The organism is Stenotrophomonas sp. SAM-B (assembly GCF_013387485.1).
Taxonomy (GTDB): domain Bacteria; phylum Pseudomonadota; class Gammaproteobacteria; order Xanthomonadales; family Xanthomonadaceae; genus Stenotrophomonas; species Stenotrophomonas maltophilia_AA.
Map to the genome: position 1 here is coordinate 1 of NZ_JABBXB010000016.1, position 52,654 is coordinate 52,654.

Consider the following 52,654-nt stretch of genomic DNA (forward strand, 5'->3'; position numbering starts at 1 on the left):
TGGGCCGGGCCGCGGAGCGGGACTTGCAGCGGGTCCCGACAACCCACCCGTGCCCGCCCAAGCCAGGGCGAGTCCAGCACTAAAGGCAGTTGCTCTGAGCGCTGTTGCTCCAAGAGCTGTTGCTCCAAGAGCTGTTGCTCCAAGAGCTGTTGCTGCAAGAGCTGTTGCTCCAAGAGCTGTTGCTCTAAGGGCCGCTGCTCTAAGAGCCGTTGCTCCAATAACGGAGATCAAAAAAAGACGGCGCCCGAAGGCGCCGTCTTACTTCCACTCGACGGCTTGGAGAGAGTAAGCCGTAGATCAGAAAGGGTTGATCAGGCGAACCCGATCAGAAACGCTGCTGGTACTTCATGTACATGTAACGGCCGATATCGAACCCACCGTAGTAGGTGAAGCTGCTGTTCGGCTGGCTGTACATGATCGGACCCTGATGGTCGAACACATTGTTCACGCCCATCGACACCGTGCCATTCCACGGCAGCACATAACGCACCTGGATATCGTGGAACGTGTTCGAACCCACCTTGTTGATGCCCTGCTGGCCCGTGTAGGCCGAGCTGAAGCCCGGATTGCTGCACTCCGTCGTGTAAGCGCAGTTCTCCTTCATGCTGGAGTAGTAACGCGCCGTCCAGCCCAGGCCGAAGTTGCCGTACTGATAATCCAGATTGAGATTCGAACGCACGCGGAAGTTGCCTTCCCAGCCCGTGTACTGGCGCACCGGGGTGGTGTCGACGTTGTCGTTCTTGCGCTCCAGGTAATCCACGTACGTGGTGTTCCAGGAGACCGCGAACTTGCCGATCGCCAGCTCCGGCAGACGGTAACGGACCGAGAGGTCATAGCCGGCCGTTTCCTGGTAGCCCGCGTTGAGCAGCGTGCGGTCCAGGCCGTTCACCTGGCCGAGGGTGCGGCCCGACTTGGCACGCGTGAAGCGGTCGCACGCGGCGTCCACGCCCAGCACGTAGCACTGGTTGAGCATGTCCGTGGCCGACTCACCGACGATCACGTCGTTGATGCGGATCTTCCACCAGTCCAGGCTCAGGTCCAGGCCCGAGACGAACTCCGGGCTGTACACCACGCCCACGGTCCAGGTCTTGGCGGTTTCCGGCTTCAGCGCGGCATTGGAGCCCGAGCTGAAGTCCGTGCCCCCCTGCTGGCCCGGCACCGTCGCGGCGCTGCCGTCAGCGGCGAGCTGGCGGAAGTTGGCCGGGACACCGTTGGCCAGGCAGCGCGCCAGCACCTGCGGGTTGTTGGCGGCCGCGCCGAAGGTGGTGTCGCACGGATCGGTGTACGAGTCACGCGTGCTGGTGGTGCCGCCGTACAGATCTTCCACGGTCGGTGCACGGAAGCCGGTGCCGTAGGTGGCGCGCACCAGCAGGCTGTCGATCGGCTTCCACTTCAGGCCGAACTTGGTGTTCGTGGTCGAGCCGAAGTTGTTGTAGTCCGAGTAGCGACCGGCCATGTCCAGCGACAGTTCGCGGGCGAACGCCATGTCGGCCAGCAGCGGGACCTGCAGTTCCAGGTAGACCTCGTTGAGCGAATAGTCGCCCTGGGTCGGCTGGCCGGTGGTGCCGGCGATCTGGCCCTTCTGGACCATCAGGTCCGGCGAGTAGCTGGCTTCTTCGCTGCGGTGCTCGACACCCAGTGCACCCAGGATGTCACCGGCCGGCAGGCTGAACAGCGAGCCGGAGATGTTCGCGCTGGCCACCTTGGTGGTGCTCTGCATCATGTCGGTGAATCGGGTGAACAGGAAGTCCTGCACGTCCTGGTTGCTCATCGAGCCCGGGCCGGCGTAACCCATCGGGGCCAGCGGGTTCCACGGAGTGCAGCCGGCGATCACGTTGCCGACGCTGCCGCAATGGGCAATGCCCTGGCGATCGATGAACGACGGGCCCACGGCCTGGTTCACGTTCGGCTGGTACATGCTGCCCGTGCCGATGCGCTCGCCTTCATTGCGGTTGTACATGTAGCTGACGTTCCAGTCCCAGTAACGCGAACCGGTTTCGAAGCTGCCTTCCAGGCCCAGGCTGGCGCGCTTGGTGGTCAGGTTGTTCTCGGTGCCGCGCGGCAGCTCTTCGGTGCGGTGCGCGAACGCCACGTCACGGCCGAACGGGTTGAACGCGCTGTCCTTGGACAGCAGCGCACGCGAACCGGTGCTCTGGTACGGGTAGCCGGCCAGCTGCTTGCTCGACTCGCGCTCGCTGTACAGCGCATCGGCGACCAGGCGCAGGTCATCGGTGATCGAGAAGCCACCGTTGGCGAACACCGACTTGCGCTGCAGACCGGTGAGCAGGCTCATGTTGGTCTTGGTGTTGGCATCGTTGGCCTTGTCGGCCGGCGTGAAGTTGCCCAGCTGAGTCGGATCGCCGCCCGGGCCCACGCTGAGGTTCCTGCCATCCACGGTCGCGTAGCCCCACGGGGTGACGCCACTCAGGCCATCGGCGGTGTGGCGCGGGCCGTTCGGGTACGCGGTGAACTCACGCTCGCCACCCAGGACCGGATCTTCGTCGGTGTACTCGCCACCCACGGTGACCCAGCCGCGGTCGAAGGTCTTGCCGAAGGTCGCGCTGTAGGCGGTCTTCTGGCCGTCGCCTTCGCTGTACTGGCCGACGTAGGCGCTGACTTCCGCGCCGTCGAAGTTCTTGCGGGTGATGATGTTGACCACGCCGGCGATGGCGTCCGAGCCGTACAGGGCCGAGGCACCGTCGGTCAGCACTTCCACGCGCTCCACGATCGAAGACGGGATCGAGGCCAGGTCGGAGTAACCGCCGGCGCTGACGCCCATGCGGCGGCCGTCGATCAGCACCAGGCTGCGTTCCGGGCCCAGGTTGCGCAGGCTCACGTACATGCCGCCGAAGTCGCGACCCGATTCCAGCGAGGAGGCACGGCTCATGCTCGGCGAACCGGCGGCGGTGACGTCCTGCAGGATGTCGGCGACGTTGACGTAGCCCTTCTTCTCGATCTCGGCGCGGTTCAGCGCGACGACCGGCTGGGCGGACTCGACGCTGGCCTGACGGATGCGCGAGCCGGTGATCTCGATGCGATCGAGGTTGGTGGTGCCGTCATCGGCACTCTGTGCGAAGGCGGGGGCACTGCAGCTGGCGACAAGCGCGATGGCGATCGCGTTGCGCAGCGGATTGGTCTTCAAATACATCCGTGCGTTTCTCTTTCTCTGTAAAAACATTCGCCCGTTCGGGCGGCGTGGGGAACAACACACCACGACGTGGGGGGCGGGAGTCTAATGACTTTTCAAAATTTTTACTTTCATTTGAAAGCGTAAAAAGCGCTGTAAATGAACGATGGCTGACAAATCCACGTATTCAGACAAAACCTTTTTCACATCGTCGTGTGGCGCGAAGAAAACAGCACCATCACGGTGAGCCGAGGCAGCAATAGCGGCAACGTGCGAAGCAACTTGAGTGCACGCGGCGTGCTGTCGCAGCGTACGTACAGCTGCGCGATCGACAGCTAAACGTGCAGTGAACACGCACGCACAAAAAAAAAGAACCGCACGCTTGCAAGTGCGGTTCCAGACTTGCTATTCCGCGTGCGCGATCACGCGCACGCGCGTTGTTCAAACGTATCGCTCAGGTCTCGCGCAACGCCGTGGTGATCGGCAACTGCGCCGCGCGCAGCGCCGGGAACAGGCCACCGACCAGACCGATGCCCAAGGCCCACTTCAGGCCCGTCCACAGCAGCTGCGGGGAAACCTGGAACTGGAACACCACCTGGCTGAAGTTGTTGCCCAGCGTGGACACGGTGTAGTTGTTGAACACCAGCCACGCCACCAGCCCACCGAGCAGACCACCCAGCAGGGCCAGCAGCATCGTCTCCAGCATCACCGCCGTCACCACCGGCACGCCACGGAACCCGATCGCGCGCATGGTGGCGATCTCACGCGCACGCGTGGCGACGGCCGCATACATCGTGTTGAGCGCACCGAACACCGCGCCGATCGCCATGATCGCGCCGATCACCGTGCCCAGGATGCTGATCAGCTTGCTCAGGCCGCCGGATTGCTTGCGGTAGTAGTCGCGGGTGGTCTCGACATCCAGTTTCAGGCGCGGGTCGGCCTCCATGGCCGACTTGAACTGCTGGAAGCCCGCCGCCCCTTCGGTGCGCACGTTGACCGACTGGTAGGCACTGCGGTTGTACGTGGTCGACAGTGTCTGCGTGTCCGACCACAGCTCCGACTCATGCACATCGTTGGAGGCGAACACGCCCACCACGGTCCATTCCTGCTTGCCCAGCTGCAGGGTCCTGCCGATCTCCAGGCCCTCGAACTGTGCCTGCGCGCCCTTGCCGACCACGATCTCGCGCAGGCCCGGCTTGAACCTGCGGCCGGCAATGATGCGCACGTTGTCGCGCACCGCCCACGCCTGCTCGCCGACACCGCGGAACTGCACGTTGGTGTCGCTGTGGTCGCTGCGCGAGAGCAGGCTGATCACCTGCGACAGCTCGGCGGAGATCAGCGGCTTGCCGTCGCTGCCGCGTGCCACGCCGGGCAGGTTCTCGATCAGCGGAACCTGGTCGCGCATGATCACCGAGTTGGTTTCCGCTTGCGAGCCGCCGCGCAGCACGATCGCCACGTCATCGCTGCCGCTGCGCTCCAGGGTGGCCTTGAAGCCATCGCCCATCGCCAGCATCGCCACCAGCACCCCGACCACGCCGGCGATGCCCACCACGATTACCGACGAGGCACCCCAACGCTGCGGCAGGCTGGCGATGCCGATCCGCGCGGCCGCCAGCGACAGCCGGCCAGTGCGGGTGAGCACCAGCCAGGCAGCCAACAGCACGGCGATCGCCAGCACCATCCACCACGGCAGCACGATCCACACCACCAGGGCGACCAGCAGCGCCACCACGGTCAGTACGTTCCACATCCAGTGCGTTTTCATGGTGGTCTCCTCAGCGCCCGGCCAGTGCATCGACGATCTTCAACCGCTGCGCGCGCAATGCCGGCAGCAGGCCCACCACGATTCCGATCACCGCCATCAGGCACAGCGCCATCACCCACGTCTGCGCCGGCACGCCGGGCAGGCTGATCATGCCCTGGCTGCTGGCGCTGATCACCGGCATCACGATCGAGGCCAGGCCCATGCCGATCAGCCCACCGAGCACGATCAGCAGCACCGACTCGACCATCACCAGCACCAGCACCGTGCCGTCCTTGAAGCCCAGCGTTTTGAGGATCGCCAGCTCAGGGATGCGCTCGCGCACCGCCTGGGCCATGGTGTTGCCGGTCAGCAGCACCAGGGTGAAGAACACCGCCGCCATGATGCCGGTGACGATCAGGCCGATATCGGCGAACTGCTTGGCGAAGGCCTGCGAGAACGAGGCTTCGGTCTGCGACTTGGTTTCGTGGTCGGAGTTCAGCGACAGCGCATCGATCGCCTGGGCAACGCGCGAGGCATGCGCCGGGTTCTCCAGCTGCACGGTGTAGAAGCTGACCTGGTTCTTGATGTAATCGTTGGACTCGTCGAAGTAGCTCCAGTGCAGCAGCAGCTGGTTCTCCGCGCTGGCGTTGTTGCGGTCCTTGGCCCGGTAGATGCCGCTCAGCTCCAGCGGCCAGTCGTTGCTGCCCTTGCGCGGGAAGATCGTGGCCTGCATGGGAATGGTGTCGCCGACCTTCCAGCCGAAGCGCTTGGCCAGCGCTTCACCGACCAGCGCGCCGGTGCGGGTGTTCTTGAATGCCTCGGCCTGCTCGGGCGGCAGTTCGAACTCTGGGTACAGGTCCATGTAGTTGTCCGAGACCGAGAAGCTCGGGAAGAAGTTCTTCTGGTCCTGGTAGATGCCGCCGAACCACATCGCGTAATTGACCTTGCGCACCCCCGGCGTGGCCTCGATGTCACGCAGCAGCCGCAACGGCAGGCTCTGGGTGATCGACAGCTTGGAGGACACCACCAGCCGCTTGGCGCCTTCGATGGTGTCACCGCCGGAGTTGAAGGCCACCCGGACCGAATCGAGCATGCCGAACAGCAGGAAGGCCGCCACCACCGACAGCAACGTCAGCAGGGTGCGGGTCTTGCTGCGGAACAGCTGTGCCCAGACCAGCGAGAAGTATTTCATCGCCGCATCCTCCGTCAGTGGGCCGCTGGCGCGTCGGCCAGTTCGCCCTTGTCCAGGTGCACCGTGTGCGTGGCGTACTCGGCGGCCTTGGGATCATGGGTGACCATGATGATGGTCTTGCCGTGTTCGCGGTTGAGCTGCTGCAGCAGCCCCAGGATCTCTTCGGCGGACTGACGGTCGAGGTCGCCGGTGGGCTCATCGCAGATCAGGAAGGTGGGGTCGGAGACGATCGCACGGGCGATCGCCACGCGCTGCTGCTGGCCGCCGGATAGTTCGTTCGGGCGATGGCTGCGGCGGTCGGCCAGGCCGACCAGGGTCAGTGCGATCTCGGCGTTGCGCTTGCGCTGCGCCGCGCCCAGGTGGGTGAGCAGCAGCGGCAGCTCCACGTTCTTCTGGGCGGTCAGCATCGGCATCAGGTTGTAGAACTGGAACACGAAGCCGACGTGGTGGCTGCGCCAGGTCGAGAGCTGGCCACCGCTCATGCGGTCGATGCGCTCGCCTTCGATTTCGATCTCGCCCCCGGTGGGCGTGTCCAGCCCGCCGATCAGGTTGAGCAGGGTGGTCTTGCCCGAACCGGACGGGCCCATCAACGCGACGAAGTCGCCCGACTGGATGTCCAGATCAATGCCGTGCAGCACCTGCACTTTCTCGGGGCCGCGCTGGTAGGTCTTGGTGATGTTGCGGAGCGAAACCAGGGTAGACATGGGTGGTTCTCCGTGGATCGGTGAGAAAGGGCATACGGCGCGTCCGGGCGAAGGGCTCCGGGTTCCGCGGTGACAGCCAGCCGCCACCGTGCGCGCCGTGACGGCACGAGCGAATCGCACTTGCTGCGAGCGTGGGGGCGGCTCGCGTACTGCAGCCTTCGGCCCGTCAGGGGGTTTCGGTGACCTTGCTGCCATCGTGCAGTTCGGCCGGTGGTGAGGTCACCACGACGTCGCCGGCACTCAGGCCCTGCGTGACCTGGCGGTCGTTGTTGAGCGTGGTGCCCACGGTGATCGCGCGCTGTTCCACACGCGCATCGTCCTTGACCACGAAGGCGACCGTCTTCTGGTCGCGCTCCACGATCGCCGCCGCCGGTACGCGCACGCCCTGAGGCTTGGCGGCTTCGGCAGGTTGGGCGCTTTCCAGGAAGCTGACCCGCACGCCCATCTCCGGGACGATGCGCGGGTCCTTGGTCTTCAGCGCCACGCGCACCTTCACGGTGGCCTTGCCGCGGTCGGCGGTCGGGATGATCGCGATCACCTCGGCCGGAATCTTCCAGTCGGGGTAGGCATTAAGGGTGGCTTCGACCGGCATCTTCGGCTGCACACGGCCGATGAAGGATTCACCGACCTCGACTTCGATCTCCAGCGAGTCCATGTCCACGATGGTGCCGATGCCGGTGCGGGTGAAACCGCCGCCGGCCGACAGCGGCGAGACGATCTCGCCCGGCTGCGCGGCCTTGGCGGTGACCACGCCGGAGAACGGCGCGCGCACTATGTTGTTGTCCACGCCGAGGTCGGCGATCGCCAGCGAATCGCTGGCCACGGTGGTGTTGCGTTGAGCGGTTTTGAGCTGGGCGCGGAGGTTGTCGCGCTGGGCGATGGCCAGATCGTACTGCGAGCGCGAGACCAGCTGCTGGCCAACCAGTGCCTGCAGGCGGCCGGCTTCGGCATCGGCCTGGGCGACCTGCGCCTGCAATCCGGCCAGCTGGCTGCGCGCGGCTTCCAGCTGCGAGGCGGAAAGGCTGCGCTGCGCGTTGGCATCGATCGGGTCGAGCGTGGCCATGATCTGACCCTCTTCCACGCGCATGCCCTCCTCGATCATCACCTCGCGGACCTTGCCGGTGATCTTGGCCGAGACGGTGGCCATGCGCCGGGCGACCACATACCCGCTGGCGTCGAGCACCGAGCTGCTGGCGCCGCCCTGCTGGATCGCCACCACCGGGGCAGTGGTCACGGTGATCGGGCGCTCGCGGCCGAACACGAACCAGGCCAGCCCGGCCAGCACGATGAGAAGGACGATCGCCAGCACGATCCAGCGGCCACGTCGCGGGGGCGACGGCGGCGGCGAACCGGCCTTGCGGTCGATGCGGAGTTCCTTGAGCAGTTCAGCGGATGCGTTCATCGTGAGTCTGGACGGGGAATCGGGCCGAGTGTGACCGCAACGGCGGCCGGGGGGCAAACCGGCACGGTGGCCGGGTGGTGCACAGCATGCCCGGCGGCCAGCGGCGTCGGCAGTGACAGCTGTCACCTGTATGGGCTGACGGCGGCCACTGGGGCCGGGAGCGCGGATGACGGACGCTGTGGGTGTCCTCTCCGGGAGTGCGTCATGACCGAGCCTTCTGTGTTGTCCTTGGCCAGTCTCCAGGACGCCAAGGTCCACTACGGCAGCGTCGCCTGCGACGTGTTGGCTGAAGTGGCATGATCGCGCCTGATCGCTCTGCTTTGGAATCGCCCGTGTCCTCCAGTCGGCTCGCCTCCCTGTTGCGCCCCGCGCCGGATTCGGCCGTGGCCGAGAACCTGCGGCGCGGCAGATCGCCATGGGTCGATGCGATCCACCTGCTGTGGACGCTGTGGGTGTTCCTGACGCCGCTGTTCGGCGGTGGCTACACCTGGCGCTGGGCGGCGCTGACCCTGCTGACCTACCCGGTGTTCCTGGTCCTGTACGCCGGTGTGCTGCTCGCACCGCGTTGCCACGCACCGCGCTACGCCCTGTCGATGGTGGTACTGGGGCTGGTGCCGCTGGCGTGGTACCCCTCGGCGGTGAGCTACTTCATTTTCGGCTGCGTCACCCTGCGCGTCTCGCGCCGCAGTGGCTATGGGCGCTATCTGCTGCAGCTGGTGGGATTGAACGCGCTGTTCGTGGTGGTGGGTCTGTTGGCCCACTATCCGTGGCAGGCGCTGATCTGGATCCCGAGCATGGCGATGATCATCAGCCTGGTGGTCAACTTCGAGACCGCCAGCCATGAACAGGATGCGGCGCTGCAGTTGTCGCAGGACGAAGTGCGTCGGCTCGCGGCGACCGCCGAGCGCGAGCGCATCGGCCGCGATCTGCACGATCTGCTGGGGCACACGCTGTCCTTGATCACCTTGAAGCTGGAGCTCTCGCGCAAGCTGGCCGACCGCGATCCGGTGGGCTCGCGCCGCGAGGTGGACGAGGCCGAGACCATCGCGCGCCAGGCGCTGGCCGAAGTGCGCAGTGCAGTCACCGGTATCCGCGCCAGCGATCTGGCGGCCGAACTCGCCTCGGCCCGGTTGCTGCTGGAGTACCAGTATGTGCATCTGCACTACGCGCCGCCGCCGCCGATGCCGGTCGATATCGAACGGGCATTGTCACTGGTCCTGCGCGAGGCGGTGACCAATATCGCCCGCCACGCACAGGCGCGGCAGGCGTGGATCACCTTCGAGCAGGACGGGCGCAGTCTGTTGATGCAGATCCGCGACGATGGGCGCGGTGGTGTCCACGTCGACGGCAACGGGCTGACCGGCATGCGCGAACGCGTTGCGGCACTGCGAGGCACCCTGGTGATGCAGTCGGCGAAGGGCGAGGGCACCTGCGTGACGGTGCGGGTCACGCTGCCGGCGGCAACCACGCCGGTCGTGGTACCGGTCACACCCGATGCCCTCCCGGACGGAGCCACGCCATGATCCGCATCGTGCTCGCCGAAGACCAGGCGATGGTGCGCGGCGCATTGTCAGCGCTGCTCGGGCTGGAGCCGGACATCGAGGTGCTGGGCAGCGCCGCCGATGGCGAAGCCGCGTGGCGGATGCTGCAGCAGCTGCAGCCGGACATCCTGGTCACCGATATCGAAATGCCCGGTCTTTCCGGGCTGGAACTGGCGCAGCGGATCGCCCGTCAGGGACTCCCGATCAAGGTGGTGATCGTCACCACCTTCGCGCGCTCCGGCTTCCTGCGCCGCGCGCTGGATGCCGGCGTCTGCGGCTATCTGCTCAAGGACGCCCCGGCCGAGCGCCTGGCCGATGCACTGCGCCAGGTGCAGCACGGCGGCCGCGCGATCGACCCGCAGCTGGCGCTGGATGCCTGGTCGCAGGCCGATCCCCTCAACGACCGCGAGCGCCAGGTGCTGCGCCTGTCCGGCGACGGACGATCGGCCAGCGAGATCGCCACCCAGCTCGGGCTCTCGCACGGGACGGTGCGCAACTACCTGTCCGAATGCATCGGCAAGCTGGGTGTCGCCAACCGCATCGAAGCGTATCGGCTGGCGCGGCAGAAAGGCTGGCTGTAGTGCCGGCCGCTGGCCGGCACTGCACCCTCTCTGTCGAGAATAACGGGAGCCGGCCAGCGGCCGGCACTACCGGGGTGCCAGCGATGCATGCGATCCGATCCCACCGACCAACGGTCGGTGGCTACCAGGATGACAGGCAGCCTGATTTATCCGGCATCGTCGTTGCGCTCTTTCTCCGGTCCCTTCGCCATCGCCTGGAACACGCCATCGCGGCGCACCCACAGGTGGAACAGCGCGGCCGACAGATGCATCACCACCGTGGCGAACAACACATAGGCCAGCAGGCTGTGCGCATTGCGCAGCGCCGCGTACAGTGCCGGGTTGTGCGGCAGGATCGCCGGCAGGTGCACGCCGCCGCCCATGACGATCGGATAGCCGCCGGCGGAGAGCATGCCCCAGCCGACCAGCGGCATCGCCAGCATCAATCCGTACAGCACCCAGTGCGAGGCATGCGCGGCCGCGGCCTGCCAGGCGGGCAGGTCGGCCGGCAGCGGCGGTGGACGGTGGCGCAGGCGGTTGTACAGGCGCACCAGCACCAGCAGCAGGATCGCGATGCCGAGTGGCCGGTGCAGGTCGATCAGCATCGGCCGCCAGTGCAGCGAAGCGACCATGGTCACGCCGACGAACAGCATGGTCAGGATCATCGCCGCCATCAGCCAGTGCAGGACGCGGGCGAGAAGATTGAAATGGCCGGCATCACGGTTCATCGCGCACCTTCCTTGCCCGTGGCAGCGGGCGCTTTGCCGCGGGCGATTTCGCGCTCGCGACGATTGAACGATTGCGAATACACCGCCGAACGCGCGGCCAGGATCGGATCATCGGTGCCGGCCACGCCGCTGGGCAGGATCAACGGATCGTAGTTGAGGTCGCGGCAGGCGCCGGTGGCCTGTGGGTGCATGCTGCTCAGGGTCAGCGTGCCGGCCTTCACCTGGCGGCGGTCCTCCGGCCACACCTGCGAAGGATCATTGACCGGGTCGCCATCGTTGGCGAGGGTCACCCACATGTCCCAGCGCACCGGGCCCTGCGCCAGCCGCTGCGCGAACTCCTCGCTGAGGAAATCATCGTCGGACTGCGCGCGCTGCTCCGGCGTCATGTCCTCGAAGGGTGCGTGCGGGCGCATGCTCCAGCGCACGAAGCGTTGGCTGCCATCGGCGGCGGTGAAACGGAAACTGTTGACGCCGTTGTAGGCGGTGTTGGCCCAGCTGTTCGACCACGGGGCGGTCTTGGCCCACTGCTGGAAGGCCCGCGCGGAAGGGTATTTCTCCAGCACGGCCGCCATCTTCGCCGGGTCGGGTTTACCGGTGGCCGAATCCGGGATGCCCGCACGGGTCTGCTCGAGGAAGGCCTCGGCGGTGGGCACCGCGAAGAACGGGAAGCTGTTCATCGCCATGCGCCATTCCTGGCCGTCATCGCTGACCAGCTGCAGCGCCATGCTGCGCACGCGGGCCTTGTTGTCGGCGCCGTGCGGATCGCCGCCGCCGATCGAGAGCCGGCCCAGCACGGGCACCTGGGGCTGGCGGAACACGCGCGCTGAGCTCAGCGCCGCGCCCTCCGGCGTGCCCTGGAACACGCCGCTGACGCAGACGCCCTTGGTGTGCGCGCGACGGAAGCCCGGCTGTGGTGGGCCGGTCGCTTCGATGGCATCGGTGAAGGTCTGTGCGGTGACGCGGTCGCGACCGATCCAGCCGGCCAGCCAGGCGAAGGCCAGCACGAGACCACCCGCGATCAGGGCGATCAGCGCGATCCACAGCAGCGGTGATTGAGGGCGTGGAGCCCCCGGTTCGCGACCAGCGCGGGTATAGCCGAAGAGCGACATGTCCGGATTCCTGCCTTCACGAAGCGTGTGGGTGGGCGACAGGGGCATGGTGTCAGAACCCGGCGCAGGCCGATATTCACATTTTCGACAACTCTTCAGAAACGACGATCCCCGCCGGAGCGGGGATCGTCGGGGTCACACGTGAGACGCGGCGCCTCAGGCGTAGCGCGTCTTCAGCATCGCCCACGCCGAACGCAGCGCCAGCGCTTCGCCACCGGCCGGACGGCCCGGGCGTTCGCCGTCGTTCCAGGCGTAGACATCCAGATGCGCCCAGGTCTGGCCTTCGGCGATGAAACGCTCCAGGTACAGCGCGGCGGTGACCGAGCCGGCCATGCGCGAACCGGCGTTGGCCAGGTCGGCGATGTTGCTGTGCAGGTAGCGCAGGTACGGGCGCCACAGCGGCATGCGCCAGACCGGATCGCGCACCGATTCACCGGCCTGCAGCCACTGCTGGGCCAGGGTGTCGTCGTTGCTGAACAACGCCGGCAGGTCCGGGCCGAGCGCGATGCGGGCCGCGCCGGTCAGGGTGGCGAAATCGAGCACGATCTCCGGCTGCTGCTCGCTGGCATAGGTCAGCGCATCGGCGAGGATCACCCGGCCTTCGGCGTCGGTGTTGTCGATCTCGATGCTCAGGCCCTTCCGGGTGGCGATCACTTCGCCCGGACGGAACGCATCCGGACCGATCGCGTTTTCCACCGCCGGGATCAGCAGGGTCAGCTGCACCGGCAGCTGCTGGGCCATGATCAACCCGGCCAGGCCCAGCGCGTGCGCGGCGCCACCCATGTCCTTCTTCATGTTGCGCATGCCATCGCCCGGCTTGATGTCCAGCCCGCCGGTGTCGAAGCACACGCCCTTGCCGACCAGCGCCACGTGCGGCTGGCCTGCGCTGCCCCAGCGCAGCACGATCAGCCGCGGCGCGCGGTGCGAAGCGCGGCCCACGGCGTGGATGGACGGGAAGTTCTGCTCCAGCAGCGCATCGCCGGTGATCACCTCGATCTGCGCGCCGTGGGCGGTGGCCAGTTCACGCGCGGCATCTTCGAGCTGCTGCGGACCCATGTCCTCGGTGGGGGTGTTGACCCAGTCGCGCACGCGCAGGCTGGCCGCGACCACGTCGCGCACTTCGGCCGAGGGGATGGTGGCCAGCTGGGCCGGCGCTCGGTTGGGCTTCCGGTAGCGCGCGAAGCGGTAGCTGCCCAGTCCCCAGCCGATCTGCAGCAGGGTCTCGATCTCCGGTGCCAGCGCATCCGCCAGCGTCCAGACAGTGCCTTCCGGCAGCGCGAACGGCGCATGCGCGTAGCTGTAGACATCGCCCGGGTCGCCGACACCGACGATAGCGCCGGCCAGGCCGTGCTCGCCGGGCAGCAGCACCACGCTGCCACCGCTGCCGTTGAAGCGCTGCGCGTCCAGCCACGCGCCGAGCGCGTCGGACTGCTGCGCACGCCAGCCGGCGTACTGCTCGCGGGTCATCACATGCAGCGGCAGCGCATGCGAGGTATCGGACGTGAAACCGTTGATCTGGGACATGGGACTCGAGTGCTCCTTGGGCGGCGGCTTACGCGTGCTGGGCGGATGCGTTCGCATCCAGCCAGTCGGCCAGCCCGGTCAGGGTGTCGAACTGCAGATCGGGCTGCAGTGAAGGATGGGTCCAGGGGTGTTCTTCGCGGTTGATCCAGCAGCCGCGCAGGCCGGCCTGCATCGCACCGATCACGTCCATCTCGGCGTGGTCGCCGACGTGCAGTACGTGGGCTGGAGCCACCGCGAGGCGCTCGCAGGCCGCATGGAAGATGCTCGCCGCGGGCTTGGCGGCGCCGTGCTCGCGCGAGCCGAGCTGGAAGGTGAAGTGGTGGGATACGCCGATCCGCTGCAGGTCGGCATTGCCGTTGCTGAGCGCGGCGACCGGCACGCGCGCGGCGATCCGGGCCAGCGCGTCCATCGCATCCGGATAGAACTCGACCTGGTTGCGCGCGGCGTAGAACGCCTCGTAGGCCGGTTCGAGCAGCGCTGGATCGGCGCCGCTTTTCTCCAGCGCCTCGCTCAGCGTCAACCGGCGCAGCGCGCTCAGGTCGTAGTGCAGGTGCGGGTTGTCATGGAAGGAGCGCTCGCGCAGTTCGCGCATCGCGGCCACCGGGTACATCGCGGCGGTCGCGGGGCTGTGCTGGAGCATCCACTCGTACAACACCTGGTCGATGCGGGCGCCGATGGGGGCGAACGGCCACAAGGTGTCGTCGAGGTCGAGGGTGATGGCTTGGACTGGGAAATTCACCCCGCCATTCTACGCCTGCGCGCGCGGGCTTTCATGGCGCGCGCAGGGCCGAGGTGAGGTGCTTCAGCGCAGGTCGTAGGAGCAGGCGATGGAGGCTTGGCCCTCGTCCTGCCGCACGCTCAGGTCGTGGCGGCCTACTTCCAGGGTGTAGTCGCCGGCTTCGTTGCGCGGAATCTTCGCCAGCGTTGCGATCTGTTCGATACCGGCAGTGCTGAAGTAGGCGGTATAGCTGTCGATGCTGTCCTCGCCGTTGGCACCGTCGTACAGGTGCAGGCGGTTCACTGGCTGGCCCAGCACGAGCAGCGGTGTGGTCAGCGCATACTCGCCATCGGACAGCTCGCCGTACGCCTGAAGCTCGGTCGGCTTGAGCACCTTCGCCATCGCGGCGAACTGCGCAGGCGTCAGGTGACGCTTGCAGGTGACCGCCTCGACCAGCTGGCGGCTGGCCACCTCGGCGCTGGGCGGGGGTGCGGCCAACGTCGGGGCAGCGAGGGTGACAAGGCCGGCGAGGGCCAGGCAACGGGTAGCGAGGGAAGACATCAGGGCCGGGATCCATCCGAAAAGGTGCCGGTATTCTGGCAGCACCGGGGATCGCGCGGCCAGCCGTATCCTTGGCCTTGACTGCTTATTCCAGCAGCTTGGCCCAGCCCTGGGTGCCATCCAGCCGCGCCAGCACCAGCTTGATGCAGACCAGCAGCGGCACCGCCAGCAACAGGCCGACCATGCCCCACAGCCAGCCAAAGACCATCAGGGCCAGGATCAGGATCAGCGGCGAGATCGCCATCTGCCGGCCCAGTACGATCGGGGTCACCACCTGGCCTTCGATGGTGTGCAGCGCGAGGTAGCAGGCCGCGGGCAGCAATGCCTTGAAGGGATCGCTGAACTCCACGAAACCCATCAGCAGCATCAGCGCCACGCCGATCAGCGGACCGACGTAGGGCGCGAAGTTCAGCAGGGCCGCCACGGTGCCCCATAGCAGCGCCTCCTGCAGCGAAATGCCGAGCAGCAGCAGGATGCCGGAGAACACCAGGCCGACCAGCGTGTTGATCACGGTGATGGTCAGTACGTACCGGGAAACCTCGCGCTCGATCGAGCGCAGGATGTCCGTGGTGAAGCGTTGCTGCTGGCGGTTGGGAAACAGCGCGATCGCATGCTTCTGCAGGTTCTGCCCGTAGATCATGAAGAACAGGGTCAGCAGCACCACCGCCAGCACCGAGGCGGCCAGGCGTGGCGCGCGGGTCAGCACCTTGTAGGGATCATCGAGCTGGGTGCGCACGATCTGCACGCGGCGGCTGCCTTCGCCACCGGCGACGCGCGCGAAGTTCTCGGCGGCCTGGTTGGCCTGCTGCACCGGTTTGGTCAGGTTCTGCACTTGGCGGGCGACCTTGCGCAGCTGCTGCGGTGCTTCCTGGGCCCACTCCATCGCCGGGCCGACCAGCTGCACGCCGAGCGCGGCGGCACCACTCAGGCCGACGCCGAGCACCAGCACCGCACCGAGGAACCGGGGAATCCAGATCTTCTGCAGCATCCGCAGGATCGGGTTGCCGACCAGCGCGAAGAACATCGCCAGCAGGATCGGAAGCACCACGTCCTGTGCCGCCCACAAGGTGAAGGCGACGGCCAGGGTGGCCAGGATCACCAGCGACATCGGGGCGCGCGGGCGCGGCGCGGGCGGTGCGACGACGGCTTCGGCAGAAGGGGGAACCGGGACGCTCATTCGGATCGCACACTGGAAAGGAGCGCCATTATTGGGCAAGCCGGGTGCGCATGGCGTGTGGGGTGCGTGCAGACGAAGAAAGGCCCCGCGACGGGTGCCGCAGGGCCTTCGGATGTTGCGGCCGACCGCGGTGCGATCAGCGTTCGGACAGGTCCGTGGCGGCTTCGGCCGGTTGCGGCTGATGCGGCGAGGCCGAATCCGCGCGGCGTTCCGGGCTGAGCCGGGGCGTTGCCGGGGCCGCAGGCGTCGGAGCCGCCTGACGCGGCGGCTCATCGGTTGCCTCATCCACCTTGTCAGCCGCCTGCTCGGCGGTATCGGCCGCTTCGCTGGCCTGCATCGAGGCGAACGCGGCCTGGGTACTGGCCACCAGATTGGAGACCGAGCCGATCATCTGCAGCCACCGCGCGCCCTGCACCTTCGCGCCCAGGCCGGTGGGCTCCAGCTTGCCGGCCAGGAAACCGCCGGCCAGACCCACGGTAATGATGCGCAGCGGTGTCCATCCGGTACGCCAGACGGTGCTGAGGGTGGACCAGTTGCTGCGGGTTTTCTCCACCCGCACCGCCACCACCAGCTCGGCGCGCTGGACGCGTTGCCGCAAGGCTTCGAAGTTCATCGCTTCACCCCCGTGGTGTCGACGTCGGCATCGGGATCTTCATCGCTGGGCTCGTCATACAGCCCCAGCCGCGACAGCTGGCGGCGTGTGGCATGCATGCCGGTATGGCGGAAGAAGAACGACACCCGCCACATCGCATAGCCGGTCACCAGCAGGCTGACGATCGAGGTGATCAACAGCGAATGGAACCAGGACAGGCCCCAACGCTGCATCAGGGCGATCAGCGTGCCGGCCAGCAACAACCAGGCCGACGCGCCGAACACGATCGCCACGCCCGCCCAAGCCAATGCCCGGCCAAACGCGCTGCGCGCCAGTGCGAAGTCGGCCGAGGCCAACCGTCGCAGGGAGCGCAGGGTGTGCTTGGCCGAATCGACCGTCTCACGGCCGGCCTCACCGACCTGGCGGATGCTCTCGTCCAGGCGCGGTGCTTTTTCACCGCTGTCCGGTGGCGGGATATCCGCGCCACCGGCAGCGTTCGACTGGGCTTGATCGCTCACGCCGCTGCTTACTTGTCGCCGCCGCTGCGGGCCAGCTTGGCGATGATCCAGCCGGCCGCGAAGGCCACGCCGAAGGATGCCAGCGGACGCTCACGGATCAGTTCGGCAGCGCTGTCGACCAGGTCCTTGCCCTTGTCCATCAGTGCATCGACCTGTTCCTTGGCAGCGGCGCCACCGAACTCGGCAGCCGCCAGGCCGGACAGCGCGGTATCGGACAGTTCGGCCTTGACGTTGGCCTTGCCGATGCGCAGCTCATCACCGGCAGCACCGGTGGCGCCCTTGATCGCACCGCCGGCAGCGGTGGCGGCCGACTTCAGGTGCGAGCCGGCTTCGCCCAGGTGTTCCTTCAGGTTCTCGGTATTGGTGGGGCTCATCGTGTATCTCCTGCTATGCGATGGGGAAGGTGACCGCGGACGATCCGACGGCAACGAACACAAGGTAATAGCACCGGGTGGGTGTAAGCGACGTTACGGCAGCCGCTGCGTTCAGCGCATCACCAGCTGCCCACCATCGTTGCCCCGGATGATGCGCAGCACCAGCTGGGCCGGACGCTGCTGGAAGTTGGCGCGCCAGCTGGCGAGATCGGCAAACTCACCTGCCGTTGCCGCGGTGATCACATCGCCCTGCTGCAGGCCGGAGTTGGCCGCGCGGCTGCCGCGTTTGACGTCACTGACCAATACCCCGCTGACGCCGGCCTGGCGCAGCGACTCGGGCAGATCGACGAAGGTGGCGCCGCCCAGGCGCGGATCGAGCGACTCGCCACTGACCGCCCGCGCCTGCTCCTTGAGCGTGGCCTTGATCTGCAGCGGCTTGCCCTCGCGGCGCACATCCAGGGTCAGCGTGCTGCCCACCGGCTGCAGGCCTTCCACGTTGTGCAGCGCCTGCGCGCTGTCCACGCGCTGGCCGTTGGCCGACACCACTACATCGCCCGGCTTCAGTCCGGCAGCGGCGGCACTGGACCCGGCCAGCACGCGGGTGACCAGCGCGCCCCGCGTCTCGGTCAGGCCCAGGCCCTGTGCGATCTGCTGGGTCAGGTTCTGCGTCTCGATGCCGAGTGTGCCGCGCACCACCACGCCGTGCTTGACCAGCTGGTCGACCACGTCGCGCGCCAGGTTGGAGGGGATCGCCAGGCCCAGGCCGATGTTGCCGGCCATGCTGCCCTGCGGATTGAAACTGGCGGTATTGATGCCGACCAGCTGGCCCTGCAGGTTGACCAGTGCGCCGCCGGAATTGCCCGGGTTGATCGAGGCATCGGTCTGGATGAAGTTCTGGTAGCCCAGCCCGCGGATGCCGCTGCGGCCCACCGCCGAGACGATGCCGGAGGTGACCGTCTGGCTGAAACCGAAGGGGTTGCCGATCGCCACCACGAAGTCGCCCACGCGCAGCTGCGCGCTGTCGCCCAGCTTGATCTCGGTCAGGTTGCCGGTCGGAATACGGATCAGGGCAACGTCGGTATCGGCATCGGAGCCGATGAATTCAGCCTTCACCGTCCGCCCATCGGCCAGCGTCACCTGCACGTCGTCGGCGTTGTCGATGACGTGGTGGTTGGTCAGCACCAGGCCTTCGGCGGCATCGATGATCACGCCCGAGCCCAGCGATTCGTTGATGCGTTCCTGCGGCACTTCCGGGAACAGGCGGCGGAAGAACGGATCGTTGAAGTAGGGGTTGCGCACGCGCACCACCTGCTTGGTGTTGACGCTGACCACCGCCGGCATCACCCGCTCCAGCATCGGCGCCAGTGACGGTACCGCCTGGCCGGCGACCGCCGCGGGCAGCGCGGCCGTGGTCGGGATCGTGTACGCGGCCGGTGCCGCTTCGGCACGGTTGTCCAGGTGCGCGTTGATGGCCGTGGCGGTGAATCCGCCGAAGGCAGCGGCGAGAGCGAGCGTGAGCAGGGTCGGGAGCGGTCGCATGTCCGGCGGTTCCGTGTCGGAGGGGGCGGGGGCAGGGAAAACAGGTATACGGTAATTCAAGCTGAATGAGTGTGTCCGCAACCGGCTAAACCCGGGATGAAACCCGACGCAGCCGCGGCGTTCCCGACGACGTCGGCAGGCCGACGGTCGGGGTGCCGAGGCAGCCGATGTGGAGGACCGGACGTGGCTGCCGCGATGCATCCGATGACGCCCGATCGCACCCTCGTCGTGCGTCGGCAACGCGCACCACTGCCATCGAAACCAGCGCAAATGCCGGGTGCGGAGGCGGGGAATGGATCAGGTGCGACGATCAATTGTCGAATCATCGGATGCGGCGGAGATGCGCATCCAGACACACGGCGTGCACCACGCACTGGAACGGCAATGCTGTTTTCAAGGGGTTTCGTGCAAGCGCCTGGTGCATTGCTTGCTGCCGCCGATGGGGGTGCTACTGTCGGCTTGGCACGTGCATCGCATCAAGACCGTTCCACGATGGACCGCGCCGGTATAGCATCGCCAGCGATTTGACTAACCAGGCCCCTTAGGAGGCACTCAATGAGCAACGGTAATGGTGTGACCACGGTTCTCTCGCAGACCGTCGAAGATGCAAAAGAAACCGCCACCAACGTCGGCGAGACCATCGCACACGTTGCGGAAGATGCCGTCGCTTCGGTGAAGAAGACCGCCAAGCGCGCACGCAAGGCTGCCACCACCCAGGTCGCCAAGGTCAAGAAGGCCGTAACCAAGGTCGAGAAGACCGTCGCCAAGAAGGCTGACAAGGCGGCCAAGTCGGTCGGCAAGACCCTGGCCACCGCCAAGCAGAAGCTGGAAACGGCCAAGAAGAACGCCAAGGCCGAAGTCACCGCGATCAAGAAGCAGGTCGCCAAGAAGAAGGCCGCCGCTGAAAAGGCCGTGACCAAGACCACCAAGGCTGCCGGCAAGAAGGCCACGACCGCCAAGAAGGCCGTGACCAAGAAGGCTGCCGCTGCCAAGAAGACCGTGACCAAGAAGGTCGCCACCGCCAAGAAGGCCGTCGCCAAGAAGACCGCGACCGCCAAGAAGGCCGTGACCAAGAAGACCACCGCCGCCAAGAAGACCGTCGGCAAGAAGGTCGCCGCTGCCCGGACCGCCGTTGCCAAGAAGTCGGCGACCGCCAAGAAGGCCGTGACCAAGAAGACCGCAGCGGCCAAGAAGGTAGCCGGCAAGAAGACCGCCGTCGCCAAGAAGACCGTCGGCAAGAAGGTCGCCACCGCCAAGAAGGCTGTTGCCAGGAAGTCGGCGACCGCCAAGAAGGCCGTGACCCGGAAGACCGCGACCGCCAAGAAGGTGGCCGGCAAGAAGACCGCCGTCGCCCGCAAGTCGGTCGGCAAGAAGGTCGCCACGGCCAAGAAGGCCGTGACCAAGAAGACCACCGCGGCCAAGAAGACCGTCGGCAAGAAGGTCGCGACCGCCAGGAAGGCTGTGGCCAAGAAGGCTCCGGCGAAGAAGGCTCCGGCCCGCAAGGCCGCCCCGGCCAAGCGTGCTGCCGCCAAGCCGGTTGCCCGCAAGGCGCCGGCCAAGCGCGCGCGCAAGTAAGCAAGTTGCAACGTGCTGCTCCCGCCTGAGGCGGGAGTGGCATGGCGGGGTCGGCCTGTGCCCGCCCACTGCCTCCTGGCATCCCGGTCGAGTACATCGCGTCACGCTGCGATCAGACTCCCGGTTCCTGTCCTGACTGTCCCGCCCCTTCGTCAGATCCTGCCCCTGCGGCCGGGTGCTTGACGGTCCCTCCCTGCCTCTCTTGCTAACCTGCTCCGCGGACGTCCACGGGAAGATGCAATGCGCGGTCTCGACTTCAGTTCCTGGCAGGCCATGCTCTCGACCCTGGTCGGCCTGGCGGTCATCACCCTGATCGGCGTCGGCATCCGGCTGCTGGTCATGCAGACCATGCAGCAGCGCCGCGAGCGCGAGAACCGGCAGATCAACGAGCGGCTGCGCACGCTGATCGCGGCGTACAAGGTGCTCGGGGGCTCATTCACCGGAACGCTTGATGTCGATCCACGCCATCGTCGGGACTTCCGGGCGCTGCCAGAAGCAGGCGAAGACGGCGATGCGCTGCACCTGCCGGCGGACGCGGAGATCGGCGGCGAGCGTGCGCGTCGCATCCGTGATGCGGTGGAAGCAGCGCTGTCGGACATCATCCTGCTGGGCACCGATGAGCAGGTGCGCCTGGCCGCGCACGCCGCCAACGAGATGGCCCGGGGCCGCCTCGTTCCCACTGCCGAACTGGTGGTGTCGCTGCGCGACTTCATTCGCCAGGCGTTGGATCTCGATCCCATCCCCGCCGCCGTCATCATCCCGCGCCAAGGCCCGGCACGGCCCTCGGCCGGTGCGAAGGGCAAGGGCGATGCGGGTGACAAGGGCGGTGGTAAAGGCGGTGGTGGCGGTGGCGGTATGGGAGGAATGGGCGGCGGCGGCATGGGCGTTGGCGCGGATGACACCTCGGACGCGCATCGCTGATTGCCGCTCGGCTCACGGCGAGGCGGCCACTCCGATCCGGTACGGCGGTGGGGTCGCGCCCATCAGGTGCGTGACGAAGTAGTCCCACATCCGGCGCATGTAGTAGTCGTCGTTGCGGAACAGCTCGTGGTCCTGGTTGGGCAGGTACAGCAGGTCGTAATCCTTGTTGGCGAGCGTCAGCGCCCGCGCCAGTTGCAGGGTCAGCGCCGGCATGGCGTTCTCGTCCAGATCGCCGTAGACCAGCATCAGTCGGCCCTGCAGGCGGTCGGCCAGCGCATCGTTGGCCAGCGGTTGGAACAGTGCGGGCACCGCATCGGGCCGCGGGCGCACCGCGGTACCGTCGGCATAGACCGGTTGGCCGCCGACCAGCCGGTCCATCCCATGGATCGCGCCGCCGTACATGCCCTGGAAGCTGTGGCTGCCGGCCGACGCCACCCCGACCTTGTAGAACGCCGGGTGGCGCAGCAGGGCACGCGCTGCGCTGTAGCCGCCGAAGGAGTGCCCATAGATGCCGACGCGGCTCAGGTCCATGCCCGGATAACGGGTGGCCAGCTGGCGGATGGCCGCGACATGATCGTCCAGCTGCAGATCGGCTGCGGTCAGGAAGCTGGCATCGTGGAAGGCCTTGGAACGTCCGGGCGTGCCGCGCGCATCGATGCTCACCACCACGAAGCCGAGCTGGGCCAGGCTGGAACGCGCGACCGGATTCATCGTGGCGGTGGCGTCGACGAAACCGACCGGGGCGTTGGTGATATGCGGTCCACCGTACATGGCATCGATCACGGGATGGCGTCCGGTCCCGCTGTAGCCGGGCGGCAGGTACACCGTCGCCTGCAGTTCGGTACGGCCGTCGGCGGCCAGCACGCTCACCCGCTGCGGCGGCACCCAGCCGGCCGCACGCACGCTGCGGTCATCGGCGTGTTCCAGTTCCAGCACCACGCGCCCATCGGTGGTCGAGCGCAGCACGCTGATCGGCGCGAGGTCCACCCGCGAGTAGCTGTCGACCACGTAGGCCGCCGAGGGTGACAGCAGCGTGGACGCACGGCCCCCCATCAGCACGCCGGCGCCGCCATCGATCGCATGGTCGGCCGCTTCCGGTGTGAGCAGGACCGGGGCGCCGCCGTCCAGCGACACCCGGTACAGGCGGCGCTGATACGGATCGCCGGGCTCGCGCCCGCCGGCGGTGAACAGCACCTGGCGACGCGCCTCATCGACGCCGACCACATCACGGACCAGCCATTCGCCGCGGGTCAGCTGGCGGACCACGCGGCCATCGCGGCGGTCGATCAGGTACAGATGGCCCCAGCCATCGCGCTGCGAGAACCAGACGATGCCGTCGCCGCGCTGCAGAACGTGCACGGCTGGCCGGTTGTAGGGGTAGGTGTTGAGCTGCACGCGGGTATCGCTGGTCTCCTCATGCACGGTGCGCACGCGGCCGGTGCGCACGTCCACCTCGACCAGGCGCAGGCGTGCCGGCGCGTCATGGCGCATGATCGCCGTGTAGACCTTGCCGGCATCGGCCGACCAGCCCAGCACCCCCGCCTCGGTCAGCGTGTGCCAGCCCTCGGGAACGGCGATGTGGCGCGTGCCGCTACCGTCCACCTCGGTGACGAACCAGGCGTCGCGCACCTGCTCGGCGTCCCCGAGCAGGCCCAGGCGCACTTCGTGCACGACCGGGCGGAAGCCATCGGTCGGGGCCGTCGCCAGATAGGGATAGGGCAGCACCTGGCGCTCGTCATAGCGCACGCCGAACAGGCGCTGGCTGTCCGGCGACCACGTGACCGCGAAGGGCGGCATCTGCAGCCGTCCTTCCCGTTGCGGAATGCCGCGCAGGGCGAAATCGGGCAGCACCCCGTAGCCGTGCGACGCTTCACCGTCCACGGTCAGTGCCCGTCGGCTGCCGTCGGAAACGCTGCGCAGCCACAGGTTGTGCTGCTCGACCCGCACGCTGTGCCGCCCATCCGGGGCCGGCAGATCACGGGGATCGGCGACTGCTGCCGACTGCAGTTCGCAGCCCGCAGGCAGCACGCACGCGACCCGCCGCTGTGGATCCACGCGCAGGGTGATCCGCACGTCATCGCCGCTGCGGGCGACCGCCTCCACCTGTTGCATCACCCTGTCCGGATCGACGATGCCGGCGGCCGCCAGCGTGCTGCGCATCGTGTCGCTGTCGAACAGTTCGGTGCGCGTGGACGCGGCGGGGTCGACCAGCAGGTAGCTCGTGCGGCCGTGCTCATCCTGGCGTGGATACCAGAAGCGGCCATCGTCGAGCCAGCGCGGCACCACCGTGGCATTGCGGACCTCGCCGCGCAACTGCTGGTCCAGCACGCGTTCGGCGCGCTGGTACTGCGCCAGCCCCGGCCCTTCAGCCCGGGCCGGCCGGCTGGCGATCACGCCAAGCCCGAGCGCGACTGCGAGCAGACAACCAAACATCCCCGGACGTACTGCTGCCATGCCGATCGCTCCTTGATGACGGCGGCCCCGCGGGCGGCATCGTCATCATGGCGCGCGCTTCCTGCCAGCCTGGAGCACCGAGCATGCCGGTGCTCCAGCGCCGACTCAAGCGGCGTTGCGCCAACAGGTCCGCCTGGCCCGGGCCGAACCCGGCGCCCGGATCACTGCTTCAATTCCACCACCGGCACGAAGCCGCCGTAGATCATCCGCTTGCCGTCGAACGGCATCGGATTGTTCTCCGGGTTCATCTGCGGGTCTTCCATCATCTTCTGCATGCCGGCATCGCGCGTGGCCTTGTCCGGCCATTCGATCCAGGAAAACAGCACCGCCTCGTCCTCCTTCGCTTCGACCGCGCGATGGAAGTCGGTCTGCTTGCCGTGCGGAACATCATCCCCCCAACACTCCACCACGCGCAGCGCACCGTGTTTGATGCAGATCGCATCGCCCATGCGGGCGTGCTCGAGGAACTTGTCTTTGTTCGCGGTCGGGACGGCCAGTACGAAACCATCGATATAAGCCATGACAACGCTCCGGATGGCGCGCCAGGATGGGCGCCTTCAAGGCATACGACGAACCAGGGGGCGGACGATCGACACTGCGCTCGAGGCCCTTTGCGGCGGGTGAACACCCTGGGCGGACCCGGGTGATCCCATTCAGCGGGGCCGGCCCGCCCACCCGGCCGAGGGTCCGGGGGGTCAGAAAAATCCGAATCAGAGTGAGGAACTTCCTGATGGTTCAGCTGACGCATCCAGCCCATGATGGCGGTGCCGGGCAGGACGCCCCATGGCGCCCTGCGGTCCAACGCCCCACGGCACGGACCTCGGTGCATTCAGGAGGATGGACGCGTTAGCCGATTACTCCCCAAGAGCGGCTTCCCCAGCGCGTGACGCCCCGCAAGGGCACCGTCGTGACCAGAGTCCTTTCCCGCACGGCTCCCGTGCGTGGCCTTTCCCCCGCATCTGCTGCCCGCGTGACGATCGCGCGCTACGGGCATTCACGCCTTCATCGCCTGGAAAAAGCCACGCGCGTATGCCAGAGCGCGTCTGAACGCCGCCCCAAAATTCACTTTTGTGCAGGCGGTCAACTTCAGGGCGGGTTGTGTCGAATAACGGAGAATTTACATTCCCGATGCAGTCCGGCCTCCATGCCGGGTGCAAGTAGTCCAAGACATAAAGGTGTACCCCCATGAAGACTTCGTTGATTGCTCTGGCCCTGGCTGCCGCCCTCCCGTTCACCGCTTCGGCGGCTGAAGGCCTGTCCTACAACTACGCTGAAGCTGACTACGTCAAGACCGACGCAGACGGCGGCAAGGCCGATGGTTGGGGCGTGAAGGGTTCCTACGCCTTCCACCCGAACTTCCACGCCTTCGGTGAGTACAACCAGCAGAAGACCGACATCGGTGACTTCAAGATCGACCAGTGGCGCGTCGGCGTGGGCTACAACCAGGAAATCGGCAACAGCACCGACTTCGTGGGTCGCGTTGCCTACAACAAGTTCGACCCGAAGGAAGGCCTGGACTTCAACGGCTACAGCGCTGAAGCCGGTATCCGTACCGCGTTCGGCCAGCACGCCGAAGTCTATGCCATGGCCGGCTACGAGGATTACAGCAAGAAGCACGGCGTCAATCCGGATGGCCAGTTCTACGGCCGCCTGGGTGGCCAGGTGAAGTTGAACCAGAACTGGGGCATCAACGGCGACATCAAGATGGATCGCCACGGTGACAAGGAATGGTCGGTCGGCCCGCGCTTCAGCTGGTAATCCCAGCGTGACTGCATCGCCACGCGTCTGATCGGCGTGGCAGGAAAGGCCCGGCATTGCCGGGCCTTTTTCGTGGGCGCGGTTTCCGCAGGGAGAGGGATAATGAGGCACTGTCATGGAGATGCCTGATGTCCGAGTCCCCTGCGCTGCAGCAACCCCGCCTCGGTTGCGGTGCCGTCATCCAGCGCGCCGATGGCGCGATCCTGCTGGTCCAGCGCGGGCGTCAGCCCGAACAGGGCCACTGGGGCCTGCCCGGCGGCAAGGTCGATTGGATGGAGAAGGTCGAAGATGCCGTGGTGCGCGAAGTCCTGGAAGAAACCGGACTCGAGGTGACCGTCGAACGGCTGCTTTGCGTCGTGGATCACTTCGAACCGGCGCTGGGGCAGCACTGGGTGGCGCCGGTGTATCTGGCACGCGTACCGGCAACGGCGCAGGCCACGCTGCGCGAACCTGAAGCAATCCTCGCGCTGGACTGGTTCCAGCCGGACGCACTGCCCGCGCTGCTGACCGTCTCTGCCACCCAGGGCCTGGCGCAGCTTTCAACGCTGCGCTGATACGCATCCCTCAGCGGCGTGCTGCGGCCCCGTCGCCCCGCGCCACGGCCTCCACTTCCGCCAGGCTGGTGATGGCGTAGTCGCCCGGGGTGGACATCGCCAGCGCGCCATGCGCGGCGCCAAGGTCCACCGCCGCCTGCTCGCCCTTGCCGCTGAGCAGGGCATGCACCACGCCGGCGACGAAGGCATCGCCACCGCCGACCCGGTCGAGCAGGTCCACTTCGCGCGCGTCGGAGACATACAGCTGCGCCCGCGTGCGCAGCGCACCCGCCCACCCATGCCGGGCCGCCGTGGCGGCGTCGCGCAGGGTGAAGGCCACGGCCTGCAGCGTGGGGAACCGGGCCAGTGCACGTACCGCGGCGGCCTCGGCCGGGCCGACATCCATCGGCGTGTGGCGACGCCCGAGATCGCTCAGGTCCATGCCCAGGCACGCGGCGAACGAATACTCATCACCGATCAGGAGGTCGCACTCGGCAGCGATCGCACAGTTGGCGTGGCGCGCAGCGTCCGGATCGGGATGGCTGTTCCAGAGGCTGGCGCGGTAGTTGAGGTCGTAGGAGACCGCCACGCCGTGGCGCCGCGCGGCACGCACCGCCGTGATCGCCGTCTCCGCGCTGTGCTCGGACAGGGCGGCGAAGATCCCACCGGTGTGCAGCCAACGCACGCCGTGCTGGCCGAACAGCGCATCCCAGTCGAACGCCTCCGGCTGCAGCTGCGAGGCGGCCGAGTACGCGCGATCGGAGATCCCCAGCGGCGCACGTGCGCCGAAGCCACGTTCGGTGAAGTTCAGCCCCATGCGCGTGTTGCGACCGATGCCGTCGTAGTCACACCAGACGATCTGGCCGGCATCCACGCCACCGGCCTGGATCAGCTGCCGGGCGAGCAGGCCGAGCTCATTGCGCGGCAGGGCGGTAAGCACGCCGGTGCGATGCTCGAAGGTGCTGCACAGGCCGCGCGCGACGTTGTATTCGCCGCCGCCTTCCCACACGGTGAACTGGCGCGCGCTGCGGATCCGGCCTTCGCCGGGATCGAAGCGCAGCATCACCTCGCCCAGCGCCAGTGCGTCCCAGCGCTGGCCCCTGTCAGGCGCAACCCGGAAGGCCTGGGCACTCATCGCGCCGGGCACCCGAGCAGGGCCAGATCGATGCCGTCGGCCATCCGCCGGTAGCCTTCATCGTTGGGATGCAGGTGGTCGCGGGTGATGTCCTCGGGCAGGTTCTCCGGGTTGGCCGGATCACGCAGGATCCGGTCGAAGTCGATCAGCCCATCGAAGCCGCTGCGGCCGCTGCGCATCCAGGTGTTGAGCGTGGTGCGGGTGGCGGCGGCGATCGGCTCGTAGCGGTCCGAATCACCGAAGGGGGTGATCGTGGCAGCGATCGGGCGGATGCCGTTACTGTGCAGGCGCTCCGCGATCTGCCGGTAGCCCAGCACCATGTCCTCGGCGTTGCGGCCGGCCACGGGCGGGGTTCCACCGTCGTGGCGGATGTCGTTGATGCCTTCGAACAGGATGACGCGGTCCACGTTCGGCAGCGCGATCACATCGCGGTCCAGCCGCGCCAGCGCGCTGTGGCTGCGGCCATGGTCCATCACCTTGTTGCCACTGATGCCGGCGTTGACCACCACCACCTGGTCCGGACAGGCCTGCTGCAGGCGGGCGGACAGCAGTGCGGGCCAGTCACCGTTGCTGCCGCGGGTGGCCGTGGCGCCTTCGGTGATCGAGTCGCCGAGGGCGACCACCACGACAGGCTTGCGGGTACGTTCGGCCAGCACGGCGGAAACCACGTTCTGCCGGTAGGCGAGTTTGACCGCATCGCCCACGGTGGCAGCGCGGCCGTCGGCGATGCGCAGCGCGGTGCGGCGCACGGCAGGGCGGGTGGCATCCGGGAAGTACACGGTGAGCGAGACGTCGGCCAGCGCCGGTGCGGTGATCGCGACCGGGTCGCTGAGCAGGGCGGCGCCGACCGGCACCACGACATCGCCACGTCCATTGAAAGTGACCGGCTTGGCCGCGGTGGCGGTGCCGGTGAGATGGGCCGAGGCACTGCCGATATGCAGCGGTGCCTGGCCGAGTTCATTGCTGATGCGGAAGCGCAGGGCGCGGGCCGAACTGGCCAGGCGCATGTCCTGGCGTACGGTCTGGTTCGCGAACTGCACCGGGGCCTCGGGGGTGCCATCGAGACGGTCCGGGGCCGGCGAAGCGGTCCAGGCCGGCACCCAGACCTGGGCCTGGGCGGGCAGCGCCGCGGCGCTGGTGGCAAGTGCAAGAGAGAATGCAGTGATCCAGCGCAGCATGGCGGCCCTCCCAGGCGGTCAGCGGGTCAATCAGGAGAAGTAGGTGCCGCCGTTGACGTCGACGTTGGCACCGGTGATGAAACCGGCCGCATCCGACGCGAGGTACACGGCGGTATCGGCGGCTTCCTGCGGACGGCCCTGGCGGCGCAGCGGCGTATTGCCTGCCACCGCGGTGCGCACTTCCGGCTTGGTGAACTCGTCATGGAAGCGGGTGGCGATCATGCCGCAGCACAGCGCGTTGACGCGGATGCCGCGCGGACCCAGCTCCTTCGCCATGGCACGGGTGAAGGTCATCACCGCGGCCTTGGCGGTGGCGTAGATCGCCGCGCCCGGGCCACCGCCATCGCGGCCGGCCTGCGAAGCGAAGTTCACGATCGCGCCGCCTTCGGGCATGTGCGGTACCACCGCATGCGTGGTCAGGTAGACCGAACTCATGTTGAGGTCCATCACCTTGTGGAAGAACGCCTCGTCGATCTCGGCCAGCGGACGGCGCTGGACCATGCCACCGGCCACGTTCACCAGTACATCGATCTGCGGGCCGAACGCGGCCTGGGTCGCGGCGACCATCGCCGCCACCGCCTTGGCATCGGTGACATCGGCGCGATGCACGATCGCGGTGCCGCCGGCGGCTTCGACCTGCTTGAGGGTCTCCTGCGCGCTGGCTTCGTCGTTGGCGTAGTTGATGCAGACCTTGGCACCGGCCGCGGCCAGCTTGAGCGAGATCTCGCGGCCGATGTCACGGCCGCCACCGGTGACGATCGCCACCTTGTCCTTGAATTGGGTCATGAAACACTCCTGTGATGCGTTGGGGGAAAGGGAAGAAGGGAAGTCAGCGGCGCTCGACCGGGCCGTGGATTTTTTCCACGCGACCGGTGACCAGCCACAGCGCCAGCAGGGAGGCCGGCACCAGGGCCGCCACCAGGATGAAAATCGGTGCGTAGGATTCGTGGGTCATCGCCGGCACCAGCCAGGTGGTGATCAGCGTGCCGGCCACCGCGGCCATGCCGCCCAGGCCGGCGACCGAACCAACCGACTTGCCACTGAAGATGTCGCCGGGCAGGGTCTGGATGTTGCCGATGGCGATCTGGAAGCCGAGCAGCACGAAGGCGATGGTGACGACCGCCCAGACCGGATCGGTGGCCAGCACCGCGCCGATCAGCGCCGGGGCCATGATCGCGCCGCCCAGGGTGATCACCACCTTGCGCGCCTTGTCCACGCTCCAGCCGGCGCCGATCAGGCGGCCGGACAACCAGCCGCCACCGAGGCTGCCGATCATCGCGCCGACGTAGGGCACCCAGGCGAAGATGCCGATCTGCTTGATGTCGAAACCAAAGGTGTCGGCCAGATAGATCGGCAGCCAGGACACGAACAGCCACCAGATCGGGTCCAGGAAGAACCGCGAGATCAGGATGCCCCAGGTCTGGCGGTGGCCCAGCAGCTGGCGGACGTTCGGTACGTACTCGGCAACCGGCACCGCAGGCTGCTCGGCCGGCGCATCCAGGATCAACGCACGTTCGGCCGCGCTCACCCAGGGGTGCTTGTCCGGTCCGGCGCGGTAGATGATCAGCCACGGCAGCAGCCAGATGAAGCCGATAGCACCGATCAGGATGAAGGTGCCGCGCCAGCCCAGCCACAGGAACAGCACGGCGATCAGCGGCGCGGAGATGATGGCGCCGATCGAGGCGCCGGCGTTGAACACGCCCTGCGCCAGCGCACGCTCACGCGCCGGGAACCACTCGGCATTGGCCTTGACCGCGCCCGGCCATGCACCGGCCTCGCTGATCCCGAGCATGGCGCGCACGAGGCTGAAGGACAGGATGGAGTGGGTGACCGAGTGCAGCGCGATCGAGACCGACCACACCGCGATCGACAGCGCGAAGCCCAGCCGCGTGCCGATGATGTCGAACAGGCGCCCGAACACGAACTGGCCGGCGGCGTAGAACAGCATGAACACCGTGACCAGCAGCGCGTAGTCCTCCTTGGTCGCGCCGACATCCTGCGAAATCTGCGGCCACATCACCGCCAGGGCGTTGCGGTCGATGTAGTTGATCACCGTGGCCACGGCGATCAGCGCCACGATCAGCCAACGGACATAGGTGCGGGCCTGCGTGGTGACTTTCATTTGCCGTCCTTGCCAGTGCTGGTATCGAAGCGCTTCCAGCCGCCGTCCCAGCGCCAGCTGTGTCCGCCGCCGCTGACTTCATGCGCGCCACCCTTGGCCGGGTCATCGGCGATGCCCAGCGCCAGGCGCTTGCCACCGGCCATGTCGAGCACCAGCACGTCCGCATCCTTGCCGCGGTAGTGGGTGAGACGGTCGATGCGGCTGTTGGCGCCGCGCACGGTTTCGGCGGTGCCGTCGTACTGGCCGTGCGGTTCGAGCACGCCGTAGAACGTGGTGTCAGCCTGGCCATCCACGCGCTGCAGCAGCATCGGCTCGCGGCGCAGGTTGAACGAGGGATCGTTCGCACCGCTCTCGCCGATCAACGCGCGCGAGGGTGCAGTGCTGGCGAAACGGTACGTGTAGAAACGACCGTCGAGCAGCCAGGTGAGGCTGCGCGCCTCGCTGGTCGGCTCGCTGGCCGCATCGATCCACACATGCTGGTAGCCGTTGGCCTTGCCCAGCACCGGACGCGCGGCAACCGCGGATTGGCTCTTGAAGCCCACGTCCATGATGTGCCCATTGAAGTGCAGCGGCAGGTCATAGCGCGCGGCCTTGGTGCCGGTGACGCGCAGCAGATCCAGCACCACCGGTTCGCCCAGCGCAGGATGCGAGAGCAGCGCCTGGGTGCGGGTGAAGCTGACGCCGTCATAGGCCCCTTCCATCCGCGCCGAAGCGATCTGGGTGTCGTCGCTGACCGCGAACAGCAGCGGGGTCGGTGCCAGTGGCTGGCCCTTCTTCCAGTCGCCACCGAAGTGGCTCTGCTCGTTCACCACCAGCGTGTTGTGCGCGATGGTCTGACGTGCCCAGCTGGCGTTCTCCGGCAGGTAGATGCCACCGGCCTTCGCCTCGATGTTGAGGAAGCGCGCGGCGCCGTAATCGGTGACCACGCGCTGGCCGTTGTCGTAGAACAGCCAGTTGAGCTTGTCGAAGTGGCCGTGGCCCATGCCCTGCTTGGTGTTCTTCATCACCAGCGCCTGGCCGTCCTCGCCGCCCATGCGCAGGATCGCCAGCGCGCCTTCGGTGCCGTCCGGGCCGTCACGCAGCAGGGTGGGGACGAAGGCGAATGGCTTGGTCTTGTTCCCGGCCAGCGCCTGTGCCACCTGCAGGCCCTCCGGCGAGAGCAGCACGCGCTTCTGTGTCTGGGCCACTGAAAGCAGGCGGGCATCGCCGGTCTGCGCGTACGCGATATCGATGCCGGCCACCAGTTCCTCGGTGTCCAGGCCCTTGTCGAGGATGGCGTCGTTGATCGGGAAGAAGTAGCCGCCGTAGCTGCTCTGCACCAGCGCATCCACGGCCTTGAGCAGCACGCCGTCGCGGCGCTTGAAGATGCCGCGCTGCGGTTCGTTGCGCTCGATGGCATTGGCGAACAGGATGAACGGGGCCAGCGCATATCGCTGGTAGTACGGGCCTTCTTCGTAATACCCGTCCGGCGAGAACAGCTGATCGACCTGTTTCAGGAAGCCGGCGCTGCCATCGCGTTTGCTGCCTTGGAGGGCTCTGTCGACGTAGCCGGTATCGCGCAGGACGTACCCGGTCATGCCCACGGCAGCGACGGCCCAGGTGGCATGGTTGTGGATCTTGTCGAAGTTCTCCGGCGTGCCGGACAGGAAATCGGCCATCGCGCGGAACACCTGCGTATCGATGGTGTCGCGGTCGGCGGCACTGAGCGTGTCGCGGATCGCGTCGTAACCCTGTGCGGCGCTGACCAGCCAGACCGAATCGTTGAGGGTCTGCCAGAACAGCCGGCCGGGGATCTGGCCGCGGCCCTGCGGGTGCGCGCCCAGGCCCGGGTAGAGCTTGGCGTAGCCCAGCAGCAGGTCGCGGGCGAAGGTGGCATACGCCTTGTCGCCGGTCAGACGGTACAGCGCGCCGGCGGCCTGGATGGCCTGGTAATTGCGCTTGTGCTGTTCGTGGGTGTAGCCGCCGCCCTTGTCCTTGGGCACCGGCACGTCGATGCCGGCCGTCATCATCGCGCGCACGCGCTGCTCCGCCCGCTGCTGTTCCTTGGCGAACAGCGGCGAGCGCGTGCCCTCGGCCCGCATCTGCGTCCACTGCGCGGCGGTGACCAGCACTGGCGCGGTGGCGGCGTCGGCGGGCGCCTGCCGGGCGGCGGGGGCGGCCTGCGCCGCGGGCAATGCGGCCCCACCAAGCGTGGCGGCGAGCAGCAGCATCAGGGGCGGGGCGTGATTCATGGCAGGGCCTCAACAGGGGTATCGGACAGCAACGGCGCGGTGGCCGTCAGCGGGTTGTCGCCCATGCGCAGGGTGGGTTCCCCGACGCGATGGCTGAAACGGATGCGGCCGCTGCGGTCGAAGCGGTTGCCGCGGATGCTGGCGAACTGCACGCCATGCAGGCGCAGGCTGGTGTCGTCGGCTACCCCCACCTGCTCGAACTGGTTGCCTCGCACCTGCAGCGCCGGGCCAAAGGTGCTTTCGTCGGTGCCGCCGCGATACAGGTTCAACACCGGTCCGCCAATGCGGCGGAAGCGGGAGTCCAGCAGATCGACCTGCTCGGCGTTGTAGGTGCCGAGGTCATCGGTCTCGGCGGCCGCGGCGATCACGCTGCCGCTGATGTCCTCCACCGTGACGTTCGATAGCGCGATCCGCGCGGCCAGGCTGCCCTTGCCGGTGGCGATCACGTCGAAGGCCTTGTTGGCGGTCAGCCCGTGCACGCGGCTGTCTTCGACAAGCAACGTGTAGTTGAAGGCCTGGCTGCCCGGCGGCACGCGGATCACTGCGTTGCCGGCAGCGTCCGGTGCGAGCGCGCCGTCGATGTCCAGCCGCGCCAGGCGCAGCGAACCGCCCGCGCCGATCTCGAACAGGCTCGGCCGCGAGAACTGCACGCTGGCCTGGCCGCGCGCCGGGCCGAGCACGCTGAGCGGATGGTCCACCGCCAGCACCTGGCTCACGGTATAGCGGCCGCGCTGCAGCTGCAGGCGGTCGCCCGGAGCGCTGGCGGCCACGGCGGCGGTCAAGGTGTCCTCGCCCGGTGCGACCTGGCGCACGGCGCCACTATCCAGTGCGGTGGCCGGCAGGGCCTTGGGGTACCAGTCCACGCCGACCTGGTCGCGCGCAATCGGGGCCAGGTCGCGCGGGGCGCCGGCATCGACCGCGGTGGTGGGGTAGAGAAGGCCGTTGGCTGCGCGCTGCAGGGTCAGGGACTGGCCGCGGACACCGCCGGGGAAGCCGGCTGACACGGCAGGGCTCTGCACGTTGCCGGCGAAGGTGATGCCGGAGAGGTCACCCTGCGTGCGCAGCGGATCGCGCTTCCCATCGCCGATGAACAGGTTGCCGGCGATGCGGCTGTTCACCGGCATCGCATTGCGCTCCTCATCCAGCCCCGCGCCCAGCAGCAGGGTGCCGACCTGGATGAAGCTGTTGCGTTCGATCACCGCATGGTCGATCTGCTCGTAGCGGTTCAATGGCGCGTTGTGCGTACCCGCCATCACGCTCAAGGCGGCGGCGAAGTTGTCGCCGGCGATGCCTTCAAAGTAGTTGTCGCGCACGGTCTGGTTGCGGTTGATCACGCGCACCCCGCCGGTATGCGCCTTGCCATGGCCGAGGAACACATTGCGCTCGACCAGATTGCCATGGCCGTGGCGCAGCACCAGTGAGCCGCGCGAGTCCTGGAAGACGTTGCCGCGGTACGTGTTGCCACCGGACTTGTTGGAGACGATCTCGACCTCGCCATCGCACTGCTCGAACCAGTTGTTCTCCACTACGGTGCGCGAATCGGACTGCGAATCGTGGCTGGTGCCGATGCGCATCGTCTCGCCGCCGTTGGAGCCCAGGTTGGGGCGCGGGCCGAACCAGTTGTGGTCGATGCGGTGCTGGTTGTCCAGGCCGCTGGTGGCGTTGCGCACCACCACCAGGGTGGTGCCGGCATTGGTCTTGCCCACCAGCTGGTTGTGGTCGAAGCGGTTGTGCTGGCCGTACAGCGCCACCCAGTGATCGGACTGCTGGCGGTCGGGCTTGTTGTAGCGGTCGATCACGATCCCGGTAACGCGGCTGTGGTCGGCCCACTCGCTGGCCGACCGCCGGAAGGAGATCACTTCACCGCCGGGTGCCCAGCCATCGCGGAACACAAGGTTGGAGACCTCCAGATGCGCACCGGCCAACCTCAGCTGGGACTGGCCGCTGAGAATCACTTTGCCGGGGGTCTGGGCCGTCAACTTAATTGGTTGACCAAATTTGCCGGTACCCCGGAAAAGCAGGTCGACGTCGCGCCAGACGCCATCCGCCAGGACCACCGTATCGCCGGGGGCGAGGGTGCGTACCGCAGTGGCGTATGCAGCGGCATCGCGCACCAGGTAATCGGCCGCCACGGCAGGGAACGTTGCAAGCGAAAGGCTCACCAGCAGGGCCTTGGCCATGGGGCGCAGCGCCAACGGCGCGTGCGAGTGTTGCAAAGTCACGGGTTACCCTCCCAGATGAACCGTAGCGACCAACGCGAGCCACGATCCTAACAGGTTGCCGGACGTGCACGTCAACCACAATCGCATACCACTTTAGGTGCATGTGGTATGCGATTTGCGCATTTTTCTGCTGCGTCCGCACATTAAATCCGTGCAAAGTGGTCTGGACGGTGGTGCGGGGTAGACTTTAGTACCAATTCATTGACATTGGTCCATCAGTCGTGAATCTTCCGGATCGAATCCGTGTAATCGGACGATCCATCCTGGGAGGGAGATCACGATGTTGCATGACCGCCGTACGGCCTCGCCACGAGGCCTCCGCCACACCGCGCTGCACAGCGCGCTGTTCTATGCCCTGTGTGCCACCGCGGCCCTGCCGCTGGCCCACGCACAGGACGCCGATGCCCCGGCCACGCCGCCGGCTGAAGCCACCACGCTGGACCAGGTCCAGGTGACCGGCATCCGCGGCACCATCCAGACCTCGATCGACAAGAAGCGCGAGGAGACCGTGGTCTCCGACGTGCTGGCGGCCGACGACATCGGCGATCTGCCGGCCCTGTCGATCGGTGAAGCGATCGAAACCATCACCGGGGCGTCCACCCATCGCGAGAAGGGCGGTGCATCGGAAATCTCGATCCGTGGCCTTGGGCCGTTCCTCGGCTCGTCCACCTTCAACGGTCGCGAGGCCACCAATGGCAGCGGCGACCGCTCGGTGAACTTCAACCAGTTCCCGTCCGAGCTGATCAACACCGTGGCGATCTACAAGACCCAGCGCGCCGACTTCGTCGAAGGCGGCGTGGCCGGCACGATCAACATGGAGACGGTCAAGCCGCTCGAATACGGCAAACGCACGTTCCAGCTCGACGGCCGCGGCACTTGGCAGGAGTACGACGATCGGCTCAAGGACAAGGACGGCGTGGGCTGGCGCGGTACCGCCAGCTACATCGACCAGTTCGACATGGGCAACGCCGGCAAGCTCGGTGTCTCCATCGGCGTGCAGGCGCTGGAAGGCAGCAACCCGGAAGAAATGTTCTCCAGCAGCTCCACCTGGGTCGCATGCGATGGCCGTGAAGTGGTCGGCGCGACGCGCAACTGCACCCAGGTCAACGGCAAGGACGTGGCCAACGGCGTGCCGTACTACCTGGTGCCCAGCAGCCGCATCTACCGCCAGTTCATCGAGCACGACAAGCGCGATTCGCAGTTCGCCGCGCTCCAGTGGCGGCCCAGCGATACGGTGGAAGTGAACCTGGATTACCAGCACTCCAAGCGCGACTACACCGAGGACCGCTCGGATCTGTCGCTGTCCTCGATGATGCGCAACCTCAACAACCGCGTGGTCACCGACGATGGCGCGCTGCTGCACCACACCGGCAGCACCACGGTCGATTCCACCGGCAACTTCCTGGAGCGCCAGGAGGAATACACCGGTGGCGGGCTCAACGTGATCTTCCGGCCGAGCCCGGCGTGGACGCTGTCCACCGATCTGTCCTACTCCAACACCCTGCGTGACCAGATCGAACGCAGCACCCGCCTGCGCGCCGGCCGCACCGACGTCAACGGCCGGCCGGTCGGCGGCATCAAGAACACGCGCTACGTCGATTACACCTACGACTACAGCGGCGACGTGCCGAGCATCTATCTGGATCCGGCGTTCGATGTGAACAACCCGGACAACTTCACCGATTCGGCGCTGGTGCGTCGTCGCCAGCAGAACCGCGAGCACACCATCCGCGCGGGACGCTTCGATGCCACGTTCACCCCGGAAAGCGGCTTCTTCACCGCGATCAAGGGCGGCCTGCGCCGGTCCGAAGCCACCTATACCGATTACACCGACACCGTGGATGTCACCACCACCAATGTCGCCGCGATCCGCGCCGCCAACCTGGCCTGCCGCCAGGCCTTCCCGCAGGACGATTTCCTGGACAACGCCAGCGGCAACACCATCGACCAGTGGGCCAGCTTCGACAGCCGCTGTTTGTTCAAGGCCTTCACCGGCGTGGACGACACCGGCCTCAGCGCGGACCTGCGCAACCCGGCCAACAACGATGTCACCGAGAAGACCAGCGCGCTCTACCTGATGGGCGACTACAGCGCCGAATGGTTCGGCCTGCCGGTGACCGGCAACATCGGCGTGCGTGGCGTGCGCACCGAGGTGCGTTCGGTCGGCCTGCGCAGCGGCCTGGATGTGATCAACAATCCCGACGGCACCGTGACCCTGGAGCCCACCGGCGATTTCACCTCGCAGGTGCTCAAGTCCAGCAACACCGAATGGCTGCCCAGCTTCAATGCCGCCTTCGAGCTGCGCCCGGACCTGCTGCTGCGCGTCGGTGCCTATCGGGCGATGTCGCGTCCGGACCTGGCCGCCGAAGGCTTCGGCCGCACCTTCAACCTGGGTGAGGTGGATACCGAGTTCAACAGCGTCGGCGATGCACTGCGCAGCATCACCGCCACCGGCAACCCGCGCGCCAAGCCGTTGATGTCGTGGAACGGCGACCTCTCGCTGGAGTGGTATGCCAACGAAGACACCATGCTGTCCGGTGCGCTCTACTACAAGCAGTTCAACGGCGGCTCGATGCCGGTGATCGTCAACGAATCCTTCGATATCGACGGCCAGAGCGTGACCGTGCCGGTGGAGCAGCTGGCCACCAGCGACCAGAAGAGCGATCTGTTCGGCGTCGAGTTCACCGCCTCGCACAGCTTCTCCTACCTGCCGGGCATCTTCTCCGGGCTGGGCGTTAAGGCCAGCTACAACTACGCCGATTCCAACTTCAAGACCGAAGACCTGCGCCTGGGCGAGTCCACCGACCCGACCACCGGCGTGGTGACCCCGGGCATCGTCGAGCCGGCCAACATCTTCGGCCTGTCCAAGCATGTGGCCTCGGCGCAGGTGTACTGGGGCCTGGGCAAGCTCGACCTGCAGGCGATCTACAAGTACCGCTCCGACTATTACCAGCAGTTTGTCGGCGACCCGTCGCAGAACCGCTATGTGCGGGACAATGGCTCGCTGGACTTCCGCGCCACCTACAAGGTGAACAAGCACCTGTCGCTGTCGCTGTCGGCCAGCAACCTCACCGATGAGCCGCGGGTGTCGGATATGCCCATCCTCGGCAGCTTCCGCGAGTACACCACGTACGGGCGGCGGTATTATCTGGGGGTGCGCTACCGCTTCTGAGGTCAGTGGCGCGGTTTTTTCGACCGCGCCGCTCTCTGAAGGCGCGGTCGCGTATCGGTCCCCAGCCACCTGTCAGCAGGCCTTTGATGATGTCCGAACCCCGTCTGTACCAGTCCATTGCCGCCGAAATCGTCGCGCTGATCGAGAAGGGCGAATTCCCGCCGGGCTCGCGCCTGCCGGGCGAACGCGACCTGGCCGAACGCCTGGGCGTGAGCCGGGTGACGGTGCGGGAGGCGGAAATCGCGCTGGAAGCGCAGGGCCTGATCACCATCAAGACCGGCTCGGGCGTTTACGTGAAGGCCAAGCCGTCGCAGGCGCCGGGCGCACTGCCCGACGTCTCGGCGTTCGACCTGACCGCCGCACGCGCGGTGATCGAGGCCGAGGCCGCGGCGATGGCCGCCAGCCGCATCACCGATGCCGAACTGGAGGACCTGGCCGGCCTGATCGCGGCCATGGTCGATCCCAATTCGGGCGAAGTGGCGGCCAGCGAGGCCGACCGCCAGTTCCACCTTTCGATTGCACGCATCGCCGGCAACCCGGTGGTGGAGCACTGCGTGCAGCTGATCTGGCGGATGCGCAATGAGCTGCCGCGGGTCAAGCAGGTCTACGCCAACGTCTGCCACAACGACGACGACACCCGCGACGAAGAACACACCCGGATTCTCGATGCGCTGCGCCAGCGCGATCCGGCGGCGGCGCGGCTGGCCATGCGCAACCACTTCCAGCGGCTGTTCGAATCGATGCTGGAAGCCACCGAGAATGAAGCGCTGGCCGAAATCCGCCGGCGGACCCAGCAGGACCGCGAACGCTTCCGGGCCGCGACCGGGCACTGAGCCCGGTGTAAAGCGGCGGGATCACTCGCCCTGGTACTGCTTCTCTTCGACCAGCTGCGAGCCGGCGATGCGGTTGATCTCGTTCTTCACTTTGACCCGCTCGCCATTGGTGCCATAGACGCCGCGGGCCAGCTGGATGAAGGCATCGTCGAAGACCTGCGCTGCTTCCTTGTCGCGCAGCTGATCCTGGATCTCCCACATGCGCTCGTTGATCGCCTTGAGCTGCGTCTTCAGCGCCTCCAGCCCGGGCTGAGCGCCCACCTGCTGCTGCCACAGCGGCCACAGACCGTCGAGTTCCTTGCGGACGTTGGCGTTCTTGCCGGCATCGGCAATGCGTTCGGCCTTGATTTCCAGGATGGTGATCTTGTCGATCAGCTCGCCAATCGATACCGGGGTCAGGATCGCGTCCACGCCATTACTCGCAACAGGTCAGAGCGGCCATGATACCGCGCACCCCCGGGCACCACCCTGACGCAGGATTTACAGAAACGTTGCGCCGATCGGGTGGCCACGCCATGGCGGCTTTACGCCGGTCCTGAGGACACTGTCGCTCTCGACGGCGCGGCCGTCATCTGGAGCGGGACACGTGGTGGGTAACTATTCGAAACAGCGCCTGCGCTGCGGCGTGGTGCTGGTGGGGCTGGTCATGAGCGGTGCGGCCGCGGCCGCGGTGGAAGGCAATGCGACGCTGACCTCGGACTACGTCTGGCGCGGCAGCTCGCAGAGCGACGGCGATCCGGCCGTGCAGGCGGGCGTGAAACTCAGTGCGTCCAACGGCTGGTATGCCTCGGCGTGGGGCTCGGGTGTCTCGTTCCGGCCGGACAACGGCGCGCGCAGCGAGTTTGATCTTGTCGCCGGCTGGAGCGGGGCGGTGACGCCGGACTGGAGCGTGGACGTCAATCTGACCCGCTACGTCTATCCGTCCGCCACGGTCGATCTGGACTGGACCGAGCTCAATGGCACCGTCACCTGGCGGCAGCGCGCCTGGCTGCAGGTCGGCATCTCCGACAACGCGCTGGCCGGTGGCCATGGCGGCACCTACGCCCAGCTCGGTGCGCGCCTGCCGCTGGGGGAGCAGTGGCGTATCGAAGGGGCGGTGGGCCGCTACTGGCTGGACAGCGCGCAGGCCGATGACTACCTGCACGGCCAGCTCAGCGCGGTGTGGCGCGTGCACGGTCCGTGGGAGCTGCGGGTGACCGGGCATGACACCGACGGCGCCGCCAAGCAGTTGTTCCCGGGCAACGCGGGATCGCGCGTCGAGGTCGCGGTGCAGACGAGTTTCTGAAGTGCGCGGGCGCTACGCCCGCCGCTTTGTCTGCGACATCGCCCAGATGCCCATCGCCACCACCGCAACGCAGGCACCGGTGACGCACACACCGGTCCAGCCGAAGCGATCAAAGACCTGCGCCGAGACCAAGGAACCCAGCGAGCCACCGATGAAGTAGCCGGTCATGTAGCCGGCATTGAGCCGGTTGCGGGCCTCCGGGCGCAGCGCATACACCACGTTCTGGTTGCTCACGTGCAGCAGCTGCGCGGCCAGATCGAGCACGATCACGCCCAGCACCAGCGCGATCAACGAGTGCGTGGAAAAGCCCAGCGGCAGCCACGATGCGGCCAGCAGCACCAGCGCCACGGTGGTCGCGAGTGCGGCCTTGCCACGGTCGGCCATGCGCCCGGCCACGCCCGCGGCCAGCGTGCCGGCGGCACCGACCAGCCCGAACAGGCCGATCGTCGCATCGCTGTAGCCATAGGGCTCGGCCGCCAGCAGGAACGCCAGCGGCGTCCAGAAGATCGCGAACATCGCAAAGCTCAGCGCGCCCAGTACGGTACGCAGGCGGAACACCGGCTCCTGCGCGAACAGCGTGCCAATCGAGCGCAGCAGCTGCAGATAGCCCAGCCCGGCGGTCTGATGGAAGCGCGGCAGATGCCGATAGAGCATGCCGGTGGTCAGTACCAGCGCGGCCGCGGCGATCCAGTACACCGTGCGCCAATCGCCCAGCGAGGACAGCGCCCCGGCCACGGTGCGTGCCAGCAGAATGCCGAGCAGCAGGCCGCTCATCACCGTGCCGACCACCTGGCCGCGCTCCTCCGGCCGCGCCAGCGTCGCCGCGAACGGCACCAGCACCTGCGCCACCACCGAGAACAGGCCGGTCAGCGCGGTGCCCACCAGCAGCCACACGAACTGATGGCTGAGCGCGCTCAGCACCAGGCCGGAGGCCGACAGCAGTGACATCACCACGATCAGCCGGCGGCGCTCGAACAGATCACCCAGCGGCACCAGCAGGATGAGGCCGGCGGCATAGCTCAGCTGGGCGACGGTCACCACCGTGCCGGCACGTGCGAACGACACCCCGAACTGCCCGGCGATGGTGTGCAGCAGCGGCTGCGCGTAATAGTTGCTGGCCACCGCCACGCCGGTGGCGAAGGCCATCAGCAGGACCTGCCAGCGGCTGAGCGGGGAGGGCGCGTCGTGGGTCATGACGGGCTCCGGATAAGAAGGGGCGCCAGTGTCTGCCTGATCCGCAAATGAGGGAAATGAATAGTTATCATCCGATGCATCTGGAAATAAGATGGCGTGATGAACCTCAAGCAGCTCGAGTTTGCGGTCGCGTTGGCCGAGGAGGGCAACTTCACCCGTGCTGCGCAGCGCTGCCACGTCGTGCAGTCAGCGCTGAGCCACCAGATCGCCCATCTCGAGGACGAACTGCAGGCCACGCTGTTCGAGCGGCTGCCGCGCCAGGTCAGGGTAACGCCCGCCGGTGAAGCACTCTTGACGCACGCACGCCAGGTGCTCGCCTCGCTGCGGCATCTGCGCGATGACGTTGCCGCCGTCGGTGGCCAGGTGCGCGGCATCCTGCACATCGGCCAGATCACTTCGTTGACCGCCGTGGATCTGGTCGCCTGCCTGGCGACGTTCCATCGGCGCTATCCGCAGGTCGCGTTCCGCCTGCGCATGGACAAGAGCGAAGTGCTGATGGCCGATGTGCGCGAGCGGCGGCTGGATGTGGCGCTGGTGGGCTTGTCGCCGGGCACGCCGATCGAGGGCGCCCAGCACCGATTGCTGGCCGAGGAATCGATGGTCGCCGTGCTGCCGCCCGCCCATCCACTGGCGACGCGCAGACGGCTCTCGCTGGCGACGCTGGCCGGGCTGCCGCTGGTGGATTTCCCGCAGGGGAGTGGGGCCCGCCGGCAGACCGACGAGGCCTTCGCCGCCGCCGGACTGCCCCATCGGGTGCCGTTCGAGATCAATCACATGGCGCTGGTCGAGCGCTTCGTGCAGCAGGGCCTGGCGGTTGGCATCGTGCCGCAGGCGATCGCCGCCGGTTTCAGCGGCGTTGCCTGTGTGGCGATCCAGGGTGCACCGACCCGGCGCGTGCATGCGGTCTGGTCGAACCTGCCCACGCCGGCGGCGCGGGCCTTCATGGAGGAACTGCTGCAGCACGTGGCCCCGACACCGGCGCCACGCACCAACACCGCCCTCAGGCGGCGCGCACGCGCAGGGTCAGGCCCTTGAGGAAATTGCGCAGCATCTGGTCACCGCAGGCGCGGTAGTTCTTGTGGTCCGGTTGGCGGAACAGCGCGGACAGCTCCGGCTTGGAGACCGAGAAACCGGCAGCGTCGAACACTTCGTGCATGTCCACGTCCTTCAGCTGGAAGGCGACGCGCAGCTTCTTCAGCACCAGGTTGTTGGTGATGCGCTTTTCCACCGGGCGGACCGGCTGGCTCTCGTCGCGGCCGCGGAAATGCACGATCAGGCCATCCAGGAAATGCGCCAGGGTGCGGTCGTCGCAGGGCACGAAACCTTCTTCGTCTTCCTTGCGCAGCCAGCCGGCCACGTCGGCCTTGTCGACCACGAAGGCCGGATCGGCCAGGGCACAGGTGTCGGCGATCATGCCGTCGCTGAGGTCGAGCATGTAGCGGATGCTGCGCAGTACATCGTTGTTGATCATGGGACGTCCAATACCGCCGGCGCGGCTGCGCGGCTGGCGGCCATTTTACCCCGTGCCGGGCGCGCGGCCGGCTGCGACCGGTGGTCGCTGTCATCTGGCTGCCATGAAAGTGAAGCACAGTGCCGCGATCAGGCATCGACAGGCAGTGGAGCAGGCAATGCGCAGGTGGCAGGTACTCGGGTGTGTGGGCATGTTGCTGGCGGGCCAGGCGGGGGCGCAGACCCCGTATGTGGCGCTGGAAAAGCGGCTGGATCCGCAGGCGCTGGCCGAGGTCGGGCTGACCGCGGGCCAGTTGCAGACGCTGAACCGCCTGCTGCGCCAGGCCGAGGCCGATGCCCCGGCACCGGTGGCCGCCGCGGCGGCGCCGGCCGCAGGCCCGGGTCTGCCAACGCCGGCCCCGATGTTCCCCGGGCTGGACGATGGCCCGATCCATGCCAAGGTGACCGGCCAGGTGGACGGCTGGGCCCCCGGCACGGTGTTCACCCTGGACAACGGCCAGCAGTGGCAGGTGCTCAAGGGCGAGATGACGCTCAAGACCGCCCGCAGCAACCCCGAGATCGCCGTGGTGCCGGGCATCGCCGGTCGCTGGTTCCTGCAGGTGGATGAGGACCTGCCGAAGGCGCGCGTGTTCCGCATCCGCTGACGCGACGCCCCATAGCGTCAGGCAGCGGAGCAGCGCCCGGCCCTGCAGCGGTCGGGCATCGGTGCGAAAATGGTCGGGATCTTCACGGAGTACCTCGATGACCCGTACCGCTCTGATTACCGGCGCCACCTCCGGCTTTGGCGCCGCCGCCGTCCACCGTTTCGCCCAGGCCGGCTGGCGCGTGATCGCCACCGGGCGCCGGGCCGAGCGCCTGCAGCCGCTGGTCGATGCCTACGGTCCCGAGCGCGTGCATGCCGCGGTGTTCGACGTGCGCGACAGCGTGGCGATGGAAGCGGCCCTGGCCGCCCTGCCGGCCGGGTTCGCCGACATCGACCTGCTGGTCAACAACGCCGGCCTGGCCCAGGGGACCGCCCCGGCCCAGAGCGCCTCGCTGGAAGACTGGCGCACCATGATCGACACCAACGTCACCGCCCTGGTGACGCTGACCCATCGCCTGTTGCCGCAGCTGGTCGCGCGCAAGGGCGCGATCATCAACATCAGCTCGGTCGCCGGCGTGTACCCGTATCCGGGCGGCAACGCCTATGGCGGCACCAAGGCCTTCGTCAGCCAGTTCTCGCTCGGCCTGCGCTCGGACCTGCACGGCAGTGGCGTGCGCGTGACCACGATCGAGCCGGGCATGGCGGAAACCGAGTTCACCGTGGTCCGCACCCATGGCGACCAGGCGGCCTCGGACAAGCTCTACACCGGCGCCAACCCGATGACCGCCGAGGACATCGCCGAACAGATCTTCTGGGTCGCCTCGCTGCCGGCCCACCTGAACATCAATCGCCTCGAAGTGATGCCGGTCAGCCAGTCGTTCGCCGGCTTCCAGGTCGCGCGGGACTGAAGCGCATCACCCGCTTGCTGCCAGCGCGGCGGCTGTCTGAAACAAGAACGCCGACCCAAGGGCCGGCGTTCGGGGTGCATCTGGAGCAACAGCCCCCTTGGAGTGCAAGGGGCGCGCCGGCAGGCGCGGGGATGTGGAGGTAGCCGCAGGGGCCCGAGGTTTCGCGTAGCGCAACCTTGGGGTAGTCGCGCGGCGCGCGGCTACTGTGCCTTGATCGCCATCGCCTGAAGCCCCGTCCCATCCAGCTTCTGCTTGGCTTCGGCCAGCTCGCCCGCGCTGCCATACGGCCCCATGCGCACGCGATACACCGTCTTGCCGTTGATCTGCGCCGATTCCACGCGCGCGGCCAGGCCGATCATCGCCAGCTTGGCCTTGGTCGCCTCGGCATCGCCGGAAGCACCGAAGGCGCCGGCCTGCAGGATGTAACGCACGTTGCCCGCGGCCGGCGTGGTGGCGGGGGCAGCCGACGTGGTCGCGGCCGGTGCATCCGGCTTCGGTGCGGTGGCGACCGCGGTGGGTGCCGATGCGGCCGGTGCCGGCGTCGCCGCCGGACGTTCATTCACCGGGGCCGGCAACGCCGCAGTGCTGACCGGCGCCGGGGTGGTGGTCGCCGCGGTGCTGGTCGGCGCCGGTGCGGGCGGCAACGGGCGGCCTTCGAGCGCCGCCTGCGCGCGCTGCGCTTCCGCCTTGGCACGTCGCTGATCTTCCGCGCGTGCGCTGGCCGCCAGCTCGGCATCGGACATTTCCACTTCCTTGCCGGGCAGCAGGGTGTAGAAGTCGTACTGCGTCGTCGCCGGCTTGGCCGGTTCGGCGGGCGTAGCGGCGCCCGGCTTGGGCAGCTCGGTACCGACGTCGGTCTCGGCGTCGCTCACCGGGGCCGGCTGGGCGTTCGGGTCCGGCTGCGGGCCGACCCGCAGGAAGCCATCGCCCTCGTTCTTGAACAGGTTCGGTGCCGCCAGGAACACCACGGCCGCAATCGCCACACCCGCGACCAGCCACACCCATCCCGGGGTGCCCTGGTTGCTGTTGCGCCGTGCCTGGCTCTTGCCGCGTCGTGCTGCCATTTACTGCTTCTCCACTGCTTACATTTTTTCCGGGGCGGATACGCCCAGGATGTTCAGACCATTGGCCAGGACCTGGCGCGCGGCGCAGGCCAGCGTCAGCTTGGCGTTGCGTTCGCTTTCGTCGGCCACCAGTACCTGCGTGCCGTGATACCACGTGTGGAAGGCGTGCGCCAATTCACGCAGATACTGCGCGATCAGGTGCGGTTCCAGCGCCAGTCCGGCCGCTTCGACGACTTCCGGGAAGCGCGACATTTCCACCATCAGCCACAGCGAGGCGTCGTCGCCCAGCGAGGACAGACCGGCCAGGCCCGCGGCCGGCGTGTAGCTCAGGCCCTTCTCCTGCGCCTGGCGCAGCAGGCTGCAGACGCGGGCATGCGCGTACTGCACGTAGAACACCGGATTGTCGTTGCTCTGCTGGCGGGCCAGATCGATATCGAAGGTCAGCTGCGAATCGGGCTTGCGCGCGATCAGGAACCAGCGGGTGGCATCGCGGCCGGCTTCTTCGATCAGGTCGCGCAGGGTCAGGTAGCTGCCGGCACGCTTGGAGAGCTTCACTTCCTCGCCACCGCGCATCACCGTCACCATCTGGTGCAGCACGTATTCCGGCCAGCCCTTGGGGATGCCGACGTCCAGCGCCTGCAGGCCGGCACGCACGCGCGCCAGCGAACCGTGGTGGTCCGCGCCCAGCTCGGTGATCGCGCGCTCGTAGCCGCGCTGCCACTTGGAGAGGTGGTAGGCCACGTCCGGCAGGAAGTAGGTGTAGGTGCCGTCGGACTTGCGCATCACGCGGTCCTTGTCGTCACCGAAGTCGGTCGAGCGCAGCCACAGCGCGCCGCCTTCCTCATACGTATGGCCGGCCGCGTTGAGCTGGGCGACGGTCTCTTCGACCTTGCCATCCTTGTACAGCGAGCTTTCCAGGAAGTAGATGTCGAAATCCACGCCGAACGCGGCCAGGTCCTGGTTCTGCTCGTTGCGCAGGTAGGCCACCGCAAAGCGACGGATCGCATCGAGGTTGTCCGGGTCGCGCTCGCCGACCACCGAGTGGCCTTCCAGCTCCACCGTGGCGCCGGCCAGGTAGGCGTTGGCCACGTCCTGGATGTAATCGCCGCGGTAGCCCGCTTCCGGCCAGCCGGCGTCGTCGGGCTTGAGGCCCTTCGCACGCGCCTGGGTGGACAGCGCCAGGTTTTCGATCTGCACGCCGGCGTCGTTGTAGTAGAACTCGCGCTTGGCGTTCCAGCCGTTCACTTCCAGCAGGCGCGCCAGGCAGTCACCGATCGCCGCCGCGCGACCGTGGCCGACATGCAGCGGACCGGTCGGATTGGCCGACACATATTCCACGCCCACGGTGCGGCCGTTGCCGCTCAGGTTGTGGCCGTAATCGGCACCTTCCTTGAGCACGCCGGCCGCTTCGCGCTGGTAGGCGCTGGGGGCGAGGTGGAAATTGATGAAGCCCGGGCCGGCGATCTCGACGCGGGCCACGTCATCGCTCTTGGGCAGCGCATCGAGCAGCGCCTGGGCCAGGGCGCGCGGGTTGCTGCGCGCCGGCTTGGCCAGCAGCATCGCGGCGTTGGTGGCGAAATCGCCGTGCTCACGGGTCTTCGGGCGTTCGACCACGAATTCCGGGGTCAGGGTATCGGCCGGCAGAGTGCCGTTGGCGCGCAAGGCTTCGATGCCTTGGCTGATCAGGGCGCGGAGGAGATTTTTCACAAGGCCTGCTTTGGGACTGGAGCGGCGGAATCGGCAATTTTAGCCCAGAAGCCACCCCGATCCATTGAACCGGGGCCGAGCGGCGGCGTTTCCCACGCCGGATCAGGCCGTTCCGGTGCCCATCCAGCCGCGCGCGGCCATCGATACCGGGGCCCCGTCGCCGATGACGACATGGTCGAGCAGCCGGATATCCACCAGTGCCAGTGCCTGTTGCAGCAGCGTGGTGATCCGGCGGTCCTCCACCGAGGGCTCGGCACTGCCCGAGGGATGGTTGTGGCTGACGATCACCGCGGCAGCGTTGTGCAGCAGGGCCCGGCGGACCACTTCACGCGGGTAGACCGCCGCCGCATCCACCGTCCCGCTGAACAGCTCCTCGCAGGCCAGCGTGCGGTGCTGGTTGTCCAGGAACAGCGCGGCGAACACCTCGTTGGGCCGCGCCCGCAGCCGCTGTTTGAAGTAACGGCCTGCGGCGGCGGGGTCGCGCAGGCTTTCGCCCCGCGCCAGCTCGGCCGCCAGATGCCGATGCGCGAGCTCCAGCCCGGCCACCAGCTTGCAGCTGCGGGCCGGCCCAAGGCCGGGCAGGGCCGCCAGCGCGCTGGCCGGCAGGTCGAGCAGGTTGCGCAGGGGGCCGTGGGACTGCAGCAGATCGCGGGCGGTTTCGACCGCATCCCGGCCGCGCAGGCCTGAGCCGAGGAAGATCGCGAGCAGTTCGGCATCGGACAGGGCGCCAGCGCCTTGGGCGAGCAGCTTTTCGCGGGGACGCTCGGCGCTGGGCCAGTCTCGGATCGACATGGCCCCAGTGTCTGTGGGTGACGGCGGATTCACCATCGGTGAACCGGGCGCCATCGTGTCGGTAAATGCAGGGCAACGTGCCACGTCCGGCGATTCCTTATGACGAAAACCTGCCTCCTTATGCCGCTGGCGCATCAGGCGGCTTACAGACCATCGGGTAAGCTAATCGCCTCGGTTCGACAGGAACACCCAAGGTGGCTGACTCCCCCCAGGCTTCTCCGGCGGCCGCGCGCCCGCTGGAAGGCCAGAAGCTGTTGTTGTGCGTTGGTGGCGGGATCGCTGCCTACAAGTCGCTGGAACTGGTGCGCCGCCTGCGCGATGCCGGTGCCCAGGTGCAGGTCGCGATGACCGCCGGGGCCCAGCAGTTCGTGACACCCCTGAGTTTCCAGGCGCTGTCCGGCCAGCCGACCCGCACCACCCTGTGGGACAGCGCGGCCGAGCAGGCGATGGGCCATATCGAGCTGGCCCGCTGGGCCGACCGCATCGTGGTCGCACCGGCGACCGCCGATCTGCTCGCGCGCCTGGCCCAGGGCCACGCCGATGACCTCGTCACCACCCTGTGCCTGGCCACCACCGCGCCGCTGACCGTGTGCCCGGCGATGAACCATCGCATGTGGCTGCACCCGGCCACCCAGACCAACATCGGCCTGCTGCGCGAGCGCGGTGCCCAGGTGATCGGGCCGGAAGACGGTCCGCTGGCCGAAGGCGAGTCCGGCCCGGGCCGGCTCACCGAACCGCACGCGATCGTGGCCGCGCTGGCCGGGCTGCGCGCATCGGCGGCTGCCGAGCCGCCGGCCACCAGCGAACTGAAGGGCCTGCGCGTGCTGATCAGCGCCGGCCCCACCTATGAAGACATCGATCCGGTGCGCTACGTCGGCAACCGCAGCAGCGGCAAGATGGGCTACGCCTTGGCCGCCGCCGCCGCCCGCCTGGGCGCGCAGGTGGTGCTGGTCAGTGGACCGGTCCAGCTGGCCACGCCCGCCGGCGTGCAGCGCGTCGACGTGCGTTCGGCCGCGCAGATGCGCGAAGCGGTGCTGGGTGCGCTGCCGGCCGACATCTATATCGGTGCGGCCGCGGTGTCCGATTACACCCCGCGCCAGGTCGCCCCGCAGAAACTCAAGAAGACCGCTGGCAGCCAGAGCCTGACCTTGGAACTGGTGCGTACCCCGGACATCCTGGCCGAGGTCGCCGCGCAGACCAACGCGCTCAAGCTGGTGGTCGGTTTCGCTGCCGAGACCCACGACGTGGAGAAATATGCGCGTGGCAAGCTGGTGGACAAGCGCCTGGACCTGGTGATCGCCAACCAGGTCGGGATCAGCACCGGCGGTTTCGAAAGCGATGAAAACGCGGCCTCGGCCTACTGGCAGGGCGGCGAACAGGTGTTCCCCGGCACCTCCAAGGCCGTGCTGGCCGAACAACTGTTGTCCCTGATTGCCCAGAGGTTGCACGCATGACCATCGATTCCTCCCTGCAGCCGCTGCAGGTCAAGCTGCTGGACCCGCGTTTCGGCGACGAATGGCCGCTGCCGGCCTACGCCACCGAGCACAGCGCCGGGCTGGATCTGCGCGCCGCGCTGGAGACCGAGCTCACCCTGCAGCCCGGCGACACCGCGCTGATTCCCAGCGGCATCGCGATCCATATCGCCGACCCGAACCTGGCCGCCGTGGTGCTGCCGCGCTCCGGCCTGGGCCATCGCCACGGCATCGTGCTGGGCAACGGCACCGGCCTGATCGACGCCGATTACCAGGGCCCGCTGCTGATCAGCGCCTGGAACCGCGGCCGCGAACCCTTCACCCTGCAGCCCGGTGATCGCATCGCCCAGCTGGTGGTGCTGCCGATTGCACGCGTGGCGCTTCAGGTAGTGGATACTTTCAGCGACAGCGCCAGGGGAACGGGTGGATTCGGCCATACCGGGGTGCGCTGACAGGGGAGTTTCATGAGCAAGGCGAAAGCGGAAGGACGGCCGCAGTGGACGACAGGGCGCTCGGTGCCGCTGCTGTCCGTGCTGCTGGTGCTGTTGGCGGTCTGGTTCGGGTGGAGCGGTGTGCGCCAATGGCGCCAGGCCGCCGTGGGTGCCGAGCTCGAGCAGTCGCGCGACCGTGTGGTTGAGGGCCTGCAGACGGCCCTGACCGGGCAACTCGGGAAACTGGCCACGCTGCTCAAGACCGAGCGCGTCGCCAGTGCGCTGGCCGGCGGCAATGCCCAAGGTGCCGCTGTCGCCATTCGCGAAGGCTGGCCGGGCGTGGAGGACGTCCAGATCCTCACCGCCGATCTGGATGCGGCCTACGCCGATCCGAAGGCCTTTGGGTACTCGCGCCTGGCGCTGCTCGAAGCGGCCATCGCCGATGACGCGCCTGTCGCCCGCGTGGTGCGTGATGCCGGCGGGCAACGTCTCGGCCTTGCAACGGCGGTCGACCTCGGCCCGCAGGGCGCGGCCGTCGTCTATATCCGCCAGCCACTGCTGCGCCTGACCGGCGTGTTCGACAAGGTCGCCGTGCCGGGCGACGGTTACCTCGCCCTGCGCCAGGGCAACCACAACGTCGTCGAACAGGGCAGCCGCGGGCTGTCCGGCGGCGCTGAAGCGCTGGCGCGTCCGATCGGGCGCAGTGGGCTGCGTCTGTCCGCCGCCGTGCCGGATATCGAACCGGGTCCGCTGGGCCTGGGGGCGATCCCCAGTGCGATCGTCGCCGTGTTGCTGCTGTTGATCGCCGTGCTGCTGGTGCTGGGCAAGGGCAAGGTGCCGTTGCCGCGTCGCCGCGGTGCGGCCGAGAGTGCCACCGATACGGGCCCGACCCTGAGCGAAAGCCTGGCCCAGGCCCCGCTGGCGGCGGCCGCCGTCGAGCGCGTTGACGAAGCGACGCCGCCACCGCCCACTGTCCCGGGCGAGGCGGTCGCGGCCGAGATCTTCCGCGCCTACGACATCCGCGGCGTGGTCGGCCGCGAGCTGACCCCCAAGGTCGCCGCGCTTATCGGCCAGGCGATCGGCTCGGTGCTGCAGGTCCAGGGCCTGCGCGACATCGTGGTCGGCCGCGATGGCCGTCTCTCCGGCCCCGAGCTCACCGCCGGGCTGATCGAAGGCCTGCGCCGCGCCGGCTGCAACGTCACCGACATCGGCCTGGCGCCGACCCCCGTGGTGTACTTCGCCAGTTATCACCTGCGCGCGGGCAGCTGCGTGGCGGTGACCGGCAGCCACAACCCGCCCGATTACAACGGCTTCAAGATCGTGGTCGGTGGCGAAACGCTGTCCGGCGATGCGATCACCGAGCTGTACCACCGCATCCGCGATGGCCAGCTGCACGTGGCGTCCGAACCGGGCAGCTTCCAGACCCGCGAGGTCAACGCCGATTACATCCAGCGCATTGCCGATGACGTGCAGCTGGACCGCCCGCTCAAGGTGGTCGCCGATGCCGGCAACGGGGTGGCGGGCGAGCTCGCCCAGCCACTGCTGGAGGCGATCGGTGCCGAAGTGATTCCGCTGTACTGCGATGTGGACGGCACCTTCCCCAACCACCATCCGGACCCGAGCGATCCGGACAATCTGGAAGACCTGATCCAGACCGTGAAGCGCTTCGATGCGGACCTCGGCCTGGCCTTCGATGGCGACGGCGACCGTCTCGGCGTGGTCACCCGCGAAGGGAAGATCATCTACGCGGATCGTCTGTTGATGCTGTTCGCCGCCGACGTGCTGATGCGCAACCCGGGCGCGCTGGTGATCTACGACGTGAAGTGCAGTGGCAAGCTGTCTGACTACGTGCTGCGCAACGGCGGCAGCCCGCTGATGTGGAAGACCGGCCATTCGCTGATGAAGGCGAAGATGCGCGAGACCGATGCCGAGCTGGCGGGCGAGATGAGCGGGCACTTCTTCTTCAAGGAGCGCTGGTTCGGTTTCGACGACGGCCTGTACGCCGCCGCGCGCCTGCTGGAGATCCTGGCCCAGCGCGAGGAGACGCCGTCGGAGGTACTCGACGAACTGCCCGACAGCGTCTCCACCCCCGAGCTGAAGGTGCCGGTCGATGCGGGCACGCCGCATGCCCTGGTGTCGCTGTTCGTGTCGTCTGTGCAGGTGGAGGATTCGCCGTTCGCTGGCGCGCGCCTGTCCACCATCGACGGCCTGCGTGCCGACTTCCCCGATGGCTGGGGCCTGGTGCGGGCGTCGAACACCACCCCGGTACTGGTGCTGCGTTTCGAGGCCGATGACGAGGCCGCGCTGGAGCGCATCAAGGCGCTGTTCCGCGCGCAGCTGCAGCCGTTGCTGCCGGGCGTAGAGCTGGGCTTCTGATCTGCGTGGGTACCGACCAACGGTCGGTACCTACCGCCGCGATCAGCGGTACTACCTACCCTGGCGATCAGCGGTAGTGCCGGCCGCTGGCCGGCTCTTCGCATTCCTTGAGCGTTACGTGGAGCCGG

45 protein-coding genes are annotated in these 52,654 nt (G+C 67.6%); 15 read left to right on the forward strand and 30 right to left on the reverse strand.

Translation table 11 applies throughout. The annotated features are described in order from the left end of the window. Positions 1-325 precede the first annotated feature (325 nt). The 6 genes from HH110_RS18135 to HH110_RS18160 form a co-directional block, all read right to left on the reverse strand. On the reverse strand, positions 326-3,148 hold the full coding sequence (locus HH110_RS18135) for a TonB-dependent siderophore receptor (protein ID WP_176990920.1): 2,823 nt from the start codon (positions 3,146-3,148) through the stop codon (positions 326-328). Positions 3,149-3,232: 84 nt separating this feature from the next. Next, on the reverse strand, positions 3,233-3,481 hold the full coding sequence (locus HH110_RS18140; RefSeq protein WP_176990921.1) for a hypothetical protein: 249 nt from the start codon (positions 3,479-3,481) through the stop codon (positions 3,233-3,235). A gap of 100 nt (positions 3,482-3,581) precedes the next feature. Then, on the reverse strand, positions 3,582-4,892 hold the full coding sequence (locus HH110_RS18145) for an ABC transporter permease (RefSeq protein ID WP_176990922.1): 1,311 nt from the start codon (positions 4,890-4,892) through the stop codon (positions 3,582-3,584). A gap of 10 nt (positions 4,893-4,902) precedes the next feature. Next, the gene (locus HH110_RS18150) at positions 4,903-6,063 is read right to left on the reverse strand and encodes an ABC transporter permease (protein ID WP_176990923.1); all 1,161 of its coding nucleotides are present in this window, start codon (positions 6,061-6,063) and stop codon (positions 4,903-4,905) included. Positions 6,064-6,077: 14 nt separating this feature from the next. Then, entirely contained in the window at positions 6,078-6,767 is a 690-nt protein-coding gene (locus HH110_RS18155; RefSeq protein ID WP_176990924.1) for an ABC transporter ATP-binding protein, read from the reverse strand. Positions 6,768-6,933: 166 nt separating this feature from the next. Next, entirely contained in the window at positions 6,934-8,169 is a 1,236-nt protein-coding gene (locus HH110_RS18160) for an efflux RND transporter periplasmic adaptor subunit (RefSeq protein WP_176990925.1), read from the reverse strand. A 296-nt stretch (positions 8,170-8,465) separates the two neighbouring features. Here HH110_RS18160 and HH110_RS18165 point away from each other — a divergent pair, with 296 nt between their 5' ends. Both HH110_RS18165 and HH110_RS18170 read left to right on the forward strand, forming a co-directional pair. Beyond that, on the forward strand, positions 8,466-9,692 hold the full coding sequence (locus HH110_RS18165) for a sensor histidine kinase (RefSeq protein ID WP_176990926.1): 1,227 nt from the start codon (positions 8,466-8,468) through the stop codon (positions 9,690-9,692). Then, a complete protein-coding gene (locus tag HH110_RS18170; RefSeq protein ID WP_123731154.1) occupies positions 9,689-10,291 on the forward strand; it encodes a response regulator transcription factor in 603 nt (200 codons plus the stop codon). Before HH110_RS18165 ends, HH110_RS18170 begins: the two co-directional genes overlap by 4 nt. A 146-nt stretch (positions 10,292-10,437) precedes the next feature. On the opposite strand, the gene HH110_RS18175 is transcribed toward HH110_RS18170, so the two are convergent. The 10 genes from HH110_RS18175 to HH110_RS18220 form a co-directional block, all read right to left on the reverse strand. Continuing rightward, positions 10,438-10,998, reverse strand: a complete 561-nt coding sequence (locus HH110_RS18175) for a cytochrome b (protein ID WP_121044183.1) — start codon at positions 10,996-10,998, stop codon at positions 10,438-10,440. Next, positions 10,995-12,107, reverse strand: coding sequence for a catalase family peroxidase (locus HH110_RS18180; protein WP_176990927.1), 1,113 nt, complete (start codon positions 12,105-12,107; stop codon positions 10,995-10,997). The genes HH110_RS18175 and HH110_RS18180 overlap by 4 nt, the downstream gene beginning before the upstream one ends. A 156-nt stretch (positions 12,108-12,263) precedes the next feature. Then, on the reverse strand, positions 12,264-13,631 hold the full coding sequence (locus tag HH110_RS18185; RefSeq protein ID WP_176990928.1) for a M17 family metallopeptidase: 1,368 nt from the start codon (positions 13,629-13,631) through the stop codon (positions 12,264-12,266). A gap of 28 nt (positions 13,632-13,659) precedes the next feature. Next, complete coding sequence (locus tag HH110_RS18190; RefSeq protein ID WP_176990929.1) at positions 13,660-14,370, reverse strand: HAD-IA family hydrolase; 711 nt, start codon at positions 14,368-14,370, stop codon at positions 13,660-13,662. Positions 14,371-14,433: 63 nt separating this feature from the next. Then, positions 14,434-14,910 carry a hypothetical protein gene (locus HH110_RS18195; protein ID WP_176990930.1) on the reverse strand — a complete coding sequence of 159 codons (477 nt, stop codon included), beginning with the start codon at positions 14,908-14,910 and terminating at the stop codon, positions 14,434-14,436. An 85-nt stretch (positions 14,911-14,995) separates the two neighbouring features. Then, positions 14,996-16,087 carry an AI-2E family transporter gene (locus HH110_RS18200; RefSeq protein ID WP_176990931.1) on the reverse strand — a complete coding sequence of 364 codons (1,092 nt, stop codon included), beginning with the start codon at positions 16,085-16,087 and terminating at the stop codon, positions 14,996-14,998. Positions 16,088-16,223: 136 nt separating this feature from the next. Then, a complete protein-coding gene (locus HH110_RS18205; RefSeq protein ID WP_176990932.1) occupies positions 16,224-16,700 on the reverse strand; it encodes a protein sip-5 in 477 nt (158 codons plus the stop codon). Then, positions 16,697-17,197: a phage holin family protein gene (locus HH110_RS18210; RefSeq protein WP_176990933.1), complete on the reverse strand. Its 501-nt coding sequence runs from the start codon at positions 17,195-17,197 to the stop codon at positions 16,697-16,699. Before HH110_RS18210 ends, HH110_RS18205 begins: the two co-directional genes overlap by 4 nt. 8 nt (positions 17,198-17,205) lie before the next feature. Next, the gene (locus HH110_RS18215) at positions 17,206-17,571 is read right to left on the reverse strand and encodes a hypothetical protein (RefSeq protein ID WP_019185548.1); all 366 of its coding nucleotides are present in this window, start codon (positions 17,569-17,571) and stop codon (positions 17,206-17,208) included. A gap of 111 nt (positions 17,572-17,682) precedes the next feature. Then, a complete protein-coding gene (locus tag HH110_RS18220; protein ID WP_176990934.1) occupies positions 17,683-19,110 on the reverse strand; it encodes a Do family serine endopeptidase in 1,428 nt (475 codons plus the stop codon). Between the two features lie 555 nt (positions 19,111-19,665). On the opposite strand from HH110_RS18220, the gene HH110_RS18225 reads away from it, so the two are divergent. Further along, positions 19,666-20,685 (forward strand): histone H1-like repetitive region-containing protein, encoded by a 1,020-nt coding sequence (locus tag HH110_RS18225; protein ID WP_176990935.1) that lies wholly within the window; start codon positions 19,666-19,668, stop codon positions 20,683-20,685. A 240-nt stretch (positions 20,686-20,925) separates the two neighbouring features. Continuing rightward, the gene (locus HH110_RS18230; RefSeq protein WP_176990936.1) at positions 20,926-21,606 is read left to right on the forward strand and encodes a hypothetical protein; all 681 of its coding nucleotides are present in this window, start codon (positions 20,926-20,928) and stop codon (positions 21,604-21,606) included. Positions 21,607-21,618: 12 nt separating this feature from the next. Here the strand turns inward: HH110_RS18230 and HH110_RS18235 are convergent, their stop codons facing one another. Further along, positions 21,619-24,060, reverse strand: a complete 2,442-nt coding sequence (locus HH110_RS18235) for a DPP IV N-terminal domain-containing protein (RefSeq protein WP_241696631.1) — start codon at positions 24,058-24,060, stop codon at positions 21,619-21,621. Between the two features lie 161 nt (positions 24,061-24,221). After that, a complete protein-coding gene (locus tag HH110_RS18240; RefSeq protein ID WP_176990937.1) occupies positions 24,222-24,581 on the reverse strand; it encodes a DUF1428 domain-containing protein in 360 nt (119 codons plus the stop codon). A 664-nt stretch (positions 24,582-25,245) separates the two neighbouring features. Between HH110_RS18240 and HH110_RS18245 the strand changes: the two genes are divergently transcribed. Both HH110_RS18245 and HH110_RS18250 read left to right on the forward strand, forming a co-directional pair. Beyond that, entirely contained in the window at positions 25,246-25,818 is a 573-nt protein-coding gene (locus HH110_RS18245; protein WP_176990938.1) for an Ax21 family protein, read from the forward strand. 128 nt (positions 25,819-25,946) lie between these two features. Beyond that, positions 25,947-26,372: an NUDIX domain-containing protein gene (locus HH110_RS18250; protein ID WP_176990939.1), complete on the forward strand. Its 426-nt coding sequence runs from the start codon at positions 25,947-25,949 to the stop codon at positions 26,370-26,372. A gap of 10 nt (positions 26,373-26,382) precedes the next feature. Here HH110_RS18250 and HH110_RS18255 read toward each other — a convergent pair whose 3' ends face one another. From HH110_RS18255 to HH110_RS18280, 6 genes are read right to left on the reverse strand one after another with little or no spacing between them, the layout of a single operon-like run. Next, positions 26,383-27,486 (reverse strand): sugar kinase, encoded by a 1,104-nt coding sequence (locus HH110_RS18255; protein ID WP_176990940.1) that lies wholly within the window; start codon positions 27,484-27,486, stop codon positions 26,383-26,385. Further along, entirely contained in the window at positions 27,483-28,664 is a 1,182-nt protein-coding gene (locus tag HH110_RS18260) for a GDSL-type esterase/lipase family protein (RefSeq protein WP_176990941.1), read from the reverse strand. The genes HH110_RS18255 and HH110_RS18260 overlap by 4 nt, the downstream gene beginning before the upstream one ends. A 30-nt stretch (positions 28,665-28,694) precedes the next feature. Beyond that, the gene (locus HH110_RS18265; protein WP_019185567.1) at positions 28,695-29,450 is read right to left on the reverse strand and encodes an SDR family NAD(P)-dependent oxidoreductase; all 756 of its coding nucleotides are present in this window, start codon (positions 29,448-29,450) and stop codon (positions 28,695-28,697) included. A gap of 43 nt (positions 29,451-29,493) precedes the next feature. Further along, positions 29,494-30,786 carry an MFS transporter gene (locus HH110_RS18270; RefSeq protein WP_176990942.1) on the reverse strand — a complete coding sequence of 431 codons (1,293 nt, stop codon included), beginning with the start codon at positions 30,784-30,786 and terminating at the stop codon, positions 29,494-29,496. Next, the gene (locus HH110_RS18275) at positions 30,783-32,996 is read right to left on the reverse strand and encodes an oligoalginate lyase (protein WP_176990958.1); all 2,214 of its coding nucleotides are present in this window, start codon (positions 32,994-32,996) and stop codon (positions 30,783-30,785) included. The genes HH110_RS18270 and HH110_RS18275 overlap by 4 nt, the downstream gene beginning before the upstream one ends. Positions 32,997-33,013: 17 nt before the next feature. Then, positions 33,014-35,239, reverse strand: coding sequence for a polysaccharide lyase 6 family protein (locus HH110_RS18280; RefSeq protein WP_342589253.1), 2,226 nt, complete (start codon positions 35,237-35,239; stop codon positions 33,014-33,016). A gap of 280 nt (positions 35,240-35,519) precedes the next feature. Between HH110_RS18280 and HH110_RS18285 the strand changes: the two genes are divergently transcribed. Continuing rightward, on the forward strand, positions 35,520-38,411 hold the full coding sequence (locus tag HH110_RS18285) for a TonB-dependent receptor (protein WP_176990943.1): 2,892 nt from the start codon (positions 35,520-35,522) through the stop codon (positions 38,409-38,411). Positions 38,412-38,500: 89 nt separating this feature from the next. Beyond that, positions 38,501-39,244: a FadR/GntR family transcriptional regulator gene (locus HH110_RS18290; protein WP_176990944.1), complete on the forward strand. Its 744-nt coding sequence runs from the start codon at positions 38,501-38,503 to the stop codon at positions 39,242-39,244. Between the two features lie 21 nt (positions 39,245-39,265). On the opposite strand, the gene HH110_RS18295 is transcribed toward HH110_RS18290, so the two are convergent. Beyond that, entirely contained in the window at positions 39,266-39,655 is a 390-nt protein-coding gene (locus tag HH110_RS18295) for a DUF6165 family protein (protein WP_176990945.1), read from the reverse strand. A 235-nt stretch (positions 39,656-39,890) separates the two neighbouring features. On the opposite strand from HH110_RS18295, the gene HH110_RS18300 reads away from it, so the two are divergent. Continuing rightward, on the forward strand, positions 39,891-40,529 hold the full coding sequence (locus tag HH110_RS18300) for a TorF family putative porin (RefSeq protein ID WP_176990960.1): 639 nt from the start codon (positions 39,891-39,893) through the stop codon (positions 40,527-40,529). A gap of 12 nt (positions 40,530-40,541) precedes the next feature. On the opposite strand, the gene HH110_RS18305 is transcribed toward HH110_RS18300, so the two are convergent. Beyond that, entirely contained in the window at positions 40,542-41,723 is a 1,182-nt protein-coding gene (locus tag HH110_RS18305) for an MFS transporter (protein ID WP_176990946.1), read from the reverse strand. Positions 41,724-41,822: 99 nt separating this feature from the next. Between HH110_RS18305 and HH110_RS18310 the strand changes: the two genes are divergently transcribed. Continuing rightward, positions 41,823-42,758, forward strand: coding sequence for a LysR family transcriptional regulator (locus tag HH110_RS18310; RefSeq protein WP_176990947.1), 936 nt, complete (start codon positions 41,823-41,825; stop codon positions 42,756-42,758). On the opposite strand, the gene HH110_RS18315 is transcribed toward HH110_RS18310, so the two are convergent. Continuing rightward, a complete protein-coding gene (locus HH110_RS18315; protein WP_176990948.1) occupies positions 42,724-43,194 on the reverse strand; it encodes a DUF1456 family protein in 471 nt (156 codons plus the stop codon). The two genes, HH110_RS18310 and HH110_RS18315, sit on opposite strands and share 35 nt — an antisense overlap. A 190-nt stretch (positions 43,195-43,384) precedes the next feature. On the opposite strand from HH110_RS18315, the gene HH110_RS18320 reads away from it, so the two are divergent. Together HH110_RS18320 and HH110_RS18325 are read left to right on the forward strand one after the other, a co-directional pair. Beyond that, a complete protein-coding gene (locus tag HH110_RS18320) occupies positions 43,385-43,837 on the forward strand; it encodes a hypothetical protein (protein WP_176990949.1) in 453 nt (150 codons plus the stop codon). A 97-nt stretch (positions 43,838-43,934) separates the two neighbouring features. Then, positions 43,935-44,684 carry an SDR family NAD(P)-dependent oxidoreductase gene (locus tag HH110_RS18325; RefSeq protein ID WP_176990950.1) on the forward strand — a complete coding sequence of 250 codons (750 nt, stop codon included), beginning with the start codon at positions 43,935-43,937 and terminating at the stop codon, positions 44,682-44,684. A 200-nt stretch (positions 44,685-44,884) separates the two neighbouring features. On the opposite strand, the gene HH110_RS18330 is transcribed toward HH110_RS18325, so the two are convergent. The 3 genes from HH110_RS18330 to radC form a co-directional block, all read right to left on the reverse strand. Next, positions 44,885-45,748, reverse strand: coding sequence for an SPOR domain-containing protein (locus tag HH110_RS18330; RefSeq protein ID WP_176990951.1), 864 nt, complete (start codon positions 45,746-45,748; stop codon positions 44,885-44,887). An 18-nt stretch (positions 45,749-45,766) separates the two neighbouring features. Next, the gene (gene argS / locus HH110_RS18335; RefSeq protein ID WP_176990952.1) at positions 45,767-47,455 is read right to left on the reverse strand and encodes an arginine--tRNA ligase; all 1,689 of its coding nucleotides are present in this window, start codon (positions 47,453-47,455) and stop codon (positions 45,767-45,769) included. Between the two features lie 102 nt (positions 47,456-47,557). Beyond that, positions 47,558-48,247, reverse strand: coding sequence for a DNA repair protein RadC (radC, locus tag HH110_RS18340; protein ID WP_176990953.1), 690 nt, complete (start codon positions 48,245-48,247; stop codon positions 47,558-47,560). A 194-nt stretch (positions 48,248-48,441) separates the two neighbouring features. Here radC and coaBC point away from each other — a divergent pair, with 194 nt between their 5' ends. The 3 genes from coaBC to HH110_RS18355 are packed head-to-tail and all read left to right on the forward strand — an operon-like array spanning position 48,442 to position 52,526. Next, on the forward strand, positions 48,442-49,701 hold the full coding sequence (gene coaBC, locus HH110_RS18345; protein WP_176990954.1) for a bifunctional phosphopantothenoylcysteine decarboxylase/phosphopantothenate--cysteine ligase CoaBC: 1,260 nt from the start codon (positions 48,442-48,444) through the stop codon (positions 49,699-49,701). Further along, positions 49,698-50,171: a dUTP diphosphatase gene (gene dut / locus HH110_RS18350; protein ID WP_176990955.1), complete on the forward strand. Its 474-nt coding sequence runs from the start codon at positions 49,698-49,700 to the stop codon at positions 50,169-50,171. The genes coaBC and dut overlap by 4 nt, the downstream gene beginning before the upstream one ends. A 12-nt stretch (positions 50,172-50,183) precedes the next feature. Beyond that, on the forward strand, positions 50,184-52,526 hold the full coding sequence (locus tag HH110_RS18355; RefSeq protein ID WP_176990956.1) for a phosphomannomutase/phosphoglucomutase: 2,343 nt from the start codon (positions 50,184-50,186) through the stop codon (positions 52,524-52,526). Positions 52,527-52,654: the final 128 nt, after the last annotated feature.

What these genes read in the sequence shown, in the direction of transcription:
- HH110_RS18215 (WP_019185548.1), bottom strand. Translation starts at nt 17,571, where the DNA reads ATGAGCCCCACCAATACCGAGAACCTGAAGGAACACCTGGGCGAAGCC.
- HH110_RS18200 (WP_176990931.1), bottom strand. Translation starts at nt 16,087, where the DNA reads ATGAGCGTCCCGGTTCCCCCTTCTGCCGAAGCCGTCGTCGCACCGCCC.
- HH110_RS18315 (WP_176990948.1), bottom strand. Translation starts at nt 43,194, where the DNA reads ATGATCAACAACGATGTACTGCGCAGCATCCGCTACATGCTCGACCTC.
- HH110_RS18175 (WP_121044183.1), bottom strand. Translation starts at nt 10,998, where the DNA reads ATGAACCGTGATGCCGGCCATTTCAATCTTCTCGCCCGCGTCCTGCAC.
- HH110_RS18285 (WP_176990943.1), top strand. Translation starts at nt 35,520, where the DNA reads ATGTTGCATGACCGCCGTACGGCCTCGCCACGAGGCCTCCGCCACACC.
- HH110_RS18310 (WP_176990947.1), top strand. Translation starts at nt 41,823, where the DNA reads ATGAACCTCAAGCAGCTCGAGTTTGCGGTCGCGTTGGCCGAGGAGGGC.
- HH110_RS18355 (WP_176990956.1), top strand. Translation starts at nt 50,184, where the DNA reads ATGAGCAAGGCGAAAGCGGAAGGACGGCCGCAGTGGACGACAGGGCGC.
- HH110_RS18170 (WP_123731154.1), top strand. Translation starts at nt 9,689, where the DNA reads ATGATCCGCATCGTGCTCGCCGAAGACCAGGCGATGGTGCGCGGCGCA.
- HH110_RS18155 (WP_176990924.1), bottom strand. Translation starts at nt 6,767, where the DNA reads ATGTCTACCCTGGTTTCGCTCCGCAACATCACCAAGACCTACCAGCGC.
- HH110_RS18185 (WP_176990928.1), bottom strand. Translation starts at nt 13,631, where the DNA reads ATGTCCCAGATCAACGGTTTCACGTCCGATACCTCGCATGCGCTGCCG.
- HH110_RS18330 (WP_176990951.1), bottom strand. Translation starts at nt 45,748, where the DNA reads ATGGCAGCACGACGCGGCAAGAGCCAGGCACGGCGCAACAGCAACCAG.
- HH110_RS18250 (WP_176990939.1), top strand. Translation starts at nt 25,947, where the DNA reads ATGTCCGAGTCCCCTGCGCTGCAGCAACCCCGCCTCGGTTGCGGTGCC.
- HH110_RS18165 (WP_176990926.1), top strand. Translation starts at nt 8,466, where the DNA reads ATGATCGCGCCTGATCGCTCTGCTTTGGAATCGCCCGTGTCCTCCAGT.
- HH110_RS18195 (WP_176990930.1), bottom strand. Translation starts at nt 14,910, where the DNA reads ATGTCTTCCCTCGCTACCCGTTGCCTGGCCCTCGCCGGCCTTGTCACC.
- HH110_RS18135 (WP_176990920.1), bottom strand. Translation starts at nt 3,148, where the DNA reads ATGTATTTGAAGACCAATCCGCTGCGCAACGCGATCGCCATCGCGCTT.
- HH110_RS18235 (WP_241696631.1), bottom strand. Translation starts at nt 24,060, where the DNA reads ATGGCAGCAGTACGTCCGGGGATGTTTGGTTGTCTGCTCGCAGTCGCG.
- HH110_RS18290 (WP_176990944.1), top strand. Translation starts at nt 38,501, where the DNA reads ATGTCCGAACCCCGTCTGTACCAGTCCATTGCCGCCGAAATCGTCGCG.
- HH110_RS18150 (WP_176990923.1), bottom strand. Translation starts at nt 6,063, where the DNA reads ATGAAATACTTCTCGCTGGTCTGGGCACAGCTGTTCCGCAGCAAGACC.
- HH110_RS18245 (WP_176990938.1), top strand. Translation starts at nt 25,246, where the DNA reads ATGAAGACTTCGTTGATTGCTCTGGCCCTGGCTGCCGCCCTCCCGTTC.
- HH110_RS18275 (WP_176990958.1), bottom strand. Translation starts at nt 32,996, where the DNA reads ATGCTGCTGCTCGCCGCCACGCTTGGTGGGGCCGCATTGCCCGCGGCG.
- HH110_RS18240 (WP_176990937.1), bottom strand. Translation starts at nt 24,581, where the DNA reads ATGGCTTATATCGATGGTTTCGTACTGGCCGTCCCGACCGCGAACAAA.
- radC (WP_176990953.1), bottom strand. Translation starts at nt 48,247, where the DNA reads ATGTCGATCCGAGACTGGCCCAGCGCCGAGCGTCCCCGCGAAAAGCTG.
- HH110_RS18205 (WP_176990932.1), bottom strand. Translation starts at nt 16,700, where the DNA reads ATGAACTTCGAAGCCTTGCGGCAACGCGTCCAGCGCGCCGAGCTGGTG.
- HH110_RS18180 (WP_176990927.1), bottom strand. Translation starts at nt 12,107, where the DNA reads ATGTCGCTCTTCGGCTATACCCGCGCTGGTCGCGAACCGGGGGCTCCA.
- HH110_RS18225 (WP_176990935.1), top strand. Translation starts at nt 19,666, where the DNA reads ATGAGCAACGGTAATGGTGTGACCACGGTTCTCTCGCAGACCGTCGAA.
- HH110_RS18255 (WP_176990940.1), bottom strand. Translation starts at nt 27,486, where the DNA reads ATGAGTGCCCAGGCCTTCCGGGTTGCGCCTGACAGGGGCCAGCGCTGG.
- HH110_RS18145 (WP_176990922.1), bottom strand. Translation starts at nt 4,892, where the DNA reads ATGAAAACGCACTGGATGTGGAACGTACTGACCGTGGTGGCGCTGCTG.
- HH110_RS18305 (WP_176990946.1), bottom strand. Translation starts at nt 41,723, where the DNA reads ATGACCCACGACGCGCCCTCCCCGCTCAGCCGCTGGCAGGTCCTGCTG.
- HH110_RS18325 (WP_176990950.1), top strand. Translation starts at nt 43,935, where the DNA reads ATGACCCGTACCGCTCTGATTACCGGCGCCACCTCCGGCTTTGGCGCC.
- HH110_RS18260 (WP_176990941.1), bottom strand. Translation starts at nt 28,664, where the DNA reads ATGCTGCGCTGGATCACTGCATTCTCTCTTGCACTTGCCACCAGCGCC.
- HH110_RS18270 (WP_176990942.1), bottom strand. Translation starts at nt 30,786, where the DNA reads ATGAAAGTCACCACGCAGGCCCGCACCTATGTCCGTTGGCTGATCGTG.
- HH110_RS18265 (WP_019185567.1), bottom strand. Translation starts at nt 29,450, where the DNA reads ATGACCCAATTCAAGGACAAGGTGGCGATCGTCACCGGTGGCGGCCGT.
- HH110_RS18230 (WP_176990936.1), top strand. Translation starts at nt 20,926, where the DNA reads ATGCGCGGTCTCGACTTCAGTTCCTGGCAGGCCATGCTCTCGACCCTG.
- HH110_RS18160 (WP_176990925.1), bottom strand. Translation starts at nt 8,169, where the DNA reads ATGAACGCATCCGCTGAACTGCTCAAGGAACTCCGCATCGACCGCAAG.
- HH110_RS18300 (WP_176990960.1), top strand. Translation starts at nt 39,891, where the DNA reads ATGAGCGGTGCGGCCGCGGCCGCGGTGGAAGGCAATGCGACGCTGACC.
- HH110_RS18220 (WP_176990934.1), bottom strand. Translation starts at nt 19,110, where the DNA reads ATGCGACCGCTCCCGACCCTGCTCACGCTCGCTCTCGCCGCTGCCTTC.
- HH110_RS18320 (WP_176990949.1), top strand. Translation starts at nt 43,385, where the DNA reads ATGTTGCTGGCGGGCCAGGCGGGGGCGCAGACCCCGTATGTGGCGCTG.
- dut (WP_176990955.1), top strand. Translation starts at nt 49,698, where the DNA reads ATGACCATCGATTCCTCCCTGCAGCCGCTGCAGGTCAAGCTGCTGGAC.